This window comes from Microvirga vignae (assembly GCF_001017175.1).
Taxonomy (GTDB): domain Bacteria; phylum Pseudomonadota; class Alphaproteobacteria; order Rhizobiales; family Beijerinckiaceae; genus Microvirga; species Microvirga vignae.
The window spans coordinates 1-57,671 of record NZ_LCYG01000043.1; the positions used below are offsets into that span (position 1 = coordinate 1).

50 protein-coding genes, 1 tRNA gene and 2 pseudogenes (1 of these 53 running past the window's edge) are annotated in these 57,671 nt (G+C 61.3%); 31 read left to right on the forward strand and 22 right to left on the reverse strand.

The window, feature by feature from the left end; all coding sequences use genetic code 11:
* Positions 1–101 precede the first annotated feature (101 nt).
* Positions 102–1,100 (reverse strand): 3'-5' exonuclease, encoded by a 999-nt coding sequence (locus AA309_RS17265; RefSeq protein WP_052954791.1) that lies wholly within the window; start codon positions 1,098–1,100, stop codon positions 102–104.
* 170 nt (positions 1,101–1,270) lie between these two features.
* Entirely contained in the window at positions 1,271–2,227 is a 957-nt protein-coding gene (locus tag AA309_RS17270) for a tyrosine recombinase (protein WP_047190272.1), read from the reverse strand.
* Between the two features lie 904 nt (positions 2,228–3,131).
* On the opposite strand from AA309_RS17270, the gene AA309_RS17275 reads away from it, so the two are divergent.
* From AA309_RS17275 to AA309_RS17315, 11 genes and pseudogenes are all read left to right on the forward strand, one after another.
* Positions 3,132–4,031: a DNA/RNA non-specific endonuclease gene (locus AA309_RS17275; protein WP_047190273.1), complete on the forward strand. Its 900-nt coding sequence runs from the start codon at positions 3,132–3,134 to the stop codon at positions 4,029–4,031.
* Complete coding sequence (locus AA309_RS17280) at positions 4,028–4,285, forward strand: hypothetical protein (protein ID WP_047190274.1); 258 nt, start codon at positions 4,028–4,030, stop codon at positions 4,283–4,285. The genes AA309_RS17275 and AA309_RS17280 overlap by 4 nt, the downstream gene beginning before the upstream one ends.
* 153 nt (positions 4,286–4,438) lie before the next feature.
* Positions 4,439–4,606, forward strand: a complete 168-nt coding sequence (locus AA309_RS36560; RefSeq protein ID WP_280136914.1) for an excalibur calcium-binding domain-containing protein — start codon at positions 4,439–4,441, stop codon at positions 4,604–4,606.
* Positions 4,607–4,910: 304 nt separating this feature from the next.
* Positions 4,911–5,234, forward strand: a complete 324-nt coding sequence (gene hxsD, locus AA309_RS37740) for a His-Xaa-Ser system protein HxsD (protein WP_047190275.1) — start codon at positions 4,911–4,913, stop codon at positions 5,232–5,234.
* A complete protein-coding gene (gene hxsB, locus AA309_RS17295) occupies positions 5,231–6,709 on the forward strand; it encodes a His-Xaa-Ser system radical SAM maturase HxsB (RefSeq protein WP_047190276.1) in 1,479 nt (492 codons plus the stop codon). Before hxsD ends, hxsB begins: the two co-directional genes overlap by 4 nt.
* Positions 6,710–6,713: 4 nt before the next feature.
* Entirely contained in the window at positions 6,714–7,889 is a 1,176-nt protein-coding gene (gene hxsC / locus AA309_RS17300) for a His-Xaa-Ser system radical SAM maturase HxsC (protein ID WP_047190277.1), read from the forward strand.
* A 596-nt stretch (positions 7,890–8,485) separates the two neighbouring features.
* Complete coding sequence (locus AA309_RS37745) at positions 8,486–8,656, forward strand: peptidoglycan-binding protein (protein WP_160310482.1); 171 nt, start codon at positions 8,486–8,488, stop codon at positions 8,654–8,656.
* 705 nt (positions 8,657–9,361) lie between these two features.
* Positions 9,362–10,192 (forward strand): peptidoglycan-binding domain-containing protein, encoded by an 831-nt coding sequence (locus AA309_RS38045; protein WP_084731338.1) that lies wholly within the window; start codon positions 9,362–9,364, stop codon positions 10,190–10,192.
* A 323-nt stretch (positions 10,193–10,515) separates the two neighbouring features.
* Positions 10,516–11,694 carry a hypothetical protein gene (locus tag AA309_RS17305; protein WP_047190278.1) on the forward strand — a complete coding sequence of 393 codons (1,179 nt, stop codon included), beginning with the start codon at positions 10,516–10,518 and terminating at the stop codon, positions 11,692–11,694.
* Positions 11,695–11,952: 258 nt separating this feature from the next.
* Positions 11,953–12,660, forward strand: a complete 708-nt coding sequence (locus tag AA309_RS17310; RefSeq protein WP_244470398.1) for a phosphodiester glycosidase family protein — start codon at positions 11,953–11,955, stop codon at positions 12,658–12,660.
* Positions 12,661–12,669: 9 nt separating this feature from the next.
* Positions 12,670–13,180 (forward strand): annotated as a pseudogene (locus AA309_RS17315) (YciE/YciF ferroxidase family protein).
* 170 nt (positions 13,181–13,350) lie between these two features.
* On the opposite strand, the gene AA309_RS17320 reads toward AA309_RS17315, so the two are convergent.
* Positions 13,351–13,545, reverse strand: coding sequence for a hypothetical protein (locus AA309_RS17320; protein WP_047190279.1), 195 nt, complete (start codon positions 13,543–13,545; stop codon positions 13,351–13,353).
* A gap of 303 nt (positions 13,546–13,848) precedes the next feature.
* On the opposite strand from AA309_RS17320, the gene recD2 reads away from it, so the two are divergent.
* Both recD2 and AA309_RS32160 read left to right on the forward strand, forming a co-directional pair.
* Positions 13,849–16,047, forward strand: a complete 2,199-nt coding sequence (gene recD2, locus AA309_RS17325; protein WP_047190280.1) for an SF1B family DNA helicase RecD2 — start codon at positions 13,849–13,851, stop codon at positions 16,045–16,047.
* A gap of 221 nt (positions 16,048–16,268) precedes the next feature.
* Positions 16,269–17,387, forward strand: a complete 1,119-nt coding sequence (locus AA309_RS32160; RefSeq protein ID WP_052954792.1) for a hypothetical protein — start codon at positions 16,269–16,271, stop codon at positions 17,385–17,387.
* 97 nt (positions 17,388–17,484) lie between these two features.
* On the opposite strand, the gene AA309_RS17335 is transcribed toward AA309_RS32160, so the two are convergent.
* From AA309_RS17335 to AA309_RS17345, 3 genes are all read right to left on the reverse strand, one after another.
* The gene (locus AA309_RS17335) at positions 17,485–18,954 is read right to left on the reverse strand and encodes a protein adenylyltransferase SelO (protein ID WP_047190281.1); all 1,470 of its coding nucleotides are present in this window, start codon (positions 18,952–18,954) and stop codon (positions 17,485–17,487) included.
* Positions 18,955–19,104: 150 nt separating this feature from the next.
* Positions 19,105–19,365 (reverse strand): hypothetical protein, encoded by a 261-nt coding sequence (locus tag AA309_RS17340; protein ID WP_047190282.1) that lies wholly within the window; start codon positions 19,363–19,365, stop codon positions 19,105–19,107.
* Positions 19,366–19,509: 144 nt separating this feature from the next.
* Positions 19,510–19,583, reverse strand: a tRNA-Cys gene (locus AA309_RS17345).
* Between the two features lie 138 nt (positions 19,584–19,721).
* On the opposite strand from AA309_RS17345, the gene AA309_RS17350 reads away from it, so the two are divergent.
* Complete coding sequence (locus AA309_RS17350; RefSeq protein WP_047190283.1) at positions 19,722–20,252, forward strand: hypothetical protein; 531 nt, start codon at positions 19,722–19,724, stop codon at positions 20,250–20,252.
* Positions 20,253–20,395: 143 nt separating this feature from the next.
* Here the strand turns inward: AA309_RS17350 and AA309_RS17355 are convergent, their stop codons facing one another.
* The gene (locus AA309_RS17355) at positions 20,396–20,722 is read right to left on the reverse strand and encodes a hypothetical protein (RefSeq protein WP_160310484.1); all 327 of its coding nucleotides are present in this window, start codon (positions 20,720–20,722) and stop codon (positions 20,396–20,398) included.
* A gap of 457 nt (positions 20,723–21,179) precedes the next feature.
* Positions 21,180–21,389 (reverse strand): cold-shock protein, encoded by a 210-nt coding sequence (locus tag AA309_RS17360; protein WP_047190285.1) that lies wholly within the window; start codon positions 21,387–21,389, stop codon positions 21,180–21,182.
* 889 nt (positions 21,390–22,278) lie between these two features.
* Between AA309_RS17360 and AA309_RS17365 the strand changes: the two genes are divergently transcribed.
* The 3 genes from AA309_RS17365 to AA309_RS17370 all read left to right on the forward strand — a co-directional run bounded on the left by AA309_RS17365 (position 22,279) and on the right by AA309_RS17370 (position 23,902).
* Complete coding sequence (locus tag AA309_RS17365; RefSeq protein ID WP_160310485.1) at positions 22,279–23,118, forward strand: restriction endonuclease; 840 nt, start codon at positions 22,279–22,281, stop codon at positions 23,116–23,118.
* A gap of 79 nt (positions 23,119–23,197) precedes the next feature.
* On the forward strand, positions 23,198–23,422 hold the full coding sequence (locus AA309_RS36110) for a hypothetical protein (RefSeq protein WP_150117617.1): 225 nt from the start codon (positions 23,198–23,200) through the stop codon (positions 23,420–23,422).
* 165 nt (positions 23,423–23,587) lie between these two features.
* Entirely contained in the window at positions 23,588–23,902 is a 315-nt protein-coding gene (locus tag AA309_RS17370) for a hypothetical protein (protein WP_047190286.1), read from the forward strand.
* A 267-nt stretch (positions 23,903–24,169) separates the two neighbouring features.
* Here AA309_RS17370 and AA309_RS17375 read toward each other — a convergent pair whose 3' ends face one another.
* The 8 genes from AA309_RS17375 to AA309_RS17415 all read right to left on the reverse strand — a co-directional run bounded on the left by AA309_RS17375 (position 24,170) and on the right by AA309_RS17415 (position 34,651).
* Positions 24,170–25,225, reverse strand: coding sequence for an IS110 family RNA-guided transposase (locus AA309_RS17375; protein WP_047190287.1), 1,056 nt, complete (start codon positions 25,223–25,225; stop codon positions 24,170–24,172).
* A 146-nt stretch (positions 25,226–25,371) separates the two neighbouring features.
* Entirely contained in the window at positions 25,372–26,235 is an 864-nt protein-coding gene (locus AA309_RS17380) for a hypothetical protein (protein ID WP_150117618.1), read from the reverse strand.
* A gap of 56 nt (positions 26,236–26,291) precedes the next feature.
* Positions 26,292–27,665: an AbiJ-related protein gene (locus AA309_RS17385; RefSeq protein WP_047190289.1), complete on the reverse strand. Its 1,374-nt coding sequence runs from the start codon at positions 27,663–27,665 to the stop codon at positions 26,292–26,294.
* A complete protein-coding gene (locus AA309_RS17390; protein ID WP_047190290.1) occupies positions 27,659–29,542 on the reverse strand; it encodes a UvrD-helicase domain-containing protein in 1,884 nt (627 codons plus the stop codon). Before AA309_RS17390 ends, AA309_RS17385 begins: the two co-directional genes overlap by 7 nt.
* A 3-nt stretch (positions 29,543–29,545) precedes the next feature.
* Positions 29,546–31,510 (reverse strand): ATP-dependent nuclease, encoded by a 1,965-nt coding sequence (locus tag AA309_RS17395; protein ID WP_047190291.1) that lies wholly within the window; start codon positions 31,508–31,510, stop codon positions 29,546–29,548.
* A 956-nt stretch (positions 31,511–32,466) separates the two neighbouring features.
* On the reverse strand, positions 32,467–33,744 hold the full coding sequence (locus tag AA309_RS17405; RefSeq protein WP_052954793.1) for a hypothetical protein: 1,278 nt from the start codon (positions 33,742–33,744) through the stop codon (positions 32,467–32,469).
* On the reverse strand, positions 33,741–34,091 hold the full coding sequence (locus AA309_RS17410) for a hypothetical protein (protein ID WP_047190293.1): 351 nt from the start codon (positions 34,089–34,091) through the stop codon (positions 33,741–33,743). Before AA309_RS17410 ends, AA309_RS17405 begins: the two co-directional genes overlap by 4 nt.
* Positions 34,091–34,651, reverse strand: coding sequence for an STAS-like domain-containing protein (locus AA309_RS17415; protein ID WP_244470392.1), 561 nt, complete (start codon positions 34,649–34,651; stop codon positions 34,091–34,093). The genes AA309_RS17410 and AA309_RS17415 overlap by 1 nt, the downstream gene beginning before the upstream one ends.
* 174 nt (positions 34,652–34,825) lie before the next feature.
* Between AA309_RS17415 and AA309_RS17420 the strand changes: the two genes are divergently transcribed.
* From AA309_RS17420 to AA309_RS17445, 6 genes are all read left to right on the forward strand, one after another.
* Positions 34,826–35,419 carry a DUF6088 family protein gene (locus AA309_RS17420; RefSeq protein ID WP_047190294.1) on the forward strand — a complete coding sequence of 198 codons (594 nt, stop codon included), beginning with the start codon at positions 34,826–34,828 and terminating at the stop codon, positions 35,417–35,419.
* The gene (locus tag AA309_RS17425) at positions 35,412–36,431 is read left to right on the forward strand and encodes a nucleotidyl transferase AbiEii/AbiGii toxin family protein (protein WP_047190295.1); all 1,020 of its coding nucleotides are present in this window, start codon (positions 35,412–35,414) and stop codon (positions 36,429–36,431) included. Before AA309_RS17420 ends, AA309_RS17425 begins: the two co-directional genes overlap by 8 nt.
* A complete protein-coding gene (locus tag AA309_RS17430) occupies positions 36,428–37,219 on the forward strand; it encodes a hypothetical protein (RefSeq protein WP_047190296.1) in 792 nt (263 codons plus the stop codon). The genes AA309_RS17425 and AA309_RS17430 overlap by 4 nt, the downstream gene beginning before the upstream one ends.
* An 11-nt stretch (positions 37,220–37,230) precedes the next feature.
* Positions 37,231–37,722, forward strand: coding sequence for a hypothetical protein (locus tag AA309_RS17435; protein WP_047190297.1), 492 nt, complete (start codon positions 37,231–37,233; stop codon positions 37,720–37,722).
* Positions 37,723–37,755: 33 nt separating this feature from the next.
* Positions 37,756–38,955 carry a hypothetical protein gene (locus AA309_RS17440; protein WP_047190298.1) on the forward strand — a complete coding sequence of 400 codons (1,200 nt, stop codon included), beginning with the start codon at positions 37,756–37,758 and terminating at the stop codon, positions 38,953–38,955.
* A gap of 380 nt (positions 38,956–39,335) precedes the next feature.
* A complete protein-coding gene (locus AA309_RS17445) occupies positions 39,336–39,965 on the forward strand; it encodes a hypothetical protein (protein WP_150117619.1) in 630 nt (209 codons plus the stop codon).
* A gap of 154 nt (positions 39,966–40,119) precedes the next feature.
* Here AA309_RS17445 and AA309_RS34395 read toward each other — a convergent pair whose 3' ends face one another.
* The 3 genes from AA309_RS34395 to AA309_RS37755 form a co-directional block, all read right to left on the reverse strand.
* Positions 40,120–41,721, reverse strand: coding sequence for a rubredoxin (locus AA309_RS34395; protein WP_160310486.1), 1,602 nt, complete (start codon positions 41,719–41,721; stop codon positions 40,120–40,122).
* 143 nt (positions 41,722–41,864) lie between these two features.
* On the reverse strand, positions 41,865–43,652 hold the full coding sequence (locus AA309_RS17455) for an ATP-binding protein (RefSeq protein ID WP_047190301.1): 1,788 nt from the start codon (positions 43,650–43,652) through the stop codon (positions 41,865–41,867).
* 8 nt (positions 43,653–43,660) lie between these two features.
* A complete protein-coding gene (locus tag AA309_RS37755) occupies positions 43,661–44,740 on the reverse strand; it encodes an SIR2 family protein (RefSeq protein WP_047190302.1) in 1,080 nt (359 codons plus the stop codon).
* Positions 44,741–45,313: 573 nt separating this feature from the next.
* Here AA309_RS37755 and AA309_RS17470 point away from each other — a divergent pair.
* From AA309_RS17470 to AA309_RS17490, 5 genes are all read left to right on the forward strand, one after another.
* The gene (locus tag AA309_RS17470) at positions 45,314–46,321 is read left to right on the forward strand and encodes a hypothetical protein (protein ID WP_052954794.1); all 1,008 of its coding nucleotides are present in this window, start codon (positions 45,314–45,316) and stop codon (positions 46,319–46,321) included.
* A complete protein-coding gene (locus AA309_RS17475; protein WP_047190304.1) occupies positions 46,315–47,085 on the forward strand; it encodes a hypothetical protein in 771 nt (256 codons plus the stop codon). Before AA309_RS17470 ends, AA309_RS17475 begins: the two co-directional genes overlap by 7 nt.
* Before the next feature lie 224 nt (positions 47,086–47,309).
* Positions 47,310–48,269, forward strand: coding sequence for an ArdC family protein (locus AA309_RS17480; RefSeq protein ID WP_047190305.1), 960 nt, complete (start codon positions 47,310–47,312; stop codon positions 48,267–48,269).
* A complete protein-coding gene (locus tag AA309_RS17485; RefSeq protein ID WP_047190306.1) occupies positions 48,266–48,637 on the forward strand; it encodes a DUF2958 domain-containing protein in 372 nt (123 codons plus the stop codon). The genes AA309_RS17480 and AA309_RS17485 overlap by 4 nt, the downstream gene beginning before the upstream one ends.
* Complete coding sequence (locus AA309_RS17490) at positions 48,630–48,995, forward strand: hypothetical protein (protein WP_052954795.1); 366 nt, start codon at positions 48,630–48,632, stop codon at positions 48,993–48,995. Before AA309_RS17485 ends, AA309_RS17490 begins: the two co-directional genes overlap by 8 nt.
* Positions 48,996–49,202: 207 nt before the next feature.
* Here AA309_RS17490 and AA309_RS17495 read toward each other — a convergent pair whose 3' ends face one another.
* A complete protein-coding gene (locus AA309_RS17495) occupies positions 49,203–50,393 on the reverse strand; it encodes an MFS transporter (protein ID WP_047190307.1) in 1,191 nt (396 codons plus the stop codon).
* 156 nt (positions 50,394–50,549) lie between these two features.
* Positions 50,550–51,059 (reverse strand): GNAT family N-acetyltransferase, encoded by a 510-nt coding sequence (locus AA309_RS17500; protein ID WP_244470393.1) that lies wholly within the window; start codon positions 51,057–51,059, stop codon positions 50,550–50,552.
* Between the two features lie 410 nt (positions 51,060–51,469).
* On the opposite strand from AA309_RS17500, the pseudogene AA309_RS17505 reads away from it, so the two are divergent.
* Both AA309_RS17505 and AA309_RS17510 read left to right on the forward strand, forming a co-directional pair.
* A pseudogene (locus tag AA309_RS17505) lies at positions 51,470–53,609 on the forward strand (ParB/RepB/Spo0J family partition protein).
* 58 nt (positions 53,610–53,667) lie between these two features.
* Complete coding sequence (locus tag AA309_RS17510) at positions 53,668–53,886, forward strand: hypothetical protein (protein ID WP_047190308.1); 219 nt, start codon at positions 53,668–53,670, stop codon at positions 53,884–53,886.
* A gap of 57 nt (positions 53,887–53,943) precedes the next feature.
* Here AA309_RS17510 and AA309_RS37455 read toward each other — a convergent pair whose 3' ends face one another.
* Positions 53,944–54,492 (reverse strand): hypothetical protein, encoded by a 549-nt coding sequence (locus tag AA309_RS37455; protein WP_047190309.1) that lies wholly within the window; start codon positions 54,490–54,492, stop codon positions 53,944–53,946.
* On the opposite strand from AA309_RS37455, the gene AA309_RS17520 reads away from it, so the two are divergent.
* On the forward strand, positions 54,484–57,671 hold the 5' portion of the coding sequence (locus AA309_RS17520; RefSeq protein WP_084731342.1) for a strawberry notch family protein. 1,153 nt of this gene lie beyond the right edge of the window; the window shows 3,188 of its 4,341 coding nt (coding positions 1–3,188); the start codon lies at positions 54,484–54,486; the stop codon falls past the right edge of the window. The genes AA309_RS37455 and AA309_RS17520 overlap by 9 nt on opposite strands.

A 57,671-nucleotide genomic window follows, 5' to 3' on the forward strand; every position in this document is an offset into this window, starting at 1 on the left:
TCATCGAGACAGGGGCCGCTGCGCTATTCTAGGCTGCGTGTCAGCTCTTGGAGGACCCAGCTTTTGGCTTGGCGTTTCGCGGGCCGCTTCATGGTGGCCTCCTAGCGTGTTGACCGGAACCTCTCGAAGGCGGTGATCCTCTGGCTGAAGGGCTCGACCTCGCGCCGGTAAACCTCGTGCCGCAGGAAGATGAGCTCGGCCTCAAAGGTCTCCTCGTCGACCTCCACCCACCACGCCTTCGGCCGGCCGTCGGTGCCGTCATTCCAGCGATACCCTCGCGCCTTTAGCACATCCTTCATGTCGAACGGGCTGCCTTCGGCCCAGATCCGCAGGAGCGCCTTCCGCGCCGAAGCCAGCAGATGCCCGAAGGGGAACCCGGCTCCGGAGGGCAGGGGCGCTGCCAGCACCTCGAGCAGGGCATGGCAGTCCTCGACGGCCCGGTGACCTTGGTGGAACCAGCCGCACTGAGTCAGAAGGTACCCGAGCTTCGATCCTTCAAACCCGAACCCGCTCCAGGCGATCTCGGAATGGGAGCAGGCCCAGGCCCTAACCTGGAAGCCCTCGGACAGGCGCTCACAGAAGGGGCGATCGAAGCGGGCATTATGCGCGATGATGAGATCCGCCGGCTCAATGAACCGCTCGACCGCCGCAAGATCAAGCACCTGACCTGCAACCATGTCAGGCGTGATGCCGGTCAGACGGGTGATCTCAGGGCTGATCGGCACGCTCGGCTCGCGCAGGCCATTGAATGTGCCGATCACATCGCCGATCCGGCCGTCGTCATCGTACAGAAAGGCGACCATCCCGAGTTCGATGACCTCGTCCCTCGTGTGATCGAGGCCCGTGGTTTCGGTATCCACGATGACGGCGATCCTCTCGCCCTGACGAGGCGGACGTGACGCCACGATGGGGCGGGGCTGCAAGCGGCGAAGGACACGATAGTCACCGGTTGCTTCCAGCATCCGGGCAGCAGTCTCATAGTCGGGAGCTTTGAAGGATTCGCGACAAGGCTTGGCCTCGACGATGATCTCATCCGCGGACCGCCGGATTGGGCCTAGCGGTGCGTCGTAGTCCAAGAAAAGATCAGCCTGCGCTCGCATTCCCGCACCTTCCGCCCCGCCGATGAGCCAGGCTCACGCCTGAGCCTGGCGGGGAAGACTAGCGAGATGCATGTCGCCAGATCGTTAACGGGCAAGGTCTAAGAGCTGTCGCTTGGGGGCTGCCGATCGTGCGCGGCTGCCACAACCACGCGCACGCATTGATCCAGCGTTCAGACGGCTGTTGTGCGCTCCTCGTCATTGAGCGGGTGGAGGTCTCGGACCATCTGGTGCAACCGAGAGGTGTCGAGATGGGTGTAGATCTGGGTGGTCTCAATGCCAGCATGCCCCAAGAGCTCCTGCAGCACGCGCAAGTCGGTGCCGCCGGAATGCATATGGGTGGCAAAGGCATGACGCAGCACGTGGGGCGACACCCGCTCCGGGCTGGAAAGCCCTGCCGCTACGGCAGCTTCCTTGATCTCCAGCAGGGCAGCCTGTCTTGTCAAAGCCTTCGTGCCGTTGCGCACGGAGTGGAACAGCCATGGGGAAGGTGCCCCTCCCGAATAGGCGGCAGCCAGCTTCTGCCAGTGGGCAATAGCCTCGATCGCGCGATCGTGCAGGGGCACGAGCCGCTGCTTGTCGCCTTTGCCGCGCACCAGCAGCATGCGGGTGCCGGCCGGTGCGGCGTCGGACGGCAGCGAAAGCGCCTCGCTGATGCGCATGCCCGAAGCGTAGAGCGTCTCGAACAGAGCAGCCCTTCGGGCATAACCAGCCTGACGGTAGAGACCAACGGAGGGATCAGCGGCGAGCCTGTGGGCGGTCTCCAGGAGAGCCTCGGTCTCAGCAATCGACAGGACGAACGGGAGCTTCCTGGGCCGCCGCATGGCCGACATGGTCGAGGTGGGATCGCGTGAGCCGAGCTCCTCAACAATCAGAAAGCGATGAAGCCCCCGGACCACGGTGATGCGCCGGGCGATGGTCGATCCGGCATAGCCGCGCTGATCAAGAGCGGCGATGTAGTCTCGGACCTGCTCCAGGCCGACATCGTCCAGGCCGAGGCTGTTCTCATCAAGCCAGATAAGATAGCAGTTGAGGTCATCGGTGTAGGTGTCGATGGTGCCGGCTGATGCGCCGAGCTCAGTCGCGAGCGCATCGAGCCACAGCTGTGCCAGTCGTCGATTGGCGCGCATGGAATCCTCCTGGACGAGAGGACTTTGCTACGGCACCGGTTACAAACTTCTTGTCAAAATGTTTGTTATGCGAAATGTTATCTCGATACGCGACCGGCAAGGACATTCGCCCGTCGAGCCACAATACACCGTCGTACGATCTCTCTAGTCACCGCAAAGTCTCACCGCGACGGCAAATTGCGGCTTGAATGTGGCAAGCCTTCATGGGATCTTATGTTCGCGGCACGCCCTCCTGCTGTGCCATAGTTGTTCTTTTCAATCCTAATCAGGACAGTTCCTCATGAAGCTCCTTACCGCCTTTGCTTTTGGCGCTGCTTTCGTTCTCTCGCCGCTCGCATCCATCTCTTCGGCGAAAGCATGTACAAACTCCTACGACACTGCCAAGGATGGTTCCAACTGCGGCGGCCGTGCAGCTGGCTGCAAGCAGGGTGGCCGCAGCGGCTACTGCTAATCGCATACGGGACCTCGTCCTACAGCTACACTGCGACAGGGATGCCGTAGCGAGTGATTACGGGTGGTTCTCGCTCCCGTCGAACCGATCGCCCGTAGGTTTATCCTGCGGGCTTTTTCATCTGGGGCTCCAGATTAGTCGCTCAGCACGACATGCGCTGGGGATAGCTTGAAGTAAGAGTCCAAAGGCCTAAGAAAGATGACATCTATGGTAAGAGGTTTGCTGATCGCGCCAACAGAACCCTCTTAGGCCGCACTCACGGCAACGCCCTCATCGGCTCCTGAGTGACGTCGAACTCCGGGAGTACGGACTTCGCCGCCGACCACATTTCAGAGGCATCTTCACGAGTCCTACCAATCTTACCAAGGCCCAAACCCTCAAGAAGCTCACTTTGCTCGTATGGAACGGACCTGCGAAACTCCTGTCCAGCCTCCTCCGCCTTAAGAGAACCCCGTGAGACAGCCCAACCACTTCCTTGCTTTCCTCCTCGGGGCATTCCTCATCGTCCCTCATGCCGTAGCAGCAGCCTGTCCTCAGCATTTCTTCGGCGGCTCCGCGCCGATACTTACCAATCCGAAGCTCGCACCAAAAACCCGGCAGATCTGTTACACGGAATTTGCCCTTCTCCACTCTGGACTGACCCGTACTCCGCTCTGGGTGGCCGAACATCTTACCCCTAGGCGAGTGAAAGGGGCTCGGGCACTCAACCGATTGAATAACTTCCACGCCGATCCCAACCTCCCGCCCAACGAGCGGGCGGAACTATCTGACTATGTTCGCAGCGGCTTTGACCGTGGGCATATGGCTCCAGCGGGAGACATGACGACGCCCCAAGGCATGAATGAGTCCTTTTCATTGGCCAACATGGTCCCGCAGAACTCCGATAACAACCGGAACCTGTGGGAGAGCATTGAGCGGGCTGTGCGGGACTACTCGGAGCGCCATGAAGTCTACGTGGTGACCGGTCCTATCTTCCAAGGTGAGAACCTTCAGGCTCTGAAAGGGCGTGTCCTAGTGCCCACTCACATAGCAAAGGCAGTCTATGATCCTCAGAGCAACATCGCGGGAGCTTATCTTGTCTCTAACCAGCCCGGGAATGACTACAGGATCATCTCGCTGGCCGAACTGCAGCAACTCTCGGGCATAGACGCATTCCCTCAGTTGTCTGCATCGGTGAAGCAAACCACGACCGGCCTGCCTGTTCCGCAACTGCGGCGACCGAGAGGGGGCGGAAGGAGTGTCTCGAGGCCCTCTGTCGAAGAGGAAGCGCCGTTGCACTCCCCTCGCCCCTCAACGGGTGGCTTTGTCGGAGACATTCTTGATGCCATCGATCAATTCGGACGCCGCCCATGACCAAGAAGTTCCAACCCTTCTCAGACGATAGTGCCTCACTGAGCATTGGCGAGTTCACCATCGAGAACGGGACTGACAAGATTGCCGTCTACGGTTCCTTGGACGTGACCCGCGATAAGACTGGGCTCAAGAAAGCCAAGGCACTGAAATCGGCTGTCGACGCTATTGTGAAGGCATTGGAGCAAGACAAGGAATTGCCTGATGAGAGCGGTCCGACAGAGACGCCTCAGCAGGTCAAGAATCCCTTTGCATAGATCCAATAAAGTGGGGCACAGATGACACACAAGCTTACAACGCTCGCTCTAGCGGGTTTCATGGCTCTTAGCTCCTTCGAAGCAGCGGGAGCTGTTGGCAGCCCCGATCAAGGCACGCCCTCCATGAGCGTGGGACGCGTCAAAGAGACCCTGATGGCTCAGCGCAGAAGCTGCAAGGCGGTCAGCACCTGCGAGGAAGCCGTTGAGATGTGGTGCGGAGGCTATAGCCGTGCCGATGGCGACGATGACGGAATTCCCTGTGAGAACGTGTGTCGTTCGCTTTCTCAGGTTGAAGCGATCAAGAAGAAGGTAGGCTGCTAACAAATGCGGTCTCGGAGAGAGTCTCAGAGGCCATTCAGGATGGAGAGCATAAATGTTGAGCAACGATGTTGTTTACAGTCCTGCGCATGTCAAATTTAGGAACTTGGTCATGCCGAAACTACTAAGACAGAGAATCCTGTCCAAGTAGTCCCGTAACATTCGCCGAAAGATCATCTTAAAGGCGAATATAAGTGGCAGTTCTCATTCTCACGCAAGAACTCCAATACTTTATTAATTGTGCATCGCCGCAATATATCAACTTTCCACCCGCCCAGCGTAGGTTGACGCAGTGGTTTCCGTTCCCATGCCCCTCCCCATTTCTGAGCCCGTTACCGAGACACACGTCATCGAGGTTGACCCAAACGTCCATCCCCGTGAGGCGGTTCTCCGAGCCTGCTATTGGCTCTCCCACGAAGCCGAGATCGATATTGTCACGATCGATGAGGGTCGCATCCGGCTAACCCTGAAATCCCGCGATGGCCAATCTGAATCAGGCCTCGCTTGGAGGCTGCGATCGGCGCTTATCGATTTCAGCATTCGCGTGGATATCGAGAGAGAGACTTCCGATCTACGAAGCCGCATCTGGCAAACGGCATTCAGCGAAGCCATGGGGACTAAGCCCCGATGAATGAGCAGCGCGCCATTCAAGCGGCCTCCTCAACTGGGAACTACGGCCAGCTCCCCTTCAGGTTCATGCGCCTTGATACCGGACAGGTCCTAGTGACCTCGGAGGCTGGAGATTTCCACGTCCTCGATCCAAGCACCTTTGCGGCGTTCGCTCGCCGAGAGCCACTCGCTGATGGGAACACTCTGAGAGGACTTGAGGCGAAGCACCTTCTCTACAAGACATCTCCAGAAACTGCGGTTCGCCTCCTGGCAACAAAACTGCGCACAAGGAAGTCCTTCCTTCGCGGCGGACCGTCTCTGCACATCTTCGTCGTGACGCTTGGCTGTGACCATGGCTGTCACTACTGCCAAGTCTCGCGCCGACTGCACTCGGCTGGGCGCTATGACATGTCTCTAGAGACTGCCGCCGCGGCCGTGGATCGACTTTTCGATAGCCCCTCCCCCCACCTTACTGTCGAGTTTCAGGGTGGGGAGCCGCTTCTCGCCTTCCCTGTCATTCGTCGCATTGTTGAACTCATCCAAGCCCGGAATGTTCAGGAGTGCCGCCAGATCGTCTTCTCAATCACGTCGACACTGCACCACCTGACTGATGAAATTCTGGAGTTCATGCGCATCCATGATTTCCAGGTTTCAACGTCCTTGGATGGTCCAGCAGACCTTCATGATGCAAACAGACCGCTTCCGGGTGGAAGCGCCCATGAACTGACCGTCCAGGGCCTTCAACGCGCACGCCAGGCTCTTGGGGACGAAAGTGTATCCGCACTCACTACCCTCACCCGCCGCAGCCTCGAGCGGCCGAAGGAGATCGTTGATCAGTATGTGCGGCTCGGCTTCCGATCCATCTTCCTGCGGCCCCTCAGCCCCTATGGATTCGCAAACAAGTCAGAGCGACGGCTCGGCTACGCGGTCGAGGATTACCTGCGATTTTACAAGACCGCGCTTAGCCACATCCTCGAGATCAACAGGAGCGGGTACCTCATTGAAGAGGCTTACGCCAAGATTCTGCTCTCTAGTATCCTGACGCCGTTTCCGACACCTTACGTGGATCTGCGCTCTCCCGTCGGCAGTGGCTTCGGAACACTCGTCTATAACTACGATGGCGGAGTGTACGCCTCCGACGAGGGACGCATGCTCAAGGAGGTTGGCAACGATACCCTGCGCCTCGGATCAGTGACCGATGATTTCCAGACTCTCATGCGGTCCCCCGCGATGGAGCTCCTAGCAGCGTCCGGTCTTGCCGAAACGCTCCCTGGATGTTCCGATTGCGCCTTCGTACCCTACTGTGGTCCCGATCCGGCAGGTTCGCTTTCCCGTCACGGAGATCCTGTCGGGCACCGAGCCGAGAGTGAACACTGCCAGCGGCATATGGGACTCTTTAGAATTCTCTTCAACCATCTTGCCGAAGGCGACCCCGCTACGCTCGGAATCTTTGAAGATTGGGTCCATGGCGTTCCCTCTGTAGCCAAGGCAGCATAGTGTCATGGCCCTTCCGCTTCATACACGAGGCACAGTCGCCGGCCACGGAGCTTCGGCTCTCTACAAGGTGCTCTCCTTAGCCGAGGCGCTCCGCCAGGATTTTCCACTTCCGCGGGCGATGATTGATCTGCGTGAACTCGACGGGGTTGACCTCAGTGCGCTGGTTGCAATTGGAGCCGGTGCCATTCTTGATAAAGACGGCAGCCTTGCATCGCCGCTTCCAACGCTTCACTCGCTCACGATGCCTGCAGTTGTCGCTCCAGGGGATGTGGTGCGGGTCCACCCGTCTGGACAAGTAAACGTTCTCTACCGACGTGGTGCGAACGCTAACACGCTGTTCGCAACCGAGCGGTGCAATAGCCAATGTCTCATGTGCAGCCAGCCGCCGCGGGAGGAGGATGACAGCTGGCGGATTGGCGAGATGATTGACCTGCTTCAGCTTATTGATCGTGACCTGCCAGTTCTCGGAATTACGGGCGGGGAGCCGTGCCTCCTTGGTGACGGTCTGGTCGAAATCCTGAGAACAGCAAAGCAATATCTGCCAAACACAGTCCTGCACGTACTCACCAACGGACGGCTCTTTGCGGATCGTGCCTTTGTCCGCTCGTTTGATCAATCAGCAGGTCAGGTGGTGTGGGCGGTCCCAGTGTACGCTGACAATGCAACAGACCACGATTATGTTGTTCAGGCCGATGGGGCCTTCAATGAAACGGTGAACGGCCTTCATAACCTCGCGGAGCGCGACCATCGTATCGAGATCCGCTGTGTTCTGCATCGTCAGACGGTCCACCGCCTTCAGGAGTTGGTCGAGTTCCTGTACTGGAACCTACCGTTTGCAGAGCATGTGGCACTCATGGGCCTTGAGCCTATGGGTTATGCACGCTCTAATCGCGATAAACTCTGGATCGACCCAATTGAGTACGCTGACACACTAAGCCAAGCTGCAGCCTACCTGTGGCGGCGAGGTATCACGGTGTCGATCTACAATATCCCTCTCTGCCTGCTCCCAGATCAGGCACGGCCATTTGCCCGTCAGAGCATCTCCGATTGGAAGAACGTTTTCGTTCCGGAGTGTCAAAGTTGCACGTTGCGTGAAGCCTGCTGCGGGTTCTTCAGATCCGCAGGCGACGGCTGGCGTAGCAAGGGCATCCAGGCAATCGAATCTAAGGCAATCGCATGAAGCGCAACTGGACAGCATTCATCAAGAACGTTCTTGCCTGGGCAATGCCGGCAACAGCAGTAGCAACGGTCTGGTCGCCCGCGGACGCTGCATTGACGGTCTTACCTGAAGGTGTCGCAGGATCGGATCCAGGATCTCAAGGTCGTCCACTCACGTTCGAGCGTCCGAATTATATTGATGGCCGGCAGCTCTACGCGGGACACCGCAGCCATTCGAGCCATCGCAGTCACTCAAGCCACCGCAGTCATAGCAGTCATTATTCGGGCTCTGGAGGAGGCTATAGCTACTCACCTCCGCCCACCTACAGCCCACCGCCTGTCTACACCCCTCCGGCTTCAAACCCATATGTTGCGCCTCCCACGAGCAGAGGATATAGGCCATCGATCGGTTCGCCCGAACCAGGGCAGACGACTACGGCACCCGGGCTGTACATTCCTAAACCGCCGCCGAGCACAGTGGGCGGAGCTGGGTCCGCGCCCCGCCCCCCGACACCGCCTGTCAGTGGTGTGGCTCCTTTGCAGCCTGCTCCCGGCAACAGCAATGCTAACTCTCCTGGAACGGTAGCATCGCGACCTGTGGCGGCGGAAGTGATGGTGATGCGTGTCCAAGTCGAGTTGCGAGCGCGTGGCTATTACTATGGCCCGATCGACGGCCGGCTATCTGCGGATACGCAGTTGGCCATCCGAACATTTCAAACTGCGCAGCATCTTCGAGCGACTGGTTACATGGACAATGAGACGCTCGCCCGACTCGGAATCGTTTACTAAACCCATGATCCCCAAGTCACTCACTCGGGCAATAAATATCACACACACTTGTCAACGGTGCTGAGAGGCGCAGATCTTATGAAGTCCGCCCGCCTACTTTTAATACTCACCCTCGCTGCACTCGGTGGGCAGGCCAGAGCACAGACCACTTCAGAAGACTTGTCGGCGTTGGATCCGGATAATCGCCGTTGGGTCGAGCAAACCTGCCCCCGCTCCTATGGGCCGTCGCTATGGACGTCGTGCGTCAGTCGGCAGATTGCTGCCCTCCGAGCGCCGGGATGGCCTGCTGTAAGTGCATTGGCACCCGAAATGCAAATTTGGGTTATGCAATCGTGTCCTGCTAGCCATGGGCCTCAGCTCTGGAGAAGCTGTGCCGAACGACAAGTGGCAGCCCTCTCTTCATCTCTGCCAAACGTCTCCGATTTGTCTTCCGAGGCCCGTCAATGGATTGATCAGACGTGCCCTAGAAGCCATGGCGCCCAACTCTGGAAGTCGTGCGTTGAGCGAGAAGCGGCCGCTGTTAGACGTGCTTTTGGGCAACCCGGCGTACAACAGAATCGAGAGGCGTAACCGTCCCAAGCATCCCCGCTGGATAGCCCTGCTACAGCAATTACCCGCCCGTCGACTCCTGTGGAAGAACCTCCAGCGGCGGGAGATGGGTCCAAGACTCAGCCATCATCGTCCCTCCCCTCTAGCTCTCCATTGATGCTCACAGTCAGACCGGCCGGCTCCGTAGAGGCTCCGCGAGATTTGACACGCCTCGAAGTTGCAGTGGAAGTTCAGCTTCGACTAAGAGAGCGCGGCTTCCTGAAAACGTCGATAATTGATGGGGTCTGGGGGCCGCGATCACGTATTGCCTTGCGTGATTTCAAAGCAGCTAACGGCCTCCCCAGCACTGACGAATGGGATCTTCCAAGTCAGACCGCACTTTTCGGTAGTATGTCCGCAACAGCTCCACAATGGTACGCCCCTCCTGATCCAGCAACGGAGGCAGAGGGGTTGTATCGCCCGTTCGCGTCTGTCATGGGAACAACGCTGCACCCTCTAAATCCGTCTGATGCAAATCTGATTCAGGCAAGACTATCAGAGCTAGGATACTACCGGTATCAGCCTGAGGGGATCTGGGGACTCGTTTCCCGCTCGGCGCTACAGGATTTTAAAGCTGCAAATGGGCTTTCGGCCGATGATGTATGGGATGGAAGTGTCGAGGCGTCTCTACGTCAAGCACGTCCAACACCAGCGAGTGATACGCCATTTGGTGAATGGTCCGTTGTGGGCTTCGCCTGCTCTGCTGAGATGAACCCACGAAAGATGGTCGTTTCAGCGAAAGGTATCGTAGTGGGATCAATGATATGCGATATGCAGGGACCGTTAGCTCGGTCCAGCGCAGACTGGTCTGGATCTGTCTTATGCCATATAGATGGACGTGATATTGCCTCAAAAATCTCCCTTAGAGTTTCTGGCCAAAGACTAGTCGATCGATCTGTCATAGGTACTTCGACGATTGTCCCGACCTCATTTGATCGATGCTCATGACATTTGTCCAAGCGGTATAGCCCACAATGCTAGCGGTTCGTTGGGATATGACTGTTATAGACGCCGCGCTCGTTGCTTAGGCTCGAACAGCATCTGGCCGAGGCATACAAATTGCGCTGCAGAAATGTGCGTGAACTGAGAAACTAAAAAACGAAGCAATATTCCCTGCATGGGTAGGATGTCCCCACACCAATCTAGTTGGAGTCTTATCGATTGAGTGCTAATAGCTTGCCAAACCCTAAAGCTCTTTTCTGGATGAAATGGTCGTGACATTGCGTCCTTCCTCCTCGATTGAATCTTTTCTAACGATCAGGATTTACTAGATGCCCGGCATCGCACGTCAGTTCGAGCCGCAGATTACCCGTAGTGGTGGCGCTCCTTCCAAATTCCGCTTCACCATCCGCTGCTCGGAATGTGTCAGCACAGACTCTTATGAAGCCTCCAGGCCTACCAGCGATGATGCCGTCAAAGCTTACTTCAGCGATCGCGGCTGGCTGCTTGGTCGCGCTCCCTCCTTCGACATCTGCCCGGCCTGCTTAGCTCACCCTCGCCATGGTCAGGAGATGAAGTCATCTAACATGCCACGGCGCGAGACTGGAGCGTCGAACAAGCGCCGCCGGGACACGGCCGAAATCCTGGCTCGGCATCTGGGCAAGCCCGAGGCTCTAGCAGCCGAGGTTTTCCGCCCGAACGCGGCGCCGCCGTCTCAACCATCCGCCTTACCGGCTCCGCAGCAGCGCGCCCCCTCGCCGGCTCTGTCACCAGAAGTCGAGCACGCCCTGACCGGGATGGCCGCGGATCTGAAAGGCCTGCGGTCCACCATGGAGCTCATGGCCGAGCAGGTGAGCAAGCTGGTGGCTCTTGGAGGCCAACAGATCGAGGCCATCGCACGTCTGGCGCCTCTGGTGGTGCAGTCGGCGGAAGGGATTTCCGGTGGTCTGCGGGAGGTTGCCGGTGCGGTTCGATCAATCCCGAGCCCACCTTTTCCCACAGGTGAGGCCACAAAGCCTGCAACCGAAGACATGAAGGTTGAGGAGCAACCGGCATTAGAGCTTAACCTCATCCAAGAGGTCGACCGTCCGATCGGCTCGGAACCAGGGCCGGCACCGACTACGACGGAGACGAGAAAGCCATCCAAGCAGCGCCGGCTCCCCAAGGGGAACGAGGCACTCGCGCCCAAAGCGGGCTCTGCGCCAGTCGTGGTGAAGTCGATTCCCGACGCCAAGCGCCCGGACCGGTACTACACCTCCATCCGCCTGCCGCGGGCGTTGTGGGATAGCGCTGGCTTCGGATCGGAAGACCGCCTCCTGCTCGACTGGAGCGGGAAGGCCCTGACCATTGAGCGCGCCACGGAGGGCGGCGTGAAGCCGAAGTCGATCGGGGATGCTTCTGTGGTTCTGCAATCCTGGAAGCTCGGCAACCTCAACTTCGATCAGCCCAAGGTCACAGGCGCTAAGGCTTCTCTGCGCCTGGCCGCTGGGCGCACGCACCGTGAAGTGTGATCATCGCGCGACACGTGCGGGGCGACGAACCCGAGCCTGATAATCCTGTGCTCCCGAGCAGCAAGTCCTGGCGACTGAGACCTGCTGGTGCGAGCTGCAGGACCTGAGCTGCCCTGCTGAGGATCCGTCAGACGTTGGTGCGTAATTCGGCCTGCGGCGGTGAAGTAGTTTCGGCATTCCTCGGGCTCGACTAGATCGCAGCAAAGGAGAAAATGATTGCAGCCTGATCCTGTCGGACAGGCTCAATCCGATCACTCTCTGACGCCAACTGTTCGATCAAGTACCGACTACTGCAGCCGGTACGAAGTGAAGCTGTTCTGGCGCGGGCCGGACGGGGATGTGCTCGGCTCTTTCAGTCGGCTGAAAGAGACGCCGGAGGGTGCACGCGTTGCTTTCGCGATGAATGCGGGCATGTACCACGAGGATCGCTCGCCGGTGGGGCTTTATGTCGAGAACGGAAAGGAACTGAAGGCAGCCAACAACAGGAACGGGCCCGGAAACTTCCACCTCAAGCCCAACGGCGCCTTCTATGTCAAAGGCAGTCAGGCCGGCGTGTTGGAAACGGATACCTATCTCAAGTGGAAGATCAGGCCGGATCACGCGACGCAGTCAGGCCCGATGCTCGTCATCAATGGGCGCCTTCATCCCAAGTTTTCGGAGCAGAGCACGTCCTTGAAGATCCGCAACGGTGTCGGGGTGAAAGATCAACACACGGTCGTGTTCGCGATATCAGACGATCCGGTCACGTTCAGCACATTCGCCCGATTGTTCCGCAATCAGTTGGGCTGCGCCAACACCTTGTTCCTGGACGGCAGCATTTCCAGCCTTTACGCACCTACATTAGAGCGAATGGATTCGCTGATGCCCATGGGCCCCATATCGAGGCTTTGCGCCGACGTCCATAATGCGGAGCCTCGCTGGGGAACAGACGGCAATGAGATCTGTTGGGTTGGGATGACCTGGTAAGGAGATCCCATACCGGCCAAGCAGAAAACCCTCGACGATCCTTTCCTGGATACCCTGAAGGACGTGTATACCGGCGACGTGTATCACGCCGAGAAGCAGATTCTGAGAGCCCAGCCGAAAATGGCGAGGGCCGCAGAGTCCGATTAGCTCCCCGCCAAGCCCTCGAAAAGCATCGTGACGAGACGGAGGTTCAGATCGAACGTCTGGAGCAGGTCTTTGCGATGCTGGACAAGCCTGCCCGGGGCAAGACGTGCGAGGCCGTTCAGGGCCTCGTCCAGGAGAGCAAGGACCTCATGCAGGACTTCACGGATTTCGAGGCCTTCGATGCTGCCGTCATTGCCGCTCAACAGTCGGTCGAGCATGACGAGATCTCGCGCTATGGCACGCTGAGGACCTGGGCTGCGCATCTCGGCATGAAAAAGGCGGTCAAACTGCTCGTGCAGACGCTTCAGGAGGAAAAGAAGACCTACGAGGTTTGACTCAACTTGCCGAGGAAACAGTCAATCTGAAGGCTGCCTGAGCTGATCTCAGCGAGCTATCTCGTATCCGGTTCATGGAGCGGCCAGACCCAACTTCGGCCGCTCATACAGCCCTGTGCCTGAGGACTAAAACCTCCAAGCTACAGGCTTGGTCATCGTGGCCGGCGTTGATCGCACGGCTTGGCCACCTGACCTTTGAGTACAGGCGCTTTCAGTACGGCAGCGTGCGACCGGGCTGCTCCGCAAGCCTTTGCTCGCGATCGATCAGAGCCAGAGTTGCCTGGATGCGCGGAGGAAGCGGTTGCTTGATGACTTCCGCATAGATCGAGCGGAGATCCTGTCCGATCCGGCGCAGGAGTTCGGTATCGGAGATTGAAGGTCGCCCGCCATCCGATCCACTCTCCATCCCAACCTCCCGGTCCGCATCCAATCCCGGAGTACGGCATCGTTAGCTGGCTGTTAACCATCTTTTCTGTTGCCTGTGGAAACCGGGCAGAACCTTCCTCGCACCCGGCTTTTGCCCTTGCCCGTCCAACATTGGAGGCGGCTTCGGGATTCCCATGGACGGCGCTGGTGTCAATCCGAATCGCCGCAAAAAAGCCGCGAAACAAACAGAGAACATTTGCCGCTCAGGACGGAGAGCATCCTCGTCAGCGGTGCCATCCAGCGATACAGTCGGAGAGGCCGGGAACGATTCCCGGCAGGCACCATGAACCAGATGATTCGATCCTCACAAGTGGATCAGAGGCCTGCCCTTGAGACTCTCGCGGGCTCAGTCGAGCGCGTCACCTTCCACAATCCCGACAACGGCTTCGCTGTTCTGAAAGTCCACACGCGCGGCAAGCGTGATCTTGTGACAGTCGTCGGCCATACCCCCAGTGTATCCGCAGGGGAATGGATCACCGCCAGCGGGCTGTGGATCAGCGACCGCACGCACGGGCTCCAGTTCAAGGCTGAGGTGCTCAAGACCACCCCGCCGACCGGAGTGGAAGGCATTGAGAAGTACCTCGCTTCAGGCCAGATGCGCGGCATCGGACCGGCCATGGCCAAGCGGATCGTGGCAGCCTTTGGCGTGGACACCTTTGAAATCATTGAGGCCCAACCGGAGCGTCTGACTGAGGTAGCGGGCATCGGCCCTTGGCGAGCCTCGAAGATCGTGGCGGGCTGGGCCGAGCAGAAGGCGGTACGGGAGATTATGATCTTCCTGCACGCGCATGGGGTCGGGACGGCTCGGGCGGTCCGCATCTTCAAGACCTACGGCTATGAAGCTGTTCAGGTCATGACCGAGGACCCGTACCGTCTCGCGAAGGACGTACGCGGGATCGGCTTCCGGACGGCGGATGCCATCGCGGCCAAGCTCGGAATGGAAAAGACCGCGCCGCAGCGCATCCGGGCCGGTATCTCGTTTGCGCTCCAGACCGCTACCGACGAAGGTCACTGCGCCTTGCCGGTCGAAGCTCTCACCCGTCTGGCAGAACAACTGCTTGAGGTGGATGAAGCCATGATCCGCCCGGCAATCCTGGACGAGCTTGCGAAGGGGGAAGTCGTCTCTGACACCATTGGCGATGAGACCTGCCTTTTCCTGAAGGGCCTTCATCTGGCCGAGCAAGCGATTGCCTCCCGGCTCATCGACAGGGCGTCGGGTCCACCACCCTGGCCCGAGATCGACCTCGACAAGGCCATTCCTTGGGTCGAGAGCCGGACGGGCAAGACCCTGGCAGCCTCGCAACGCGAGGCTCTGAAACTAGTGCTCGGCTCAAAGGTAGCGGTGGTGACCGGTGGCCCAGGTGTTGGCAAGACGACCCTCCTCGACGCGATCTTGCGCCTGCTTGTCGCCAAGGGTGTCCGGGTGGCGCTGGCGGCTCCCACCGGACGCGCGGCCAAGCGGATGACCGAGCAGACCGGGCTGGAGGCCAAGACCATCCACCGGCTGCTGGAGATCGACCCGAAGCATGGTGGCTTCTCGCGTGATGAGGAGAACCCGCTCGACTGCGATCTGCTGGTGGTGGACGAGACCTCGATGGTCGACGTGCCGCTGATGAATGCGCTCACCAAGGCGGTTCCGCCCCATGCGGGCTTGCTGCTGGTGGGCGACGTAGACCAGTTGCCCTCAGTCGGATCAGGGCAAGTTCTGGCCGACATCATTGCCTCAGAGCGCATGCCGGTGGCTCGCCTGACCGAGGTGTTCCGGCAGGCGGCGGAAAGCCGGATTGTGGTGAACGCCCACCGCATCAACAAGGGCCAGATGCCAGAGCCGCCAAAGGCAGGCGAGGAGAGCGACTTCTACTTCTTGGAGATCAATGATCCTGAGGAGGGCGTACCGAAGATCATCCAGATGATCAAGGAGCGCATGCCGCGCCGGTTCGGGCTCGATCCAATGAAGGACATTCAGGTGCTGTGCCCGATGAACCGGGGAGTCCTCGGAGCCCGCAACCTTAACATCCAGCTTCAGGAGGTGCTCAATCCCAGTCCTCCCACCAAGGTGGAACGGTTCGGCTGGCGCTTCTCGCCGGGTGACCGGGTGATGGAGACGCAGAACGACTATGACCGGGAGGTGTTCAATGGCGACCTCGGCACGGTGGCTCGGATCGATGATGAGGAGGGAGCGCTAATCGCCTCCTTTGACGGGCGCGAGGTCTCCTATCCCTTCGGTGAACTCGACACGCTGGTGCCCGCCTATGCGACCACGATCCACAAGTCGCAAGGCTCGGAGTATCCGGCCGTCATCATTCCTGTCGTCACGCAGCATTTCACAATGCTGGCCCGCAACCTGCTCTATACCGGCGTGACACGGGGCAAACGCCTGGTCGTATTGGTCGGCCAGAAGAAGGCTGTGGCAATGGCGGTAAGAGGTGGACAGACGAAGAGGCGCTGGACGAAACTGCGGGAGTGGATGGCCAGCTCTTGACCGGATCCGACCTTCATAGGGCATTGTCCGGCAGCAGAAGGTCAATCAAGCGTAAAAGGCCGCGTTTCCGGTGCTGTTCGCGCTCACACGCTTCCGCTCTCGGGATTGTATCGGAGGGGAATGTCGGCGGAGGGCGGGGCCGGTACCAGCATGCTGCCGACGCCTGCGGAGCTTGAAAATCCCATGCGCTACGGACTCCTGGAGGTGGTACAAGCCGCGTCATGCCCCTGCTCGCCTACACCCACTCAGGGGAGCCGCTTGTTGCTCCTCTGCTATTCGATCATCAATGGGAGCACCTGAGATCGGCGCAAAACCGCGACGCGTGGATGCCCCATGGGAAAGGACGGGCCATTCCCAAGGTCTCACGCCTCGGGACACGGTTCTTCGCTCATCCTCCCGGACAACCGACGACAGGAGCAAAGGAGAGCGATCTCCATCTCTACATCAAAGCCCAGAGCCTGATCGGCGCCCGGGCCGCAGGCTGGGATGCTCTCCCGGAGCAATCCGGGACCACGCCTGACGGCCATGACTGGCGGGCGGATGTCCTGTGCCGCCGGCCCGGAAAAGCCTGGACCGTCGCCGTCGAGGCCCAGGTCCAGCTCCAGGGCGAGGAAGCCTACCGTCAGCGGCAGGAGCGCTATGCCGCTTCAGGCATTCGCGCCCTCTGGCTGGTCGCTCACGAGCCCGCGGCCCTGCACCGCTATTGGCGCGAGCCCGATCCGTATCTGCCGGCCTTCAAAACCACGGTCGGGAAGGATCGGCACGGCCGGCCGGAGGCGCAGGTGCAGATCGACGGCTTATCGCTCGCCATCCCCGAGTTCGTCTCTGGCGCGCTCAGCGGGCAGTTGCACTGGTCTGGGAACGGCCGGCACGGGATCATCATGCTCGTTCTCCGCAAGGACCAGTGTTGGCACCGCACCTGCCGAAAGACGGTTCTCCTCGCCTACAGGGCCGAAACGCTGCGGAGGATGCCGCTCGGCCTTGAGGCGGCCCAGGCGATGACGGGCTATGGCGACGCTTATGCCAGGACTCGAGCGGTTCTTCCCGACCTCGCGGACAATCCATGGCCGCTCAGAAATGCTCTCGCGTCGCGTTGCCCTCACTGCCGGCGGGAGATCCGGTATCACAGCCATGACTGGGCGGGTCAGGATGTCGTTGAAGTGCCGATCGGCGTCGATGCCGGTGAGCAGGGCCGACGCCTCGGCGTGACCCCACATGCGCAATGGCATTGGGGACCTGAATCCCGTTGGACGCGCTGGGCTCCGCTCGGGGGCATCGGCCTGATCTCCCATCGCCGTCTCGCGATGCATCCGAGACGCCTCGGCCCCGGGACAGGCTGACAAGTTTCGCGGACGAAGCACCGGTCGCGGTGGCTTCGGCGGTCCAGATCGGCGACCTGCCAAAGGCTGCGTCCCGTGGCGCGGGCCCTTTGCCGCCTCAGGTCCCGCAGAATGTCCGATGGACACGCTCGTGCGGCTCCGGCGGTTCGGCGTAGTGAGCAAACGCCGGCTGATCCTCGTAGGGCTGCGAGAGAACCATCAGAAGCTCCTCGAAGGGAGCAAAGTCGTCCCGCTCCACCGCAGCTTGAATCACTGCCTCCACGCGATGATTGCGAGGGATATAAGCCGGATTGACGGCTCGCATGGCAGCCTGTCGGCTGGCGCCGTCTTGCGGCTCATGGCTCAACCGCTCCCGCCAGCGGGCGGCCCAGGCATCGTAAGCAAGCGGGTTGATGAAGAGGTTTCGGACAGCCTCGTCCGCTTCGGGTCCGGCGGCGGCATCGCTCAGCCGCCGGAAGGTCAGGGTGAAGTCGGCTTGGTTCTCGGCCATGGCCCTCAGAAGGTCCCCGGCGAGCGTCGGGTCCTCCTCGCGCTTCGTCAGCAGCCCGAGCTTGCGCCGGAGCCCTGCATGATAGGCCGCTTCGAATTTGCCTGAATAAGCGCCGAGTGCTTCATTCGCCTCGGCGACGGCCTTCTCCTCATCCTCGAACAGGAGCGGCAGAAGCGCCTCGGCCAGCCGCGTCAGGTTCCAGAGGCCGATGCGCGGCTGGTTGCAATAGGCATAGCGGCCGTGCTGGTCGATGGAGCTGAAGACTGTTGCAGGATCATAGGCGTCCATGAAAGCGCACGGACCATAGTCGATCGTCTCGCCGGCAATGGACATGTTGTCGGTGTTCATGACCCCATGGATGAAGCCGATGTGCAGCCAGCGGGCAATGAGATCGGCCTGGGCGGCGATCACCTGGTCCAAGAGCGCGCGATACGGATTGTCACTCTCAGCGGCCTGTGGGTAGTGCCGTCCGATGACGTAGTCCGCGAGGAGGCGCAATCCCTCCACATCCTGCCGGACGGCGAAGAACTGGAATGTGCCGACTCTGACATGACTCGATGCCACCCGGGTGAGAACCGCTCCGGGAAGCATCATCTCGCGGAGCACCGTCTCGCCGGTCAACACGGCGGCGAGCGCACGCGTTGTCGGCAGCCCGAGCGCCGCCATCGCCTCGCTGACAAGATACTCGCGCAGCACAGGCCCGACCGCCGCGCGCCCGTCGCCGCGGCGCGAGAACGGTGTCGGACCTGAACCTTTGAGCTGAATGTCCCGACGGATGCCGTCTCGATCAACCACTTCGCCGAGGAGGATGGCGCGGCCGTCGCCGAGTTGCGGCACGAACTGGTGCCCGGCATAGGCCATGGCAATGGGCTCTGCCGCATTCGGAACGCGGTTCCCGCACAGAAGCTCAAGGCCTTCCGGACAGGAGAGGCGATCCGGGTCGAGGCGGAGCCGTAACGCGAGATCCCGGTTCAGCCGGATGAGTCTTGGAGCCGTGACCGAGGTGGGCGCTATGCGTGCGAAGAAGCGTTTCGGCAGGCGGGCGTAGGTGTTGTCGAAGGGAAAATGAATTGTCATCGGACCGGTTTCACCGTCAGGACCCCGTGACATCGGATGGGGTGCTCCTGAAAACAAGAGCCGGATGTGCCCTCCGGCTGAAGCGGGTCCACGGCGCCCTGTCCCCGATTCTGGACAGCGCTCGGGACCATTCTGTCCCGGAAAAGACAGTTATTGCTCCCGCTCAATGATGCGGTACTCAACGTCGATAATCTCCCCTGCTCGGCGGGCTTGCGCCATCCTGCGGCGAAGGCGCCACCGCAGGATCATGCCGGTGATGATGGCCGCAGGGATGAGGATCAGCGCAAGTCCTGCGGCCAGGACGATCAGCAAAAGGCCCAGCGAGACGGCAGCAATCAGCACCAGGGCGGCGGCCCAGCGAGGCATCCGGATCAATCTGATGCCCGGATGGGGCGGATAGCGCGGGTCCATATCCCCTCTGTGCAAAGCTCTGCGTCAATCGTGCTTCATAGGCTGACGCCAGGAGTCGGATACACGATCGACATGGAGCGCAACATTCCGGCTCATCTCACTTCGCGCCATGATCGTCGGAGTGTCAGGTGCTCGTCGGAAAGGTGGAGGCCTCGCCCGGAATCGAACCGGGGTGCAAGGATTTGCAGTCCTCTGCGTCACCACTCCGCCACGAGGCCATCCGGGCGTATTCGGGATGTGGGACATGCTTGATAGTGGAGAGCCTCTCGAAGAGCAACCGCCCGCTTCGACTGGTGCTTTCCGGGCCGGCGGTCAAGCGCGTGAGACGGGCCCGAACACGTCGGCGGCAGCCCTGGATGTCCGTGTGGGCGCATTCTTCCGGAGCAATCGTCACTGTGGTTTGCGCGAAGGCAGCGACCTTCACGACCGCCATTCATGCGGCCTCGGCTGACCTTCCCCAACCTGAGACAATCCGGATTCGTTGTCCGACTCCAAACGGCAACTTCCAGACGCGGATCCTACGTTCGATCCGGATGCCGCCGTTGCTGCGCCTCTCAGTGCCTCTGTCCGGCCCGTTCGGCGGCACCGGCAAGCCTGTGCTGGAGGCGAAGGCCTGCGTCACGCAGCAGGCGGAGCTTTCTTGCCATAGGTTGAGAGTTGCTGTTTCTGTCGGTCACGACGGCCGCCGCAGCCGCGAACAGGTCATCGGCAGCCATCTCGATACCAGGGTCCCGCCTGCTCCCTCCAGTCACATCAACAAGAAGGGTCTGCAGGTCATGCAGGTCGACTTCAATGCTTCCCCGCTCAATCCGGGACACGACGGCCTGAATTGCCTCTCGCCGCTTCTCGATCCCTTCAGCGAGTGCCGTCTCCACCATCTGTCTTAATCTCCTGAACAAGTTGACCAGCGGGCGCTCTGCCGGCAGCGGGAAAACACTGCGCCCATATGGTTAATCAACGGTTACAGGGGTTGGAGAAACCGGCGTTTCAGGCCCGATGCCACCAAGTGCAATCAGCCCCTTGTCCTGCATCAATCCTTGCTCTCGGGGCGGGGTCCGTCGTGCATCGGTGCCTCGGTCGTTCCTGAACCGGATTGCTCACGAAGCATGCTCGCGAGCCCCTCGAGAAAACGAATGGACTCCTGCGGATAGGCCTCGCGTTGCGCCACTTTGATGATGTTGTGAAGAATGGCGGCGATATCCTCCAGCTTCGCGACACGCCCGGCCGCAAGAACATGAAAGAAGGTCGTGAACGCGACCATGACAGCCTGGTCACGCTCCTCGAGTTGCTGACACCGCATCTTGAGCGCTTTGATGTCCTTCTCCTGAGCCGAAACAACCTCAACCAGAGTGAGCATTTGCTCATTCAGGACATCGAGGGAAGCATTCATGCCGGCAGCACGCCTCGGAGGTTCAGATTGGGTGAGAGGCTTGAGCCTCGCGGCACTCATGTCATCGCCTGAGACTACCTGTGAAGGCGATGAGGCTTCCGCCTTGAGGAAGTTGGCTACACCGCGGTCATTACGTTCCAAAGGCATTTCCTCTTGATCTTTTTGCATAGGCCGTGATGCGCCCACGCCTGCATCCTGAGTAGATCCTGGCGCAATCCGCTGGATCAGAGTCCTGGTCTTCTGAATGTACCGGACCTGGTTCACATTCTCGCTCTTTGGCGTGATCGCGGATCGACACGGCGACGACCATTAGGATCCGCGGCGTCGAGAGTCATTTGAGTGGTATGTCCCTTGACAACGAAAAGCCGCTCCGTTTCGGAGCGGCTCAGGATGAAGGGCAAGAATGATCCCGCGTCCCGTTCCATCAGGCAGTCCTGAGATCGACCGCAGACTCTTTGCCGGTCCGGCGGTCCGCCTGAACCTCGTACGAGATCTTCTGGCCTTCAGCCAAGCCGCGCAATCCGGCGCGCTCGACAGCGCTGATGTGCACGAACACATCCTTGCCTCCGCCATCCGGCTGGATGAAGCCATAGCCCTTCTGTTCATTGAACCACTTCACAGTTCCTGTCGCCACGAAAGTCTTCCCTCTGTCTTGCTACTGGGTGGGAGCGTGCAGCGAATCACGTTCCCGCTCGATCCTGGTCCAGAGAAGGAACCTACACCCGGTCGTTCGACGCATGGTGGCTCCGTCATTCGGTCAGGATCGACCTCACAAGCGTAGATTCAGGCTCTTGTGGTGGCAAGCATCCTGCGCCTGACGTGTCCGAGCCAGACCTAAGTTCCTATTTTCCGCAGCATCATGGGAAATTAGACACGGGTCACGCCTGCTATGTCGCCTGCGTCAAGCCGAGTTTGTGGTTGGCATACCGGCGGCCGAACAGGGAGTCTCATGGCTCCGCCATCAACGCAGAAGCGATCCTCGCAAAGGTTCTGAATGATTTAGTCGCCGGTAAGCCCATGCTGATGAGATTGTTCAACTCGCTGGAATTGATTGCAGGCATCATCCGCAAGGGCGACCGCAGCCCGGGATCCCCGGCATCGGTGCTGAACTATCTTCTATCGAAGAAACCCTCTTGGCCCAACTCACCCCATCATTCGGTGTTCGTTAGGAGGAAATACGGGTGGCACGTTATCGCTCGACAAGCCTGATGCGCACAGCATTGTAGTGAGAACGCCGAGGGGCAGTCGCTCCTGACACGCAAGCCTATGCTCCGTAGATGATTGCAAAGGAGCTCTCCTTGAGAACACCGGAAAGGCTTGGGATAGAAAGTCGAGCGATGTGGGATGGAGCCTTCATGGAACCAGCCCCGGCGATGCAGTGATCCCGACTTGCTCCGAGAGAACCCCCAATAATGGGTATAAGCAGGCGCGGTAGCGGAGGCCAACAGCTGTCTTGTCGTTACCGACAAGGAAAAGGACTTCCCTGGTGTCGAGACCGTCAACCCTTTGCGCGAGAGCGCGGCATGAGCAACATTCGCTCCATCGACATGATGTTTCTCGATGACGTGTTCGACATAGGGAGCGGCTACGTCCTCAACTTCTCCGATCGCACCTTCGCGCAGCTTTCCGCCGAAGAGCTCAACATCGACATCAATGATCCAATCTATGCACGTGAGGGCGGCTCCAAGGCCAAACGTTTGCGCTCCTTCCTTCGAACCGTCGACACGCCGACCGTCACCCGAACACTGAATGCCCTTTGGGAATATCGGGAGGCCTTGCGACAGCGAACTGGCCAGGCCGACAAAGTTCACGATGCCCACGGCCGCCTCTCCCTGATCAATCGGTCTGAAGGCCGGCCGGATTGCTCCCAGGCGCCGACACTGCCGCCCACGCCAGCGTTCAACTGCGAAAAGCTGGATCAACTTAAGAGCGATCTACTCGCCATGACGTCGTCGGAAGCGTATGCCCGAGGCTATGCCTTTGAGAAGTTCCTGCGCGACTTGTTCGACACGTACAGCGCCGCGGGAGCCCTTCCGGCTGAATGGCGAGCAGATCGGCGGCAGCTTCCAGTTCGGCAACGAGACTTACAGACTTACCTTGTCGAGGCAAAGTGGCATGGCAAACCAATGGGTGTCGCCGAGCTCCACACCTTTCATGGCAAGATCGAACAGAAAGCTGCCTGGACGCGTGGCCTGTTCGTTAGCAACAGCGGCTTCACCGACGAAGGACTCGCAGCACTCGGTCGCGGCAAGTGCGTCATCTGCATGGACGGCTACGACCTCTATGAGACCCTGAACCGCGAAATCCCGCTCAACCACGTCCTCGAGCGAAGTGGCGGCGCTCTGAAGCTGATCCCGCTCTGACAGGAGCCGCATTTGACCTGCTCGAAGATCGGCAACCTGCTCCCGCAGCTGACGTTCGGTTTCGGCGGCGGAGTGGCCCGTGACGGCAAACATGCTCCATCCCGCAGCAGCACCGAGGCCTAAAACGGTCATCATGACCCGCTGCCAGTTGGGGCGCTTGGGTGCAAATGTCTGGATCATCGGAACTCCTGCCACAAAACCGCTATGGCTGCGCAACCGACTTTCTGCTCAGAGTGGTCAGGCCGACGTTGCTCACCAGACCGGCCTCAATGAGGCTCAGGATATTGCCGCCATGATGACTTAACCGTTAAGGCATCATGGCACGCTCGGAACAGAGACGCGGCTCTGGTAATGGCTTCTCACGAAACCAACCGGTTCGGCACCCTCAGCTCATGCGGTGCAGCCTTCAGCGTCAGGTCGCAGACTTCTTGCCAAAAGGTTCCTTATGCGATTCCTATAGGTCACGGGGGTGGATTCTATTCTGAAGTGTGAGCTTCAGGCCGTCTGGTCCCCGGAACAGATTGCCGGACGGCTGCAGATCGCGCCTGAGGGCCCGGGCCAGATCACGCACGAGACGATCTACGCTTTCATCTTCAGCCCACAGGGCAAGGCGCTAGGGCTTTTTCGCTACCTGCCGATGGCCCGGCGCCAGCGCCGAACCCGGTATGCCCGCAAGCCGCGGGGCTTCGCCATCCCGGCCGCGCTCGCTTCACCCTTGGATCCCAAATCAGAGTGCCAAATGTATGGTCCGGCCGTGCGTCGCAAGATGATGTTGGCAGACTGACAAACGTGAGAGCTGCATCAATGTATTAGGCCTCTGTGTGGAGCCTCAGCTCCGGGCCAGCATGGAAATCCGCGCGCATCCAGGACTGACTAGTAGTAAGACCTCTATGGGCCACTTTGGCACCAAGTCTTGTGGTTGCGCCGGGCAGACCGTTCGTCCATCTCCTTCGTCATCTCGCAGACCTCGGCGGGACAGCCGCTGATTAGATCATCGACTTCATCGTCGTCTCCTCAGGGCTGATGGCTGTCGATTGTGTCTGAAGGGCTCTTACGCGGCATGAGAGATGCTCCTCGGTTGGTACGCATGGCCGCGGGCCAGCACGGCCCACGCGATGCGGGCGAGCTTGTTGGCCAGAGCAATCACCAGCATGTTGCGATGCAGCCTCCGGCCTGCGGTCTCGATCCACGGCCACAGAGAGAGCCTTGCTGCATGCGGGCGACTCACTAACACGATGTGAGCCGCCTGCACGAACAGCGTCCGCAGATACGTGTTGCCGCGCTTGGACAGGCGGCCCAGGATCGTGCGGTCGCCCGTTGAGGTCTGCTTCGGCACCAACCCAAGCCAAGCCCCGAAGTCGCGCCCCTGTTTGAACCCGGCACCCGTGCCGATCGCCGCCACCATGGCGGATGAGATGATCGGCCCCACGCCCGGGACGCTCATCAGGCGCTGACAGTGCTCGTCCTGGGCGGCGAGCGCTTCGATCTCAGTGGAGACATCGGCGATGCGCTCATCCAGCCGGTGCCAGTCCTCCATCAGGTCAGCGATGAGGCGCACCAGCCGGGGCGAGAGGACGTCAGAGGACGAACCCAGAATGCCGGGCAGCGCCTGCCGCAAGGGTGCGAAGCCCTGGCGCACGGTGATGCCGCGCTCGAGCAACAGACCACGGATCTGGTTGGTCACGCCGGTGCGCTGACCCACCAGGCGCGAGCGCACCCGGTGCAAGGCGAGCAGGTCCATCTGGTCGGGCGTCTTGATCGCCACGAAGGACATGGTGGGCCGCTGCACCGCCTCCGCAATCGCCTCGGCATCCCGATAGTCATTCTTGTGCCCCTTGAGGAACGGTTTGACGTATTGGGCTGGGATCAGGCGCACGTCATGGCCGAGCGCTTGGAGCTGGCGGCCGATGTGATGGGCCCCGGCGCAGGCTTCCATGCCGATCAGGCACGGTGGAATGTTGGCCAGGCGCTGCGGGAGTTGGGTACGGGAGAGCTTGATCCGCAGCACGATGGCGCCGCGCTCGTCCTGCCCGATGAGGTGGAAGCTGTTCTTGCCCAGATCGATGCCCAGGGTGACGATCGCGGCAGAGAAAGAAGACCGTGACATGAGACGTGCTCCTTGCGTGGCTCGAAGCCCCACAGCTTACAGGCAAGCGGGGCAGGAGCACGGCCGGACCATCCCATTAGTAGTGCCAGTCTCCCCCATTTCCGGCCTTGCGGCGGGTCACTTGTCCATCTCGACAGGGCGGTTCATCAAATCGGCGGCAGAGCGGCGCGAACCAAGAGGTCATTAAGCCGAGCCAAACATTCGTGGCGCCGGCGCTCGAGCTCGCGTGCCAGCAGACGATCTCGCACATCGAGATACCCGCGTCGCTGTTCAAGGCGGCCGTCCTTGATCCCGGCGACCAGTAGTCCGCGCAACTCTGTCAATTCATCGTCCAAATCCTTAAGGCCCGCTTTCCAAGCAGGCTCCTCAAGGTAGCGCCAACCGCCAACGGCCTTGCGGATCACGTGCCGACTCTGCCGGTCCACAAGTTCGCCAGTCCGAAGAGCAGCCTGCGTATCCTTCAAGGCCTGCAGGAAGTCGTCGAAGTGCTCCTGCCCCAGCGGGTCGGTGAACGCCGGGCGATGGAAAGCTGTGGCGATCGTCTCGAGGATCAAGCGGTCCTGATCGCGCGCGCTCCGAATGCCGATGATCTGATCGTAGTACCGCTTCTGGAGATCGGAATAAGCGTTGAGCCAGGTGACGTAGTCGTCCCAAAACCAGAGCAGTACTTGGAATCGGCCAGCCGATCGGTGCTCTTCGTCGAGCAGTCGAGCTTGGCGCTGTATTGCAGCGTCACGCTTGGCCGTCGTTGCCAAGACCCAGACATCGAGTTTCGGCCGAAAGCCGAGCGCCTTTTCCGTTTGCGATCTCAGGAGCTTGCGGTCGATCGGGCCGCCGGGGAGAGGGTCGTTGTTCGCATCCAAGTCGTCGAGTCGCTTGCATTGGACGCCAATCGCGCCCGCGCGCGTTCGGGCCGCGTAGACATCGACCCCATCCTGGGCCTGTCCGGGCCGCCCGATCTTGTCCGCCATCGCGACGCCGTAGGCGAGCTCGACGACCGATTGGGTCAAATCCTCGAACTGTTGCCAATACAGTGGCGGCTGAAAAAACTGAGTGACTTGCCCCATTAGCGAGATGCCTCCGATCCCACGTGCGGCGGCGCGGCGGTTCCGGTTGAGCCGACTCCATGGAGCTGAAACAAGCGATCGAAGAAGCGTTCGATCAGCGCTTGCGCTCCGGCCCCTACCAGCTCGTTCGCGCCGAAGCGGTAGATCTCGTAACCCGCCAGCCGCAGGTCACGATCAGCGGACACCATCTCTGCGTAGGCCGGCAGCGACGGCCTGTCATTGCGACTGAAGTGATGCTGGCCATCGACCTCGATCACAACCCTTGCGCGATTGGGCAGCAGGAGAAGAAAGTCCATGCGTTGCCGCGGGAAGGAGGCGCGGTGCTTCAACGCCCGCACTACGGCCGGATCGTAGTGCAGATAGACTTGGGGAACGAGCGCCGGCAGAGCAGATTCCAACATCGGCCGATAGCGGCGGAAGTAGGTGTCAAAGAGTCCCTGCTCGCCCAACGATGCCAGCGATGCGCGCAAGCGTAGCCCAAGCGACTTGGCGGCATCCCTTTCATCAGGCTGCTGCTCACTCCACCAGCCGACGAGCTCCGACCACAACAGCCCATGCCTGGATATGGGACGATCGAAGACCAAGCAGTGCTCGGCCCCCGCGAGAATGACAATGTCATTGTTGACGGCGTCAGCGAATCCGAGCTCAGGCTTCGGCCCGGTCGAAGCGAAGATGAGGTTCTTTGGCGCGCCCGCGACACCACGGTGGAGCCGCGACAGACCATAGCCCGGATAGCCGGAGGCTTCGCCTGAGAATTCGAGCCTGTAGCCATCGCGCCGCAGGATCTCGTTAAGTTCGCTGGCAAGCCGCTGGGCCTCAGCGCCGCGACGTGCCAGCGGGTGCATCACCGCTTCGAGGAGCCGCGCGAAGCGCGAGCGCGAGCAGGTGAACGCGCCCAACTCGCCGAACAGCTGCTCGGCGTCCCAATCCGTCGGATTGAGCACCATGTGCTGAACGATCTGTTGCGTGAGCGAGCGGCCGGAAATGAAGCCGACGCCCATGCTGTCGATCGGCCAGAGCGGCTTTAACACCTCATCGATCAGGCGTTCGCCGGCTAGGTCGTGACCGAACGCCTTAGCGATATCGCGCCTTGTGATCTCGGTGATCGGCGGCTCGCCCTCCTCAAGAACCAAGCAGCCGGTCTCCTCCAGGTTGAAGTCGGCGAACCGGGTGCCGATGCGCTGGGCTATTGCACCGAGGGTCTTGCGGTCGGCGGTCTTGAGGCCGGCGAGCACGCGGTCGCGCTTGGAGACCGCCTCACCAAGGCTGAACCCTGCGTCCTCGGCAGCGCCGGGCAACGTCTCATGAGTGCAACGGTTCTTCAGCGTCTCGGCAATGCGAAGCGCGAGCGCATTGTTTCCCGGATTCAGCATGCCACCTCCGGCACACCAGCTGCGGTGAGCAGGCCATAGAGGTCCGCGACACGGGTGCGTTGGCCGCGCTCGCGGCAAAAGGTGAAAATCGCCCGCTGCTTGGCGCGCGACAGCGCTACGAAGAAGGTGGCGATCCCTTCTGGATTGCCCGCGCTGTGGCTCCACCACATCGCGTCGTCGAGCCCGACGAAGAGGATGGTGTCGTATTCGAGACCCTTGCTCTTGTGAACGGTCATCAGCGGCACCTGATCGACCCCAGTGAAGCAATCGAGGCAGGTCGCCCAATCGGGGCTGCCGTCCGCACATGCAGCGAGGTGCAGTCGAAAGGCTTCGAGCGCGATGGCGAGCGTATCACCCGTCGCATATTCGGAAAAAGACCGGGCAAGCGCTTGCGCGTCGACGAAGGTGAGCACCACGTCGGCAAGCGCTTCGGCCGCGGCCGTCGAGGGCGGCGTTGCTGCCATCGTCGCCCGCAAGCCCTGGAGAAACATGCTCAAACCTTCCTCGGCGCGCAGACACGCCAGCTCGTCATCCGGGTCGGCGTCGCGCAGTCGGAGCACCGCATCCGACGCGATCTGCCAGGCCGCAGGCGCGCGACGGGCGACGCCGAGGCGCAGCAAGGCCTGCGCGATCTCGGCATAAGCGTCGACCAGGAGATCCTGCAGCGTCGTTCGGCCGAGCGCGCGGCTCTCGTTGCGCAGACGCAGGTTCACTGCAGCCAACGTTGGCGCAAGCTGCTCCTCGAACCGATCGGCGGTTTGCCGCACGAGAATGGCATAATCGCGCGGCCGCGTTCCGCGAGCCGCCATGTCCTGGGCCAGCCAGCCCGCCAGATGCTGCGCCTCTCCAGCCGCGGTCGGACAGGTCCAGACCTGAGCGACGTCGCCGTCCACGCGCCGGCCCGACTGGGCGACGGTCGGGATCGCACCGGCGTCCAGCGCCTGTGCCACGACATGCTGGATGCGCACCAGATCCGGCGACGATCGAAAATTGACCAATAGCGGCACACGCTCAGCCGCGAACTCCGCTTCGAAGCGGTCGAACGCGTCCGTGCGCGCGCCTGCCCAGACCATGATGCGCTGTTTGTCGTCGCCCACCGCCGTTACGGTGATGCGCGGATCTCCAAAGGCGGAGAGCAGAAAATCATACTGGGCGTGGGTCGTGTCCTGGAACTCGTCGACGAACACGAAGGGATAAGTCGCGTGCAAGGCGCGCGCGATCTGAGGTCGCGCGCGCAGGAGCAGCTCCGCCAGACGATTGAGCATGGTGAAGGTCACAAGCGAGCGGCCGGGCCGGCGCAGCAGCTCGCTCCACCAGCGCTCGATTACGAACTCCACCGCAGTGGCCGGCGCCATGGCCTGAAGCGGCAGCCGAAAGGAGCCGACGATCTTGGATTCAAAGTCGGACGGGCCAAGACCGGCGACGACCGCCTGCCACGGCTGCGGGGCCGCCAAGCGCGCGCGCGTCAGGAAATCCTCGACCTGCGGCCGCCTCGAGAAGTCGATCCCATAGGGTCGGGTCGGGCGCCAGTCGGCTGCAAGCGCCGGTAGGAAGCGGTCGACCAGGCTCTTGGTGAACGCGTCGAAGGTCATTGACACGAAGCGATCGGCCTGAGCGCGCTCGCAGCGCTCGCGAACCCGGGCGGCGAGGTTTTCAGCGGCGTCAGTCTTGAAGGAGATGGCCAGCACGCGGTGTGGCTCCGGGCATGCGCCGGTCTCCAGCAGATAGGCAGCGCGCTGGGCCAGAAATTCAGTCTTGCCGGCGCCGGGGCCGGCGACCACGCAGGTGTTCCCCTGACGGCGCAAGACATGCCAGGCGTTCGGTTCGAGATCGGCGATGCCGCGCGGTCGCCACGCATCGGGTACGACGAGCGGCATGGATCAGCAGGCCCCTTCCGCTGGCGTGAAACTGAGCGCGGCGATGACATAGTCCAGAAGGGCCTTCAGCTCTTCCGGAATGCCGGCTTTCAGGGTTTCTGCATCGAGCCGCGCCAGAACACGCACATGAGTGCTGGGTTTGCCGCGGCCCAGGAAGAGATATCGATACCAGACGAGCGCAGCGTCATAGCTCGCGTCGTAGAGCGCCGGCAGACCTTCGTTGCCGAGCACCGCCGGCCGCGGGTCCCCGGCGCGTGGCCCGCGCATGCCGGGCTCCAGCTGCTGATACGCCGCGAAGAAGGCCGTCAGCATGGAATAGTCGAGATCAAGCGGCGCCGAGAAGAAGACGCCGAAACGGCGAAGCGCAACGATGGACTGTCGCAAGCCGTCGGTGTCGCTCGGACTGCGCGCCGCGAGCTCGGTCAGATGCGCAGCGATGTCGGCGGCAGAGAGCTCGGTGCCGAACACCTCCGTCGAGGTTCGGCCGACCGCCAACAACTGCTCGCAGGTCGTCTTAATCCGGCCCCAGCCGCCGCCATCACGGCCCCAATCGAGATCGAGGAGTGTCGCGTAGGGAATAGCGAGATCGCTCAGCAATCGCCAGAGATGGTTTACATGCCGGCCGCCGAGCGGCACCATCGCGACGAACGATCGGTCGATCGGGAGGCCGAGCGCCTCCGCTAGGCGCGGCAGCACCACCTCTTCCGACGCGCCCTCGCCGAGAATTACGAACCGCGCGAAGTAGAGCTCGGGGTAAGTGCGGACCGCTTCGCGCACAAACTTGGCGGCGTCTTCGTCGTTGTCGGGCAGCCGAATGCCATTGACACGTGCGGTGCGATCGGCTGGTTCGAGCCTGAAGTGCCGAACCTGGTCGGGATCGACGCGTGCGAGGATGCTCGCCGAGTGGCTCGAGATGAAGGCCTGCGCCCGCCCCGTGCCGGCCAGCTCTTCTATCTGCCGCACGATCCGCGAAAGATAAAAGGGCGCGAGATTGTTCTCGGGTTCTTCGACCGCGATAAGGGTCAGCACCGGCAAGGGCACGCTGCCAGCCTGGAATGCGGCGCCGGCCGAGCCGTCGGCGATCCGACCCTCGACGTCGAGGGTCGCGGCGGTCATCGCGAGATGGAACAGTGAACGCTGACCGTCGCTCAGGTCCTCCAGCCCGCGATCGCGACCCTCCTCGTCGGGATGAAACACGACCTCGACCTTGCGGATGAACTCCTGGAAGCGGAGGTCGACCGGCCGGAACACCGGCTTTGTGTCGGTGCCGGCGCTGTGCACCTGTTGCCAGCGCCGCTCGACCGCTGTGGAGACGAGATCGACGGCCGCCTCGTCGCCGAAGGCGCCGTTGAGGCGCCCGCCAGCGTCCAGGAACACGTCCTTCATGCCCTGTGACCAAGTGATCGCGCGCCACAGGCGGCCGCGGAGGAACGCGCTCACCTGCGAGGAGCCGTCCCGGCTCGTGGGCACGTAAATCATCTGGATGCGCGCACGGTCGGTCGGCCGCAGGTCCGAGCGATCCCCGTCCTCAAAATCTCCGAGCGCGCGAATGGCCTGATACTTCTGTTCGATCACGCCTTCGAGCGAGCCATCGTCGGTCCAGCGGCCTTCAAGCCTCAGCCGACATTTCAGTCTTCCGTCCTCCTCGCATGCCATCTGATGGAAGAATTCGGGGACGGCGGCGTGGCCATCCGCGCCTTCGAGCTCGGGAAAGGACAGGATGGCCTCGACCACGAACTCGCGTTCGAGTGGGGTGCCCGCCTCGGAACTGAGCACATGGAAATCCTGCCGGCGCACCCGCCGATGCTCGGGCGTGACCCCGAACAGCCGAAGCAGCGCCTGCATCACCGCCGTCTTGCCCGAACCATTGACGCCGACGAACGCGGTCAGACCCCGCGCCATGTCGATGGTCGTAGTCTGCGGCCCGAAGCACCGGAAATTCGTCAAATGAAGCCGTTCAAGATACATGAGACATCCGCAATATTGGAGCGCACCGGCTATCCCGTTCGACTTGGGAACGCTCGGTCAGATGGTGGGGAAGACTGTTAGAGCTGTTTCCACTGACGTGGAATCATCTCTTATCTTTGGTCTGTCGCATTTTTTGACGGCGAACCGGAGCCTTTTCGCCGCAAAATGCTCTAGCCGATCTGCTATGAAGGCGGTTCTGGACCGAGCGCGCGGCCGCGGTGACAATTCGCCGGCGCTGACCGGAGCCAGCACGGGGGGCCATGGAGCGAGAGATAGACGAACCAGGGCAGAAGGTGGTCGGCGATTTCGACGCCGCCGACGAATTGCTCTTTGCGGCAGCGAATGGCGAGCTGCCAGATCTCGGGCCGGTTCGCGTTCGGCGCTCGGGGCTGATCGGACCGTTGGTCGAGCTGGTCCGGGGACGACAATGCTACCCTGAAGCGTTCGCGTCCGTGACGCTCGAAGCGCCCTTTGTCATGACCATCGAGGCCGCAATTGATCGCAACGCGGTGACGGGGGCCGAGAAGGACGCGCGAGCTGGCGTCTTTCCGCTTCGCCGGCTTGGCGCTGACGGCGAACGCTCCGATCTGTGGCAATTGTGGGCGATCCGCGCCGACCAGGCCGCCCTCAAGGCCGGCTTTCCGGCGCGGATCGCGGCCGAGATCGTCGGCGCGCTCGGAGAACTCCAAGACAACGTCTTTCGCCATAGCGAGGCGGCGGGCACGGGCCTTGCCGCGTTCGCCGCGCGTCCGGGCTCGTTCGAGGTCGTGGTCAGCGACGGCGGCGTCGGCGTGCTGGCGAGCCTCCGTTCGCACCCGGACTATGCCGGTCTCGAGGATGCAGGCGTGGCGTTGAAGGTCGCGGTAGCCGACGGCGAATCCCGCTTCGGTCGCGACTGCGGCTGCGGGTTTGGGATGGGGCAGATGTTCCGGGCGCTCGCAAACCATGACGGGGACCTAAGATTCCGCAGCGATGACCACGCCCTTGAGGTCCGCGGGCACAGCCCGAGCCTCCAAGGTCGCGTCCAACTGCGCCAGAAAGCAGCCTTGCCCGGACTGACCGTCAGCGTGCTTTGCCGGTCGGCGAGCGTGCCGGGCCGGACGTTCTAACCGCGCGGGCGGCGCGAAGTCGGAGAGCAGCAGCGCGGTGCGCTTGGTGGCAATGTTGTGCGTGAGCAGATCGTCGATCGGCTCACCCTTCGGCGTGGAGATCCGCGGCCAGCGCAGCCGACCGGCCTCGGTGAACTCGGCCCGGCGGCGCTTGAGAGTGCGGGCGAAGGCGACCGTCTCGATCAGAATGACCTGGGCAAAATGGCGCTTGAGGCGCTGGAGAACCTTGGTGCCGCCGCGCACGATGAGCGTGAGCGGGCGTCCCGCTGCGTCGGCGATGCGGCAAAGACGATCGACATGCCAGTCAATCCGGTTCGGCGCGCCGGCGCCCGTGCCGAACTCGAAGGCAACGATCTCAACCTCCCCGCGCTCCCGCACGAAGTGCATCCAGCGCGCATAGTCCTGATCGGTCCGAGCGTTGAGGTGCAACGCAGCCGGAATCCTGGCTGCCATCAACTCGGCCCAGCCGAGCGCAATGCGCTTCATGCTGTGCAGATTGTCGGGCCGCGGCACGTTCAGGAACAGGCTGAAATTGGGGACGGTGACGAGCGCGACCTCAAGGTCGCGCAGTGTGGACAGAATCAGCTCACGATCGGCGAAGGCCCACCAGGCCTCGAGCTTGATATCGCGATCAACGCCCGAGGCGACGACGGTCGCGGTCTCGGAGATGCGGAAGCGCTCGGCGAGTTCGGCGCGCGTGCGGACGAGCGGCTGGCCGGTCCCCATGTGGAAGAGCTCATACAAGGGGACAGCGATGACCGGTTCGTCCAGGACCGACTTACGGCTGTATTTGTGGCCGATGAGTGGGATCACTGACGGCAAGTCGGTCACCGGCAGCGCGGCCACCCGCGGCGTCGACGCCAGATCGAAGCCGTCGATCTCCAGACAGCGCTCGAAGAACTGGTCGGGCTTGGTGCGGCAGACGGTGTCGCAGGCGGCGGGGTCGGCGCACGAGCAGAGATCGTTGCAATCGAACACGCCGGCGTCGGTGTGCAGGCCTCCGCAAGTCTCGTAGTCCGGACAGCCGCCGCAGCCGAGCGATGGCGCATAATGCCCGGCGTCGTCTAGGAGCCGGTAAGACGGCTTGAAGTCGCGGGTGGGCTCCTGTGGGGCGCGACGGGTCATTTCAGCTTGATCTCCATGGTCGCGCCGAGGACTCCGATCCGCTCGATAACGGCTGGAGCCATGCCCTGTCGTACCTCAAGCGCAGCGCGCACACTTGTCGGTACATTGGCGATGCTGGCCACCTGCCGCAATCCATCGAGCACGACCAATTCCGGTCCCTTGAACTGGACCAGAACGGTAGCGCCCTGACGCGCCGCCCCCTTAGGGATCAGCTTCGCCGTGAGCGTCCGGCCCTCTTCCGACAGACAGATATCCATCAGGGTCGGCGCCTTGGTACGGTCGAGACCCTTGGCCCACCGCTTGGTATAAGGCGTGCCGCTGGCGTTTCGGATGAAGTCGATGCCCATCAGGCGACCTCCAACACGGGGGCAAAGGTTTTGGTTTTTCCCGACCGGCGCTCGATCAGGAGACCGCGGGCGGCGAGATTGGACAGCCGGTTGTTCCAGGCCGTCGGCGCCAGGCTCTCTTGGCTCTGCGCCGCGAGGCTCGGCGCGCTTGCCGTACCAAGGCGCGTCACCAAGTCGAAGGTCGAGCGGTGCGCCTCGTCGAGTTCACCTAGGATCTTGGCCTCGCGCGGCTCGCCAGAGGGTGTCAGACGGCAGGCCCAAAGCGCGTCCTTCCGGTGCCGCAGAAAGAATTCGAGCTCTTCGATCACTGCTGGAGAGGCATTGGCGATGACTGGGTAGAGGGCTGGCAAGGTGGCGCGCGCATGGTCGCGGAAAGCTATCACCCCCTCGCGCAGGAAGGAGGCGGTCGCGACGGTAACGCCATCAAAATCCAAATAGACGGGCTCCGGCTCGGCGGGCGGATGGGCGGCGGCAACCAGCTTCCCAAGCAGCTGACGGCCGGCTTGCGCGCCGCTAAGCACCGGCTGGTCACCGGCCATAGAAAGAATGGATAACCTCACTTGCTAATCCTCATTGAATTCAGTGAGGATGGAGAGCCCGCCGTTCGTTGTCAAGGACCGCCGATCCTACGCCCCTGCTCTCTCCACAGCTGAGCCAGCTGACTAGGAACTCTTGGTAAGGTTGCCACTTGCAGACTGTCAGAAGAAGATCTACGTTTCTGACGGAGACAAGCCATGAAACGATTGACCAGTCGGATTCTTGAGGAAGCGCGCCGTCTGCCGGAAGGTGCGGTGCTGACTGCCAAGGCGCTGCTGCACCTGAGCTCGCGTGCAGCCGTTGATCAGGCTTTGTCCCGGCTGGCGCGGCGCGGCCAGCTGCTGCGCGCGGGCCGCGGCCTTTACGTTCTGCCCGTTGAAAGCAGGTTTGGCGTTCGCGCGCCTTCAGTCGAGAAGGTGGTCGAGGCGGTGGCCGCGCAGCGCGGCGAAACTATCGCTCCGAACGGCGCCGCGGCGGCGAATGCGCTCGGCCTCTCCACACAGGTGCCGGTCCGCAGGGTCTATTTGACCTCCGGACCAAGCCGAACCCTCCATCTCGGACGCCAGACCGTCGAGCTTAAGCATGCGCCGCAATGGCAGCTCGTCCTGCCGGGCCGTCCCGCCGGTCAGGCAGTGCGCGCCCTTGCGTGGCTTGGCCCGGCCAAGGTATACGAGACGATGCGTCGGCTGAAGCGGACACTGCCCGTGACCGAGTGGGAAGCACTCACAGGCGTCGGAGCGCGGTTGCCTACTTGGCTCGCTGAGCCGGTTAGCCAAGCCACGCATGGCTGAAGCGTTCCTGCAGCTATCGATTGAGGATCGGCGCGACGCGCTGGAGGTCGCGGCATCACGCTCTGGCCGCCCCGCGCACCTTCTCGAAAAAGATATCTGGGTTGTGTGGTCGCTGGACGCGCTGTTCGCCTCTCCCCTCGGTGCGAAACTCGTCTTCAAGGGCGGCACGTCGCTGTCAAAGGCCTATCGAGTAATTCGCCGCTTCTCTGAAGACGTGGATCTCACCTACGACATCCGCGCGATCGTCCCCGACCTCGTCGGCGACGCCGAGGATGCACTCCCCTCGACGCGGAGCGCGGAGAAACGCTGGACTAGCGAGATCAAGAAGCGATTGCCGCAATGGGTTGCCGAACAGGCCTTGCCGGTGATCGTTGCACGCCTCGCCGACACGCATGCGCCAGCCGAAGCCATCGTCGATGGCGAGAAAATCTTCGTTACCTACGACGCTACCGCAGCGGGTACGGGCTATGTCCGTCCCGCCGTGATGCTGGAATTCGGCGCCCGCTCGACCGGCGAGCCGTGCGCGCCATTCGATATCGAATGCGACGCGGCCGAACTGGTCGAGGGCTTGATTTTCCCGCAAGCGGCAGCGCGCGTCATGCGCGCAGAGCGGACCTTTTGGGAGAAGGCGACTGCGGCGCACGTCTATTGCGCGCAAGGGCGGTTGCGCGGGGAGCGTTTCGCGCGCCACTGGCACGATCTCGCGCGGCTCGACGAGGCCGAGCTTGCGAAAGCAGCGATCGCCGATCGTGGCGTTGCAGACGCGGTTGCTGCGCATAAGACGATGTTCTTTTCTGAGCGCGACGCCTCAGGCGCGCCGATCGACTACAAAGCCGCGGTGAGCGGCCACCTGCTGCTGGTTCCCGAAGGCGGCGCCCGGGACGCGCTTGCCGAGGATTATGTGCATATGATCGACGACGGATTGCTGCTCGATGCGGGCGAGCCATTTGACGCGCTGATGGAGCGATGCGCTGACATCGCCGCTCGGGCCAATGCGGCGGCGGGTGCATGATAAACCTCCACGAGCGCCTGTCGGAATTCTCTTACGGCTATGGCGTCACCCGCGAGGTCGAGCGGCGGCTGGCCGCGCGCGGGCTTCGCGCGACGCCGTTCTTGCCGAGTCTGCTCCACGAAGCGAGCCTTGGTTTCGATGTCGCCTTCTCTGGTCCTGGCCAAGTCGTGATGCTCCAATTCAAGCTTGGCCAAGAGTTGTCACGCTTCCGCAGGCTCGATCCGAGCGAAACCATCCCAGCGCTCTCCAAACCCTTCTGGCGCTATTATGTCGATACGACGGAGCACCAGTTCCTGCGTCTCGAAGAGTTCGAAGCCCATGGCGCAGACGTCTTCTACGTCGCGCCGCGCTTTTCCCATTGGTCGGCCTACGACGCAGCATTCCATGGCAATCAGGTTTTGCAGCGTTCCCTACTGTTGCGCCCGTCGGAGATCCAACGCGGTTCCGGCGGAACGCCCGGCGAGCACCGCATCGTGTATGATCGTATCAGGCGCTACGTCTGCTCCGAGCCCCGCGCGGTCGAAGAGGTCACGCCGGACGAACTGGTCGAAAAACTCGACGTCAGGGCGAGGTCGCAGGAACCGCTGATCTCAAGACTGGAGCGTCTTGTGTCGAGCGAGAGGGCTCGGGGTACGCCTCAGCTCGCGCGCAGTCGACAGCGAGACATTCGCTCCCGCGCCCGGACCCCAGCCGATGGTTTGGCGGCGATCGTCGGCCTGGAAGCCTGGCTTCAGGGCACGCAGGTTCTGTTCATCACGCCGTTCGAGACGGCCGTGCTTTCCGAATAGGGACTCATCCAATGACTCTCGTCGCCCGAGCGCAACTCGACTTCGTCCAGCAGACGCTCGCCGAGTTCACGCAGCGCTCTAGCATTATGCGTCCGATCGCTCTTCTCCAAGCCCAGCATGTCGCCATCGTGGTCTCGCTGCGCGCGATCGGCCATGTGCTGAAGGAAGTCGATGCCGATACAACCGCCAAGCGGCAGTGGCTGGCCAACCAATGGCTGCACTGGCAGACTGAACCCATCTTCGCGCACTTTATCAAACCCGACCGCGACAACCTCTTGAAGGAATTCCGCGGCTTTCTCGACATACGCTCAGGAGCTTTTGGATCGCCTGCGGTAGTCGCAGATCCGATCATGCCCACGAGTGTCGCCCTTCATGTCGATTTCAATCCAGACGCCTTACTGACGACGGACGGGCGAAAAGCTGTTCCTCTGCTGCGCGAAGCCGTTCACTTTTGGGATCAATGTCTCAAGCTCGCCGAGCAAGCATTTCTGACTGCGGCATGATTCGTCAGTCGTCCGTCCAAACAGGAATATCACATGACCGCCGATTGGACGCCGGTATTCGTCCTGCCGAATATTCCGCTGGAAGCTGCGATCGGCTGTGAGATCGCGGCGCTCGCCCCCGCGCACGATCGCCGCGTGGCGGCCCTCAAGCGGGAGCACCCCACGCTCAGGCGTTTCCTCAACCGCTTCGCTGACAACTTCGGGCAGAAGTTCGAGCCTACCGTCCTGATCCTGAACACGGCCGCGCCGCCGATCTTTCGCGATGTGACAGCGCTGGCAAGCTTCCGCGACCTCGTCGCGATCTCGGCGGTCACCCACGGTCGCGCGCTGGAACTTCGGCACTCGCGCGGACATCGCGTCCTCTTCGGCGAGGCCTTCGCTATCTACCCCTGGATGCTTGACCGACACTATGAGGATGTGATCGGCAGCACGCCAGCCATCCTCGGCACGCATGAACTCTCCCGCTTCAAGGGCCAATCGTCGCCAGCCCTGTTCCGCACCTCTCTTGGTGAAAGCGATATCGATCAACCGTTGCTTGCCGCGCTCTTGGCGCGCTGGCGTCGACGCTATGAAGCCGCAGAGCCCACCTGGGAGGACGTTGCGCTAATGCGCTCGCTCAACATGGCGTATCACGCCTCACTCTTGCCGGCTGGGACGGACACGACTTTCTATGACGTCGGGCGGGTCGTCTCCCTCTGGGTCAGCGCGTTCGAGATCCTCGTGCATCCCGGCGGCAGCGGCCAGGCCAACCGGGACAAGGTTTTCGAGATGATCGAGCGCACCACCTGGGCGATCCCGGCGAGCGCTCAGCTCGCCCACGACACGGGCAGCAAGACTAAGCTGGTGAAGCGTACACTCGCGTCGTGGCTCTACCAGGTACTCTATCAATGCCGGAACGACTTCCTCCACGGCAACCCGGTCGACCGCAGTACTCTCTTTCTTCCCACGCCGCAGCGAACGATTTTCGAGTATGCCGCGCCGCTCTACCGTATCGCGCTGACAGCGTTCCTTCCGCTCGGACACGACACACCGATGCCCTCGGCCAAGGACCCGAACCCCTTTGGCGCCTACATCGTCGATCACATGGACTTTATGGAGCCGCAGAAGAACGCCGAGGAAGCGCTGCTCACGGCGACGCGACCGCCGGCGAAGCGGGGGATGCGCCGAGCCAGCGCTGCTCGGCCTGTTGCCTCGTCGACGAGTTCGGCGGCTCGACCGGCCAGCTCGGATTAAGAGCAGAGGCGAGCGTGACAGAAGTTATCGCGTGCCGTAGACACGCGACCGCCTGCCCGTCGCCGCGAAGAACGCCCGACCATCAGATCCAAGAGCCCCACCGCGATGGACGAGCCTGACGAATACGACCTCTCTTTGCAAACCTGGGAGCCGGGAGAGCGGCTGGTCCATGCGAGCCTTTCACAGAACCTCAATGACCCCTTCAGCCGCAAACGGCTCTCTGACGACAGCACCGGTAGCGCCCCGGTGGCGCGCACGCAGTTCTCTCAGGGTCAAAAGGTTATGGTGAGAGAGGAGCTCATCGCCAGAGCTTATGACTTTCCCAAGATCGACATGCACGATGGGTCGCGGAATTCAGGGACTATGTGCTGGACAGGAATGTGCCGGAGGACAAGTTCAACGCCTTTGTCACCAGCTTCGCGACGCTATGGATCGACGGGAGGACGCGGAGACAGGACTCAGGGGAGATGCGAGCAATCAAGAAGGCTTCCATTCGTGATTTCGATCAGTTGTGTCACCCCGCTCACGCCGGGCGCTTCGTGATCAACCCAGTCGACAACGGTGTGCCGCCGCTCTTCACGCCGACCGAAATGGCGGCGATCTTCGAGGCGAATAACGGTCTTATCGAGGCTTTACTACCCGACTATATAGACCACCTTGGCGACGAAGGCACTGGCTCGCTCGACGACCTGTATGTGCGCCGTGGCGTCTATATGGCCGCCGTTGATACGGTTCGCCGGGAGCTCCACTATCTCAGCTCCTACTCGCTAACCGTTGGGCCGGTGGAGCAGTTTGTACAGACTTGGACCCCCGCAACACGCGACACCGGCGAGCCCTCCATCATTTCCGCACCGTTGCCGGCGATCCAACACCGTGTCGTCGCTTTTGCCCCGTTCATTCAGAGCATGGACTTAAGCCAGTTGAAGTTCGTGGTCGCACCGCCGGTCGAGGAGATACCTCTCCAAGGCGATGGGATCCATGGCGGAATTCACGAGTTCACCTTCCGCTGAGCACGATCACGCTCGGAAGGCTCCGTTCTCGAGTCCCCTCAGCCTGCCGGATCCATTGGCCGACCGCCATGGCTGTGCATTCCGCAACAAGCAGATTAAGCACGGCCTCGATCTTGCTCGTGTCAGTTGCATAGGCCGTGGATTGCATCTGGGATCAGGACAAAACTACTTCTGCATTCATCTCAGAGCGTCGCCTTTCTGCATCGGAAACCAGCCATTTCGCTAGGCAGAGTGCTTCATCCGCATCATCGACTCGTGCATCTAACATGATGTCTTCAGCTACAATCTGGAAAGCCTCATCCTGATTGCAGCCTCCAAAGCGAATTGCTTGCCGGTAGCGTTCTCTCGCTTCAACGGCCATCGAACAGTGCTTAAAATAGGCGTCCCACGCCGAGCCCACGGCTGCGTTATTCAAGGCGCGGTTCGCTGCCTCATCCCAGTCCACCTCATGTTCGGCGTGAGCCTCAACGGCCAGAAGGCAATCACGGAGGTCATCTATGGTCAGGAATTGATCAGGAATATCTCGCCTGCGCTGCTTAAGCTGAGTCGCTACGTCCTGACAGCCAGAACATATTAGCACCTTCTTGCTATCGTGCATCACGAAAGCGTTTCGGAACCCTGGCAGCAGTCGGCGTCGCGCCCAAAGTGCAGTCTCATCCGTTTCCGGAACAGGCTCAAAATGTTCACGAATCCCTCCTGACCATCTGCCAGCCTTGGATTTGCGCACCACCTGCCGCTTTGAACGTTGGCAGATCGGACATTGCCAATCTTCGGGTATAGCCTCCCATCTGCGCGTTGATACGGGATCTCGGTAACTTAAGTACTCTGCGTCAGTCGGAGCCTGTACCGTGCGTGGAGCATTAGTGATTTTAGGAGCGATAACGGACGAGTCTTTTTGAACAGATCGGGCTAAGAACTCGTTGAGCAGTCGAAACAACTCTCTCTCGCGCTCGTCGCGCTTCGTTTCTGACAAGAATGCTTGATAGAGCTGGGTTTGAGAATCGAATTGCCTCTGAGCCACCTGAAACCATGGTGTCCCATGCTCATGTCTTAGCCCCCCTGAGTGTATGAGTTTTAGTACCTCGTCAATCAACTTCAGGCGCATTTCGAAGCCTGAATTAGCTTTCTCCCATCTATCCTCCACTTTCTTTGGATTGATAGAATGAGACGCGTTTGGCTTCGGCGTAATAAATTCCGCAATTTCAGATGGAGAGAAGGTGAAATATGTATGGGCCTTCCCCTTCAAAAGAATCTTCGCTTTGCCGTCCGCCGCATTACATTCTGAGCAGACCAATTCGGGCGTGAAATTGGAAACCAGATTTTCCAGCTGATCCGTCAGATAGGATCCTCCCCTTGGAATTTCTGCCAACCATCTGTCGCCAAAAAGATCACGGGCTCGCTTGCGAACATAATCACGTAGATGATCATGATGCTCTTCCAGTTTGGCGAGCAGAATCCCACGTGGCGAGAGGCGGAAAATTTCATTCTTGGATCTTCTGCAAACCGGGCAACTCCATCCTTGATCGACTAGAGCCCAGTTTTGATTAAGGTCCAAACCCTTCGCGGCATGGTGTTGTAGTGCTGCTTTCGTTTGCTCACTCCACCGCCCATCACGGCGCCGGAAGAACAACTCCATCTCTGAATCTGATAGCTTTGATGGACGCCAGAAAGCGAGTTCGACAAACCAAGCTTGTTCGGGAGCCCCACCGAATGCGACACCATTCTGGCTTGGCTGTTCAGGATCAAAGGACTTCACAAGCTGCCTCAATGGTTTTTTCATTACGGTGTGTCAATTGATCGACTGCGCCGATACCTGCATTTAGGTGGGATCGGGCTCAGCTAGGGCTCAGTGCGATACACACCTCGCCCTGGAGGTCCGAATCATTGCCACGATGGAAGCTAACTCCGTGACTGTCGGCGCATGCTCTCAACAGCTGCCGCTAGATCAACTGGTCCCTTAGGAGTTCCCCATCTTTCCCAGAACGGGATTGTCGCACTTCGAGGAACACAACGAGGTCGAGTAATTTTGATCCTGGTCGGTAGCAATGTTGCGTCCCCAACCACAACTGCCTCGCCTACATCCAAAGTCGGTAATATCTCCATTAAGCTCTCTAGGCTCTCGGGCAGTAGCTGCTTCACTACACTTTGGTCGGTTTTGTTCGCCAAGCGAAGGCTAATGATGTTACTGCATTGGCTCAAGATTGTTGTACTGACATCAGAAGGTCGCTGGCTGACCACCATCAGCCCTACTCCGTACTTCCGACCCTCCTTTGCAATTCGCTCGAACGTTTCGAGAGCACGCCGCTCTAGAGGACCTATAGAGCTGCCCTCCCGTGGCAAGTATAGGTGTGCTTCGTCGCATATCATCACTATTGGGTGACGCCCATCGCCCTCGTTGCCGGGATTGCTCCAAAACTGAATCTGATAAATCAACCTAGCGACTAGGCCGATAACAACCGGCAGAACGTCGGATGGCACCTCTGAGAAGTCAATAATTTTGATACCTGGGTTTCGCCCGTCTTCTTTTCCCGAGCCTAAGAGACTCGCCGCAAGTGCATGAAGCGAGTCGTAGGTGCTGTAGCTGCTTGGGGACTGGTACATAAAACCATACCTGCGGTCGTTCATCTTCGTTCTGAGGCGAATTAGAAACCTTGAGAGCTTTCCATTGAGTGGGCCCTTCTCCATTTTGGGTTGGCCCTTCCGCGCTCCGCTAGCGTAAGTCTCACCCGTATCGAACGCCTCATCATTTTTGGCATCCAACGCAGAGATCAAATCCTCAAGCCGATAGGGTATTGGCGTATCAACGGTAAAGCCCTCGAGAAGATGTTCAACACCGAGATCTTTTATAGCTTTGCGCTTTGTCTCTATAACTGAATCCATCAACGCGAGTGCTTGATTTGGCGCATTCTCACCCGATCTATCAACGAAAACAGATTGCATTTCATCATACGTCAGCAGCCAAAATGGCAAGAAAATAGCATCGGGCTTCTCTGTGCCTAGGTCCCCGATGCCAGCAATCCTGAAATGCGACGCGAATGTCATACTTGAGTATTCGCCGTGCAAATCGAGAACAATGATATTTGCATGCGGAAGCTCTGCCGCCTGCTCTAGAACAGAGGCGACGGTATACGACTTGCCAGAGCCAGTACTACCAAGAAGAGCAGCATGCCGCTGGAAGAGTTTATCAGCATCTATGTAGGCGGCCGCTTTCCCGTCCAGTGTATAGGTTCCAATCATGAGAGGCATGGTCGTTGCGCTTTTTGATGAGGCACTCAGAATGCCCATGAAGCTCTCGAGAGCTTTCTCTTCTATTGGGAAAACAGCACGACTGATCTCAGGCAGGGAAAATACAGCTCTCGTAAATGTATCGCGACGTTCGCCGTCACGTTCACGGTAGGTGCCGACGAGATTTACACATACCCCGTTTTCCTCCGTCGGAATGGTGTTAAAATCAGCTCCCTCATCGCTCGCTTCCTCGCCGAGACTCGGTGATTCGACAGGGTGCCGCCACACACGCTCAATTATTCCAATTAGCCATTCGTCCCCCATGGACCGAATTGCAACCAGGCGACCGACACGTGCCTTTTGAAGTTTTACGCCATCAGTGACGCGGACCATTATGCGGGAGGTTTCGATGCTCCGGACTTCTCCAAGCGACTGCTCTTCGGAAAAGCTGAAAATAGCCATGCTAGATCTCACTCAAGGAATTGGCGAAGGAACGGGTCAAGCTGCCAGATGGGGGCTGAGAATCGACATACGTTGCCGTCGTAGTAACAGACCGCCCCATCACCATCTCTGCAGAATGCGAGGACATGAGGGTGCTTGTTGACAATAGCTTGAGCTGCGTCCGTCAAGTCTCGGGTAATGATAACCGCTGGCATTCCAGCATCTAAGCGACCTCGGATTATCCCCTGCAGGTGCTCGTCGTTAAATCCGAAGCCGATGCAAACAAGGGCTTGGGTCTGCGAAAGGGTGACGTTCATCTCTCCTCGGACCCTGTCGAAAAGCGTGTTGATCAGTGCGTCCTCGTATTTAGATGGACCAGGAACGACTATGGCACGCGCCGCCGTGGATTGATCGTTCACCACTTCGATAGGACCAGCCTCGGTTGTGAGCCATGTGATTGAGCCATGCGGTTTTATAAGCCGCACTGTCGGCTTGGGACGGTGTTCGTAAGTTGAGCCACGCTTCCGATCCGTAGCAATAGAGCGCGTATAATGTGTCTGGAACAACGTGTGTTCTCGTACACGTCGGCGTCGGAACCCCTCGAAGCCGGTATCTAGTGGCAGACTTGCTAAATCGCAAAATAGCTCCAGCAAGGTGTCATAGTTGGTTGTGATAACTGAAATGCAGGGAGCGTTTTGAGGCGCCCCCTCATACAGCCGTCTTAATAGTCGGGCTGGAGCATGTGTCTCGGGGTTATCAGAGCTTAGAATTCTAGCTTCTGCCTCAGTAGTTCGTTGTATAATGAGACTTGCCGTTTCCTCTCTCAGAAGTCGGATTATCTCGTCTCGACCAGCAGCGCCAATTGGAATCGCATTCAACCCTTTTTCCAGATTTGCTCTGATGTCGGACAGAGCGCTGGTCCACAAATCCTTCGGCTCGTGCGTCACTAGTTTTGACCCTAAAGTCGTGATTAAGTGATCGCCCAAAGCTCCCATGTGCGGGAGATCGTACGCGCACGAGAAGCCAGATCCTATGAGGAGCGTTGGAGTCAGGCGGAAGATGTCTTGCAGTCGTCTTGAGACAACGTCCGAACCGGCCATAATGTCCATAGGGGGCCCCACATTCGGCTTTTGCCGCGTTTTACGGCCAAGCTCTGCATAGGACTTCCCCGATAAGCAATGTCAAAGGGCAAGCTAGCAAGGCAAATCCACAGGCAGTGGCAGTGTGGCTAGAAGCAGTGATATAGCCTTTTCGCGCTGCAACATAGAAAGCCTCTGAAGCTCAAGACGAACGAGCAATATCTTTTCGGCTCGATTTACAGAACCAAAAGCCTTGCAGACTCTGGATTTCAGCGCACTCGGATTACTGACGAGAAGGATTATTACTAGGAGGGTAAGGGCACGCCCGAACCGTTGCTGCTCGTGAGGCAGGCGGGTCTGGGCGGCATGGACGATCTCTGTTGTGAGATGCTGGCGCTGACCAAAATGGACCGGAACACTGGCGATCCCTACGATCCTGCCCGTCACGCTTAACTTCGCGGGCACGCTAGCCACAATTGTTAAACGCACGCCCAAGATTGCCCGCACTCCTATCCGGTAGGTGTGTTCGTGTGACACCGGCTTTCGGAAGGTTACTAACATCATTCTTGCATAATAACAGCATTGAGGTTAGCGTGCGCCGCAGTGTTAGGAAAACAGCATATCACCCCCGAGGGATCATTCGCCGAGGCGCTGGAACGCTATCTCGGAGACACCCTTCATGACCGCATTCGAGTTATCAAATTTGAGGGTGCACGCGGACTTCCTTCACTTCTCGGGCGAACCTACCCCCTCTATGAAGCCTGGATAGCCGGAAGACGGTGCGTCTTTCTTGCGGCCTTGAACAGCGCCGCCACCCCTTCCGACATCGCCAAGCACATCGGCCTGGTCCGCGACTCTGTTGATGCAATCATCGTCTTCGCAACGCCTTCGCTGAGCGCGCACAACCGGTCACGCCTCATCGGTCAGGGTGTGCCATTCGTTGTACCAGGCAACCAGCTCTATATCCCCGACCTCGCCATGGATCTGCGTGAGCATTTTCGCGCGCTCAAACAACGGCATGCGGACGGCCTATCGCCGGCGGCTCAAGCCGTTTTGTTCAATCACCTTTTGCGGCACGACGAGAATGCTACGACCCCGTCGCTCATCGCGGCGCGACTCCGCTACTCGGCGATGTCGATCGGCCGCGCTTTTGACGATCTTGTTGCGTCGGGCATCGCGCACACCGAAAAGCACGGCAAGGAAAGACATATCCGGTTCAAGGCAGAAGGACGCCAGCTATTCAAGGCGGCGCGCGATCTCCTCCGCAGCCCGGTACGCTCTGTGAAGTTCGTCCAAGGCGATCACTTCCGAGTGCCGCTCAAGCAGGCGGGAGAATCAGCGCTTGCCGAGCTGACGGATTTGACCCGGCCCTCGATCCGCACCTTCGCCGTCGCCGCCAGCGATTGGAAGGCGATCGCACAGACCTCTAGTCTTGTCGAAACCAGCCGGGATCAAGCCGATTTCGTCATCGAAACATGGTCCTACGAACCTGCCGCCTTGTCCGATACCGATATCGTGGACCCTCTGTCGCTTTACGCGCAGTTCCGGGATCATCGTGACGAGCGTGTTTCCATGGCGGCAGAACAACTCTTGGAGACCATCCCATGGTAGCCGGCATCGACAAATTCCGTGAGCATTTCGCAGGACATGAGGATCACTACGCGATCATCGGCGGTGCCGCATGTGACTTGCTGTTCGATGCGGCCGGTCTCCCATTCAGAGCGACCAAGGATATCGACATGGTGCTTTGCGTCGAAGTGGTCGATCCCGTATTTGGAACGGCTTTCAAAGCATTCCTCGATGCAGGCGGATATCAGGCGCGCGAGCGAAGCGATGGCAAAAAGGAGTTCTATCGCTTCCATCGGCCATCCGACCAAAGCCTCCCTTTCATGATCGAGCTCTTTTCGCGCAAACCAGGGGCGCTCGATCTCCCGGAAGATGCGGGCCTGACGCCCATCCCTGTGGAAGAGGATATCGTCGGCCTCTCGGCGATCCTTCTCGACGAGGGCTACTACGACGCGCTGCAGGCAGCGAAACGCAAACTGGGCAGCGTCAAGATCATCGACGAAACCCTGCTTATTCCCTTCAAGGCCCGAGCCTTCCTCGATTTGACCGCCCGCTCGGAGGCAGGCGAAACGATCGATAGCAAGACCATCAGGAAACATCGCAACGATGTGTTCCGCCTGGCGCAGCTGCTGGCTTCGGATACCTCAATTAAGCTCGCCGATCCGATCCGCGAGGATCTCCGAAAGTTCCTCGAATTGGCTCAAGCTGACGAGACCCTCGACCCCAAGGCGTTCGACGTGCTCCTCACGCGCGACGAAGCCATCGACCTCCTTCGTTCAGCCTATGGACTGCACGGCCGAGCGGGGTGACGGGACCGGTAAGACGAAAAACACGCCGAGACTGATTTCCGGAAAATCGGCTTTACGTTTCTGAGGGGGTAAGCCTTCCCCTGCGGCCGAGCCTAAGGTCTCGGCCGACCCCTTCTGCGGGGGACCCCGCAACGCCCCCTGTAGAGTGAGAGTGCGGACCGGCTTTGCCGTGACGGGTTGAGGGCTGGGAGAGAGGCTCCCGGCGCCCGTCGCGGAGACCCGCGATGTCCACAAAGACCGCACCCGCTCGCGCCGGTCAGGATCGGACGAGCCTCTATGACGAAATCACCGGCAAGATCATCGCCGAGCTGGAGGCCGGCCGCGTGCCCTGGGTCCAGCCTTGGGGAACGGCCGCCGCGAAGGCGCCGCTCGCCATGCCGAGGAACGCCGCCACGGGCCGCCACTATTCCGGGATCAATGTGCTGATCCTCTGGGGCGCCGTGATCGAGCACGGCTTTCCCGGCCAGAGCTGGCTCACCTTCCGCCAGGCGCTCGCGCTGGGCGGCAATGTCCGCAAGGGCGAGCGCGGCACGACCGTCGTCTATGCCGACCGCTTCGTGCCCGAGGACGAGAAGCGGCGCGCCCGCGAGACCAGCGAGGAAGCCCAGGCGATCCCGTTCCTGAAGCGCTTCACCCTCTTCAACGCCGCACAGTGCGAGAACCTGCCGGAGGACATCGCGATCGTCGCGCCACCCCCGCCGCCCGGCCTGATCGAGCCCAAGGTCGAGGCTCTGATCCGTGCGGCGGGGATCGACTTCCGCATCGGCGGCAACCGCGCCTTCTATGTCCCGGCGCTCGACTACGTCCAGGTTCCACCGCCTCAGGCCTATTTCGAGCCGATCAACTGGCACCGCACGGCGCTTCACGAGATGGGTCACGCCACCGGGCATCCGTCCCGTCTCAGCCGCGACATGAGCGGCAGCTTCGGCACGAAGAAGTATGCCTTCGAGGAGCTCGTCGCCGAGATGAACGCCGCATTCTGCTGCGCGTCGCTTGGCATCGTGCCGACCGTCCGGCATGCGGACTACATCGGCTCGTGGCTGGAAGTGCTGCGCGAGGACAATCGCGCGATCGTCCGCGCTGCATCGCAGGCGAGCAAGGCGGCCGACTGGCTTCTCAGCTTCGCCCCAGCCGACGACGCGGGCCTTCAGGCCGAACCCTCGATCGACAGGAGGGCGGCATGATCCTTCTCACGCCCGAGTTGCGCGAGCGGCTGACCGCCAACGGCCGCGAACGGGATGTCGACCATGTTCCCGTGGTCAAGTTCTTCAACCCCCTCGGCGAAGGCGTCTGGCTCGCCACGGAACTCGACGAGGACGGCGACACCTTGTTCGGCCTGGCCGATCTCAGCCAGCCCGAGCTGGGCTCGTTCAGCCTCGCCGAGATGACCGCTATCCGCCTGCCGCTCGGCCTCGGCATCGAGCGCGACAACCTGTTCAAAGGCCTGTTTCCAATCTCAGTCTGGGCCGAGGCGGCCCATCGAACCGGCAGCATCCGCGAGGCAGAGCGCGTGCTCTACGCCGCCCATCGCGCCCAGCGGGAGGATGTGTGATGCGCTTCCGTCGCTGGCCACGGTGACCGCCTATCGGGATACGCCGCGCAAGCGCACGGCGTTCCTTCGTAAGCAGCGCCTCGAACGGGAGGCGCTGCCGCTCTTCGCCGAGGCGATCGCCGCCCGGCAACGTAGCGTCGACGAGGAGATGGCTCGCCGCCACGTCTGGTGGAACGAGCGTGAGCGCCCGGCACAGCGCAACGCGCGGGCCGCCCGCCGGCGCGAGGCTCGGGCTCGGCTCTTCGCTCTACCGGATCCGCTGCGAGGCAAGGTGCGCGATCGCTGGCGCAGCAGTGGCTCTTGCGAATCCATCGATATCGGCACGGCTCTCATCAGAGCACGCCGCTTATATTTCTAGTTAGTTGGAGGTTTTTTGCAACGATATCTCGGCCATATTCACCGCGTCGAGCAAGGCTCAGGCGGCGGTGGACTGAAGGCGTGCCTAACGGCTGCATCGCTCCGCGACCTCTTCGCCAATATGACACTAGTTCCGCTGCGACCAGGCAGGCCGTGATAACGCATCTTATGCGCGCGTTGGTCGTCGTCTTGCTCGTCACTATCTCGTTCATGCCGCACTCGCAGCTTCTGCAGGTGCGGCATCACGCATGAAGGCAAGAGCCAGACTGATGCCGATGAGGCCAATCAGGATGGACGCCGCGGCCAGGGCTGTGACCCCGCTGATCTCGACGAGGATGCCGCCGAGAAAAGCGCCGGTGGCGATCCCGGCGTAGGTGGTCGAGCTGTTCATGGCCAGGACCAGCTTCGACCTCTCCCCGGCGAGGCTGAGGAGCCGGTGCTGGATCGGGACGAGATACATGTAGCTCACGTTGCCCCAAAGCAAGGCGATGAGCAGGGTGAGGACGCCGTGCTGCCCGAATGCAACTAGGCCGACGAGCAAGATGAGTTGGGCCCCCACGGCCGCGATGAGGACCTTGAAGGGGCCAAAACGATCGGTCAGGAACCCGCAGGCGACGTTTCCGGTCACGGCTCCGAAACCATAGGCAAAGAGCGCGGCCGAGAGCAGCGGGACCCCGGCCAGCAGGGAGCCGGTGATGAAGACGCTCACATAGGAATAAACGATGAACTCGGAAACGACGACGAAGAGCGTCACGGAAAGGACGCCGTAGATGATCTTGGAGACGTCTTTCGAGGCCGGGCCGTTGCCGCGCTCCGGCGCCTTGGCAGGGATCCCGGACATCATCGGAGCGAGGATCAGCAATGCGAGAAGGCCGGCAATGACTACGAAAGCGAAGGCGAAGCGCCAGCCGATCGTAGCTGCAATCCAGCTGGTCGCGGGAACGCCAGCAACCTGTGAAACGGTCATGCCGCCGAAGATGAGGGACAACGCCATCCCTTTGCGTGCAGGCGGCAGGAGCTCGGCGGCCAGCGCGGTAGCCGCCGGCGTGAACATCGCCGCGCCATAGGCGGAAATGACGCGACCTGCGACAAGGGTTAGGAAATTCGCTGCGATCGCGCAGATCAGGTTGCCGATGATGAAAATCGCAATGGAGAGGATCTGGACCTTGCGGCGGCTCATGTCCTTAAACATCCAGGCATTCAGCGGCGCGAAGACCGCGTAGCAGAGTGCGTAGATCGAGATGATCCAGCCCGCCGCGCCGGTTGAGATCGTCAGGTCACGAGAGATCACATCGAGCGCTCCGATGACGACAAACGTGTCCAGACCGATCGCGAAGGCACCAACGGTCAGAGCAGCAACGATGAGTTTCGTTCGCGCATCGGGAAGGGATGAGGTCATGACTGTAATTCAGGTTCTCTCGTAGAGTGTCCAGGCCAGCACATCATGCAGGGATAAAGGCGTGACCATGATGTCCCGGACCTGCAACGCCAATTTTCCCGCAAATGTCGGGAATTCAGTGTCACGGAAGATGGAGGGGCTTCGTGCAAGCTGGCACTATGTCCGCGCCATTTCCATTAGAACAATTTCGATCGGCTCTCCGCCAACGCCATGAGAGAAGTATCCTTTCTGCATGGCTTTAAAACCGTGACGCTCACAGAATCCCTGCGCGTTTCGCGTGGATTCTATCTTGATGGACCCCGAATATCCCTTGGCCGCATTTTCAACGCCAACTTTGAGCAGTCGCTTACCGAGTCCCCGGCCTGCTGCCTTAGGCAGCACAAAAAGGCGCGTCACCTCGCCAAGAATTGAGTCGACGAACCCCAGTACTTCACCATTTTCTTCGGCGATGACCGTATGACCCTTCTCGATAATATCCTCATAATATTCGACAGTACGTTCTCCCATCCACCCTGCAAGCTGTTCGCTCTTGTAGTGATTCTTTGCGAGGCCCTGAACGGATTGCGCTGTCACGTCAAACAATGATTGACCATCGCCAGCACGAGCTGAGCGCAAAACAATTTCGCTGTCATTCTTAGCGCCATTTATGGACGGTCTCTTGCGCAAATCATGAACTGCGAATGACTCTCTCAGAATCTGCTTGCAGAATTTCCGCAGACTTTTTCTGTTCTAAGTGCAAAGTGGTAAGATTTCCAACCAATTTCGCCGGATTGCTGCATCAAGGCAGTCGCGTTGTCGACATAATTGTGATCCGAAGCTGGCTCTGTCACGACTGAACACCACCAACTACTATTCTCAGGAGGACCTCGATCTATAGGTCAGGCGGAACCGACAAATCCGCACAGTTGGCTTTACGCCTTTACGAGTCCGTGCGGCACGACCTGCTTGCTGAGCATCGGTCCGGTCTGCGCGCGAGAGAGACGCCGAAAGTAGAGAGTAAGGGGGAGGACGGGATTTTCGTGACGGGTTGGAGGTCGAGAGAGAGGCTCTCGGCTGCCCGTCACGGAGTCATCCCGATGGCTACTGCCGTTCAGAAAGTCATCCTGTCGTCGTCGCGCGACATCCCCTTCAACAAGCTCATTCTCTCCCAGACCAATGTCCGGACCCGAAAGGACGGCGTCTCGATCGAGGACCTAGCGGCCTCGATCGCGCGTCGCGGCCTTATCCAGAGTCTCCACGTTCGACCCGTCCTGGATGCCGAGGGCGCCGAGACCGGAATGTTCGACGTCCCTGCCGGTGGCCGTCGCTACCGCGCGCTCGAACTGCTGGTCAAACAGAAGCGCCTCGCCAAAACCGCACCGGTCCCCTGTGTCGTCGGCGACGCAAACAGTCCCATCCTCGCCGAGGAGGTCTCGCTCGCCGAGAACGTCGAGCGGCTTCCGCTGACGCCGCTCGAGCAGTTCCGCGCCTTCGCCGCGATGGCGACGAAGGGCATGTCCGAGGAGGAGATCGCCGCCGCCTTCCTGGTGCAAGTCCAGGTGGTTAAGCAACGTCTGCGCCTGCTCACCGTCTCCCCGACCTTGCTCGACGTCTATGAGGCCGAAGAGATGACGCTAGAGCAGCTCATGGCCTTCACCGTCTCCAGCGACCACGCCCGTCAGGAGCAGGTCTGGGACGGCATCAAGAACGCCTGGTCGAAGGAGCCCTATCAGATCCGGCGCATGCTCACCGAGACGACAGTGCGTGCCTCGGACAAGCGCGCCGTCTTCGTCGGCGTCGAGGCCTACGAGGCCGCCGGCGGCATCGTCATGCGCGACCTGTTCCAGTCCGATGACGGCGGTTGGCTGCAGGACCCCGCGCTGCTCGATCGCTTGGTCGCCGAGAAGCTGAAGGCCACAGCCGACGAAGTCGCGGCCGAAGGCTGGAAGTGGATCGAGGTCGCCGCCAGCTTCCCCTACGACGCCACCCGGGGCCTGCGCGAACTGCAGGGCGAGCCGCTCGACCTGACCGCCGAGGAACAGGCGATGATCGATGCGCTCAACGGCGAGCATCAGAAGCTCGAGGCCGAATATGAGGGCGCCGACGAGCTGCCGGACGAAATCGAACAGCGCCTCGGCGAGATCGAGACCGCGCTGGCGGACTTGGAGACCCGGCCGGTTCGCTTCAAAGCCGACGACATTGTCCGCGCGGGCGTGTTCATCAGCATCGCCCATGACGGTAGGCTCGACATCGATCGCGGCTATGTCAGGCCTGAGGACGAGGCCCCCCGGCCGGCCGTGGGCGCGGACGCTGGCGACGCCGAGGGCCAGTCGAGCGATCCGGCCGAGCCCGTCGTGCAGCGGGCCGTTATCACGATCGGCAGCCAGCCGACGGAGTTGGAGGACGACGAGGACGATGCGATCAAGCCGTTGCCGGATCGTCTCGTCACCGAGCTGACCGCCCATCGCACGCTGGCGCTTCGCGATGCAGTGGCCAGCAACCCGCACGTCGCCATGACGGCGCTGCTGCACAAGCTGGTCTCCGATACCTTCCAGCATCGCATGTACACCGGCGCGCTGGAGGCCTCGGTCCGCCATGTCTTCTTCCCCGTCCAGGACGAAGCCCTGAAGGACAGCCCCTCGGCCCGCGCGGTGCATGAGCGGCACGAGGCCTGGGCCGGCGACATCCCCGCCGATGACGACGCGCTGTGGGATTGGCTGGCGGCCCTCGACGACACCAGCCGCATGGCGCTCCTGGCGCATTGCGTGAGCTACGGCGTCAACGCGCTCTACGACAAGCCCAACCCCTACAGCGGAAGCGGGCTTTCCCAGCATAGCCTCGACATGCGGCTCGGCCAGGCCGACCGGCTCGCGCGCCACCGGGCTCGACATGGTCGAGGTCGGTTGGCGTCCGACCGTCGGCAACTATCTCGGCCGCGTCACCAAGGCACGCATCCTTCAAGCCGTGCGTGAAGGCGCCGGCGAGCAGGCCGCGCAGCTCATCGACCACCTCAAGAAGGGCGACATGGCGAAGGAGGCGGAGCGCCTGCTGGCCGATTCCGGCTGGCTGCCCGAGCCCCTGCGCATGGTCGAGGCGGCCGAGGCGTCCACGCCAGACGTTGAAGCCGGCGGCGACGAAGAAGGCGCGGCACTGCCCGCGTTCCTGTCTGGCGACGATGAGGAAGAGGTCGCGGCCGACGCTGAAGACGAGGAACGCCCCCTCGTCGCGGCGGAATGACCCCGCCGAGGAGCGGCTTCGGCCGCTCCGCCCGTTTCCTCGCACAAGGAGTATCGCCATGACGCGATCTACCCCGTCGCCCCGCCGCGTCGTCTTCCAATATCTTGTCCCAGTGCATGTCGAGGTCGATGACGGCCTGGTCACCCGCGTGACAATCAGCGACGAGACCCCCGTGCACGATCCCGTCATCGTCGATGGTGATCCTGCCTACCTCGACGAAGCCGTCCGCGCCGCCGATGACGGCCAGTCCTGGCCATCCTGGCAGTTCGGCTACTAGCCGCCTTCACCCGACCCCCATTTCCGAGCCCGGCCCGAGCGCCGGGCTTTTTTCGTTTCACGAGCCCGACATGACCGATTTCTTCACCGCTACTCCTGCCTGCTCGACCTTGGCACGTCCGCCAATGCCGCGCAGGTCTTCGACATCGACGCGTCGCTGATGGCCGAGAACGGCCGCGAAGACCCGCCGGCCGAGCCCTTTCAGCTCTCGGTGACGCCTGAGCACGGCCCAACTCGGCTCTGGCTTCGCGATCCAGGCAGCGCCGACCCACAGCTCCTCATCACCTTCGTCACCAGCTACGCCGAAGCCTTCGGGCTGACCGGCCGCTGGAGCTTTCAATGAGCCGGCATCGCCTCGAACCCCATCGTGAACGGTTTCTCCGGCGATGCCCACGTCCTCAATCTCGCCACGGGTCGGACGATCGCATGGATGAGCACCGGCCACTGACTTGCCGATCGCCTTGCCGAGGGAGGCGCGTGATGAGCCGGATTCCGCCCGCGCCAGAGTGAGAGGTCGGCCGGGACGGGTTTGAGCCCGTCCGGTCGAGAGAGAGCGCCGGGCAGGCTCGCCCCTGCCCTGCTCTCTGAGGTATCCCTCATGCTCCATGCTACGATCCCGGCTGCTTCGGCGGCCTTGCTGCCGCTCGCGGGCCGGACGCCACCGGCCTCTGCTGTCCTGGCCACCGCCGAGCGTCTCCTTTCTCATCTCGAACAGGGCCGCCCCGTCGATGCCGCGATCCTGCGCAGCGCCATGGAGGCCGCCTTCGACGCGTCCGACTCCTCGGGCGCCTGGGACTGGAAGACGGCCTACGACGCCTGCGAGGCCGCAACGGTCCTGTTCTTGCGCAAATACGGAAAGGCACTTTTCCGCAAAGCTGCGTCTCCGGCTTCACGCCTTTCGGCCCTGACCAGGATCGCCGGGCTCCTCCCGACACACACGCGCAGGTCCGAGAAGGCTCAGGCCTTCCAACAATTCTCGACGCCGGTCCCGCTCGGGCTTGCCGCGCTGACGGCGGCAGCGCTGACCCCGGCCGACCGGGTGCTCGAACCATCGGCCGGCACCGGCCTCTTGGCGATCCTCGCCGAGATCTCCGGCTCGACCCTCATCCTCAACGAGCTCGCCGAGGCCCGTGCGGACCTTCTTAGCCATCTCTTTCCGGCCGTTCCGCTGACGCGCTTCGACGCAGCCCAGATCGACGACGGTCTCGATCACTCCGCCATCCCGAGCGTCGTCATCATGAATCCACCGTTTTCGGTGATGGCGAACGTCACTGGCCGGATGGCCAACGCCGCTTACCGCCATGTCGCCTCGGCGCTGGCTCGCCTTGCCGATGGCGGGCGGCTGGTCGCGATCACCGGCGCGAGCTTCTCGCCCGAGCTGCCGGCCTGGCGCGACGCCTTCGTCCGCCTGCAAGCGCGCGGACGCGTCGTCTTCACCGCAGCCATCGCAGGCTCGGTCTATGCCAATCATGGCACGACCGTCGAGACGCGTCTGACCGTGATCGACAAAGCGCCGGCCGACGATCCCGGCAGCTTTCCTGACTCCGCCGGCATCGCGCCGGACGTCGTGACGCTGCTCGAATGGATCGCGCAGCAACTTCCACCTCGCATGCCGGTCGCGGTTCCGGGCATGACCGCCGCAACTCCTGCCTCGCCCCGCACCGTTCGAGGCAATCTCGCCCGCGCGGCCACCGCACAGCCCGCGCGCCGCATCGCCCAGATCGAAGGCGTGCCCCTCGCCTATGAGACCATCGACTGGACGCCGCCCGAGGGCGGTCGCCTCTCGGACGCGATCTACGAGCGCTATGTGCTTCAATCGATCCGCATCCCCGGCGCGAAACCGCATCCGACCAAGCTGGTGCAGTCGGCCGCCATGGCCTCGGTCGCGCCGCCGAAGCCAAACTATTGCCCGACGCTGCCGGCCCAGATCGTCACCGACGGCGTCCTCTCCGACGCCCAGCTCGAGACGGTGATCTACGCCGGCGAGGCGCACAGCGAATATCTCGCCGGCGCCTGGACCGTGGACGAGACCTGCGATCTCGTCACCGCCGCGCCAGACGATGCCCCAAGCGCGGTCCGGTTCCGCCGCGGCTTCATGCTCGGCGACGGCACCGGCGCCGGCAAGGGCCGCCAGTCGGCCGGGATCATCCTCGACAACTGGCTTCAGGGACGCCGCAAGGCCGTCTGGATTTCCAAGTCCGACAAGCTGCTCGAAGATGCGCAGCGCGACTGGTCGGCCCTCGGCATGGAGCGACTGCTGGTCACGCCGCTGTCGCGCTTCCCGCAGGGCACATCGATCCGGCTCGCGGAAGGCATCCTATTCACCACCTATGCCACGCTCCGGTCCGACGACCGCGGGAGCAAGCTTTCGCGCGTCAAGCAGATCGTCGAATGGTTGGGCTCCGACTTCGACGGAGTGATCATTTTCGACGAGAGCCATGCGATGCAGAACGCCGGTGGCGGCACGGGAGAGCGGGGCGATGTGGCCCCGTCGCAGCAGGGTCGCGCCGGGCTTCGGCTCCAGCACGCGCTCGCGAACGCGCGCGTGGTCTATGTCTCGGCGACGGGTGCGACCACCGTCCACAATCTCGCCTACGCCCAGCGGCTCGGCCTGTGGGGCGGCGAGGATTTCCCCTTCGCCAACCGCGCCGAGTTCGTTGAGGCGGTCGAGAATGGCGGCGTCGCGGCCATGGAGGTGCTGGCGCGCGATCTGCGCTCACTCGGCCTCTACACGGCCCGGTCGCTTTCCTATGACGGCGTCGAATATGAGCTGGTCGAGCACCAGCTCACGCCCGAGCAGACCCGCATCTACGACGCCTATGCGGGCGCCTTCGCCATCATCCACAATCATCTCGACGCGGCGATGCAGGCCGCCAACATCACCGGTGACAACGGCACGCTGAACCGGCAGGCGAAGTCGGCCGCGCGATCGGCGTTCGAGAGCGCGAAGCAGCGCTTCTTCGGCCACCTGCTGACCAGCATGAAGACCCCGACGCTGATCCGCTCGATCGAGCAGGACCTGGCCGATGGCCATGCCGCCGTCATCCAGATCGTCTCGACCGGCGAAGCGTTGATGGAACGCCGCCTGGCCGAGATCCCGGCCGAGGAATGGAATGACGTGCGTGTCGACATCACGCCGCGCGAATACGTTCTGGATTACCTTGCCCATTCCTTCCCGGTGCAGCTCTACGAACCGTTTTCGGACAGCGAGGGCAATCTCTCGTCTCGGCCGGTCTGGCGCGATGGCCAGCCGGTCGAGAGCCGTGAAGCGGTCGCACGCCGGGACGAGCTTATCGAACGGCTCGCTGCGCTGCCGCCGGTCCCCGGCGCGCTCGACCGGATCGTCCAGCGCTTCGGCACCGACGTCGTGGCCGAAGTGACCGGCCGCTCGCGGCGCGTGGTGCGCAAGTCGGGTGCCGACGCCATGGGCGATCGCCTTGTCGTCGAGAACCGGGCGGCTTCCGCCAATCTCGCCGAGGCCGCCGCCTTCATGGATGACCAGAAGCGCATCCTCGTCTTCTCCGACGCCGGCGGTACCGGCCGCAGCTATCACGCGGACCTCACAGCCAGGAACCAGCGCCTGCGCATCCACTATCTTCTGGAGCCGGGCTGGAAGGCCGACACCGCGATCCAGGGCCTCGGCCGCACCAACCGGACCAATCAGGCGCAGCCGCCGCTGTTCCGGCCGATCGCCACCGATGTGAAGGCCGAAAAGCGCTTTCTCTCGACCATCGCACGCCGGCTCGACACGCTCGGCGCCATCACGCGCGGCCAGCGCCAGACCGG

What these genes read in the sequence shown, in the direction of transcription:
- AA309_RS17455 (WP_047190301.1), bottom strand. Translation starts at nt 43,652, where the DNA reads ATGGCTATTTTCAGCTTTTCCGAAGAGCAGTCGCTTGGAGAAGTCCGG.
- AA309_RS37745 (WP_160310482.1), top strand. Translation starts at nt 8,486, where the DNA reads ATGCGTGTCCAAGTCGAGTTGCGAGCGCGTGGCTATTACTATGGCCCG.
- AA309_RS32160 (WP_052954792.1), top strand. Translation starts at nt 16,269, where the DNA reads ATGCCCCTGCTCGCCTACACCCACTCAGGGGAGCCGCTTGTTGCTCCT.
- hxsD (WP_047190275.1), top strand. Translation starts at nt 4,911, where the DNA reads ATGCCCCTCCCCATTTCTGAGCCCGTTACCGAGACACACGTCATCGAG.
- AA309_RS37455 (WP_047190309.1), bottom strand. Translation starts at nt 54,492, where the DNA reads ATGGAGCATGAGGGATACCTCAGAGAGCAGGGCAGGGGCGAGCCTGCC.
- AA309_RS17305 (WP_047190278.1), top strand. Translation starts at nt 10,516, where the DNA reads ATGCCCGGCATCGCACGTCAGTTCGAGCCGCAGATTACCCGTAGTGGT.
- AA309_RS17395 (WP_047190291.1), bottom strand. Translation starts at nt 31,510, where the DNA reads ATGTATCTTGAACGGCTTCATTTGACGAATTTCCGGTGCTTCGGGCCG.
- AA309_RS17495 (WP_047190307.1), bottom strand. Translation starts at nt 50,393, where the DNA reads ATGACCTCATCCCTTCCCGATGCGCGAACGAAACTCATCGTTGCTGCT.
- AA309_RS36560 (WP_280136914.1), top strand. Translation starts at nt 4,439, where the DNA reads ATGGCTCAGCGCAGAAGCTGCAAGGCGGTCAGCACCTGCGAGGAAGCC.
- AA309_RS17510 (WP_047190308.1), top strand. Translation starts at nt 53,668, where the DNA reads ATGACGCGATCTACCCCGTCGCCCCGCCGCGTCGTCTTCCAATATCTT.
- AA309_RS17365 (WP_160310485.1), top strand. Translation starts at nt 22,279, where the DNA reads ATGAGCAACATTCGCTCCATCGACATGATGTTTCTCGATGACGTGTTC.
- AA309_RS17490 (WP_052954795.1), top strand. Translation starts at nt 48,630, where the DNA reads ATGTGTGATGCGCTTCCGTCGCTGGCCACGGTGACCGCCTATCGGGAT.
- AA309_RS17430 (WP_047190296.1), top strand. Translation starts at nt 36,428, where the DNA reads ATGATAAACCTCCACGAGCGCCTGTCGGAATTCTCTTACGGCTATGGC.
- AA309_RS17405 (WP_052954793.1), bottom strand. Translation starts at nt 33,744, where the DNA reads ATGACCCGTCGCGCCCCACAGGAGCCCACCCGCGACTTCAAGCCGTCT.
- AA309_RS17265 (WP_052954791.1), bottom strand. Translation starts at nt 1,100, where the DNA reads ATGCGAGCGCAGGCTGATCTTTTCTTGGACTACGACGCACCGCTAGGC.
- AA309_RS17480 (WP_047190305.1), top strand. Translation starts at nt 47,310, where the DNA reads ATGTCCACAAAGACCGCACCCGCTCGCGCCGGTCAGGATCGGACGAGC.
- AA309_RS17435 (WP_047190297.1), top strand. Translation starts at nt 37,231, where the DNA reads ATGACTCTCGTCGCCCGAGCGCAACTCGACTTCGTCCAGCAGACGCTC.
- AA309_RS17420 (WP_047190294.1), top strand. Translation starts at nt 34,826, where the DNA reads ATGAAACGATTGACCAGTCGGATTCTTGAGGAAGCGCGCCGTCTGCCG.
- AA309_RS38045 (WP_084731338.1), top strand. Translation starts at nt 9,362, where the DNA reads ATGCTCACAGTCAGACCGGCCGGCTCCGTAGAGGCTCCGCGAGATTTG.
- AA309_RS17280 (WP_047190274.1), top strand. Translation starts at nt 4,028, where the DNA reads ATGACCAAGAAGTTCCAACCCTTCTCAGACGATAGTGCCTCACTGAGC.
- AA309_RS17425 (WP_047190295.1), top strand. Translation starts at nt 35,412, where the DNA reads ATGGCTGAAGCGTTCCTGCAGCTATCGATTGAGGATCGGCGCGACGCG.
- AA309_RS37755 (WP_047190302.1), bottom strand. Translation starts at nt 44,740, where the DNA reads ATGGACATTATGGCCGGTTCGGACGTTGTCTCAAGACGACTGCAAGAC.
- AA309_RS17350 (WP_047190283.1), top strand. Translation starts at nt 19,722, where the DNA reads ATGTCCGTGTGGGCGCATTCTTCCGGAGCAATCGTCACTGTGGTTTGC.
- AA309_RS17410 (WP_047190293.1), bottom strand. Translation starts at nt 34,091, where the DNA reads ATGGGCATCGACTTCATCCGAAACGCCAGCGGCACGCCTTATACCAAG.
- hxsC (WP_047190277.1), top strand. Translation starts at nt 6,714, where the DNA reads ATGGCCCTTCCGCTTCATACACGAGGCACAGTCGCCGGCCACGGAGCT.
- AA309_RS17385 (WP_047190289.1), bottom strand. Translation starts at nt 27,665, where the DNA reads ATGCTGAATCCGGGAAACAATGCGCTCGCGCTTCGCATTGCCGAGACG.
- AA309_RS17335 (WP_047190281.1), bottom strand. Translation starts at nt 18,954, where the DNA reads ATGACAATTCATTTTCCCTTCGACAACACCTACGCCCGCCTGCCGAAA.
- AA309_RS17390 (WP_047190290.1), bottom strand. Translation starts at nt 29,542, where the DNA reads ATGCCGCTCGTCGTACCCGATGCGTGGCGACCGCGCGGCATCGCCGAT.
- AA309_RS17485 (WP_047190306.1), top strand. Translation starts at nt 48,266, where the DNA reads ATGATCCTTCTCACGCCCGAGTTGCGCGAGCGGCTGACCGCCAACGGC.
- AA309_RS17340 (WP_047190282.1), bottom strand. Translation starts at nt 19,365, where the DNA reads ATGGACCCGCGCTATCCGCCCCATCCGGGCATCAGATTGATCCGGATG.
- AA309_RS17440 (WP_047190298.1), top strand. Translation starts at nt 37,756, where the DNA reads ATGACCGCCGATTGGACGCCGGTATTCGTCCTGCCGAATATTCCGCTG.
- AA309_RS17320 (WP_047190279.1), bottom strand. Translation starts at nt 13,545, where the DNA reads ATGGAGAGTGGATCGGATGGCGGGCGACCTTCAATCTCCGATACCGAA.
- AA309_RS17270 (WP_047190272.1), bottom strand. Translation starts at nt 2,227, where the DNA reads ATGCGCGCCAATCGACGACTGGCACAGCTGTGGCTCGATGCGCTCGCG.
- recD2 (WP_047190280.1), top strand. Translation starts at nt 13,849, where the DNA reads ATGAACCAGATGATTCGATCCTCACAAGTGGATCAGAGGCCTGCCCTT.
- AA309_RS17375 (WP_047190287.1), bottom strand. Translation starts at nt 25,225, where the DNA reads ATGTCACGGTCTTCTTTCTCTGCCGCGATCGTCACCCTGGGCATCGAT.
- AA309_RS17475 (WP_047190304.1), top strand. Translation starts at nt 46,315, where the DNA reads ATGGTAGCCGGCATCGACAAATTCCGTGAGCATTTCGCAGGACATGAG.
- hxsB (WP_047190276.1), top strand. Translation starts at nt 5,231, where the DNA reads ATGAATGAGCAGCGCGCCATTCAAGCGGCCTCCTCAACTGGGAACTAC.
- AA309_RS17355 (WP_160310484.1), bottom strand. Translation starts at nt 20,722, where the DNA reads ATGCTCACTCTGGTTGAGGTTGTTTCGGCTCAGGAGAAGGACATCAAA.